48 protein-coding genes and 1 rRNA gene are annotated in these 46,531 nt (G+C 62.0%); 28 read left to right on the forward strand and 21 right to left on the reverse strand.

The window, feature by feature from the left end; all coding sequences use genetic code 11:
- A 5S ribosomal RNA gene (gene rrf, locus AACW87_RS10940) occupies positions 1-110 on the forward strand; the annotation flags it as partial.
- 89 nt (positions 111-199) lie between these two features.
- Here rrf and AACW87_RS10945 read toward each other — a convergent pair.
- Entirely contained in the window at positions 200-2,773 is a 2,574-nt protein-coding gene (locus AACW87_RS10945; protein WP_241326729.1) for a bifunctional acetate--CoA ligase family protein/GNAT family N-acetyltransferase, read from the reverse strand.
- A 72-nt stretch (positions 2,774-2,845) separates the two neighbouring features.
- Positions 2,846-3,037, reverse strand: a complete 192-nt coding sequence (locus AACW87_RS10950; RefSeq protein ID WP_043139650.1) for a hypothetical protein — start codon at positions 3,035-3,037, stop codon at positions 2,846-2,848.
- A gap of 170 nt (positions 3,038-3,207) precedes the next feature.
- Between AACW87_RS10950 and AACW87_RS10955 the strand changes: the two genes are divergently transcribed.
- Complete coding sequence (locus AACW87_RS10955; RefSeq protein ID WP_241326730.1) at positions 3,208-4,080, forward strand: hypothetical protein; 873 nt, start codon at positions 3,208-3,210, stop codon at positions 4,078-4,080.
- Here AACW87_RS10955 and ilvY read toward each other — a convergent pair.
- A complete protein-coding gene (gene ilvY, locus AACW87_RS10960; RefSeq protein WP_241326731.1) occupies positions 4,069-4,962 on the reverse strand; it encodes an HTH-type transcriptional activator IlvY in 894 nt (297 codons plus the stop codon). The two genes, AACW87_RS10955 and ilvY, sit on opposite strands and share 12 nt — an antisense overlap.
- 185 nt (positions 4,963-5,147) lie before the next feature.
- On the opposite strand from ilvY, the gene ilvC reads away from it, so the two are divergent.
- Positions 5,148-6,629: a ketol-acid reductoisomerase gene (gene ilvC, locus AACW87_RS10965; RefSeq protein ID WP_241326732.1), complete on the forward strand. Its 1,482-nt coding sequence runs from the start codon at positions 5,148-5,150 to the stop codon at positions 6,627-6,629.
- A 157-nt stretch (positions 6,630-6,786) separates the two neighbouring features.
- Here ilvC and pgi read toward each other — a convergent pair whose 3' ends face one another.
- Entirely contained in the window at positions 6,787-8,436 is a 1,650-nt protein-coding gene (pgi, locus tag AACW87_RS10970) for a glucose-6-phosphate isomerase (RefSeq protein WP_098981100.1), read from the reverse strand.
- 431 nt (positions 8,437-8,867) lie between these two features.
- Between pgi and AACW87_RS10975 the strand changes: the two genes are divergently transcribed.
- The gene (locus tag AACW87_RS10975; RefSeq protein WP_043139637.1) at positions 8,868-9,056 is read left to right on the forward strand and encodes a hypothetical protein; all 189 of its coding nucleotides are present in this window, start codon (positions 8,868-8,870) and stop codon (positions 9,054-9,056) included.
- Between the two features lie 160 nt (positions 9,057-9,216).
- Here AACW87_RS10975 and AACW87_RS10980 read toward each other — a convergent pair whose 3' ends face one another.
- The 4 genes from AACW87_RS10980 to coaBC all read right to left on the reverse strand — a co-directional run bounded on the left by AACW87_RS10980 (position 9,217) and on the right by coaBC (position 12,689).
- Positions 9,217-10,053: a mechanosensitive ion channel domain-containing protein gene (locus AACW87_RS10980; RefSeq protein WP_042873341.1), complete on the reverse strand. Its 837-nt coding sequence runs from the start codon at positions 10,051-10,053 to the stop codon at positions 9,217-9,219.
- 199 nt (positions 10,054-10,252) lie between these two features.
- Positions 10,253-10,849 (reverse strand): nucleoid occlusion factor SlmA, encoded by a 597-nt coding sequence (gene slmA / locus AACW87_RS10985; protein ID WP_005321293.1) that lies wholly within the window; start codon positions 10,847-10,849, stop codon positions 10,253-10,255.
- A gap of 68 nt (positions 10,850-10,917) precedes the next feature.
- On the reverse strand, positions 10,918-11,376 hold the full coding sequence (dut, locus tag AACW87_RS10990) for a dUTP diphosphatase (protein ID WP_043139630.1): 459 nt from the start codon (positions 11,374-11,376) through the stop codon (positions 10,918-10,920).
- 110 nt (positions 11,377-11,486) lie between these two features.
- Positions 11,487-12,689 (reverse strand): bifunctional phosphopantothenoylcysteine decarboxylase/phosphopantothenate--cysteine ligase CoaBC, encoded by a 1,203-nt coding sequence (coaBC, locus tag AACW87_RS10995; protein WP_241326733.1) that lies wholly within the window; start codon positions 12,687-12,689, stop codon positions 11,487-11,489.
- Between the two features lie 147 nt (positions 12,690-12,836).
- Here coaBC and radC point away from each other — a divergent pair, with 147 nt between their 5' ends.
- The 6 genes from radC to AACW87_RS11025 all read left to right on the forward strand — a co-directional run bounded on the left by radC (position 12,837) and on the right by AACW87_RS11025 (position 16,509).
- A complete protein-coding gene (radC, locus tag AACW87_RS11000) occupies positions 12,837-13,511 on the forward strand; it encodes a RadC family protein (RefSeq protein WP_043139626.1) in 675 nt (224 codons plus the stop codon).
- 135 nt (positions 13,512-13,646) lie between these two features.
- Complete coding sequence (rpmB, locus tag AACW87_RS11005; RefSeq protein ID WP_005321271.1) at positions 13,647-13,883, forward strand: 50S ribosomal protein L28; 237 nt, start codon at positions 13,647-13,649, stop codon at positions 13,881-13,883.
- 11 nt (positions 13,884-13,894) lie between these two features.
- On the forward strand, positions 13,895-14,062 hold the full coding sequence (gene rpmG / locus AACW87_RS11010; protein WP_005307500.1) for a 50S ribosomal protein L33: 168 nt from the start codon (positions 13,895-13,897) through the stop codon (positions 14,060-14,062).
- 94 nt (positions 14,063-14,156) lie between these two features.
- Positions 14,157-14,612: a hypothetical protein gene (locus AACW87_RS11015; protein ID WP_241326734.1), complete on the forward strand. Its 456-nt coding sequence runs from the start codon at positions 14,157-14,159 to the stop codon at positions 14,610-14,612.
- Positions 14,613-14,636: 24 nt separating this feature from the next.
- Entirely contained in the window at positions 14,637-15,449 is an 813-nt protein-coding gene (gene mutM, locus AACW87_RS11020) for a bifunctional DNA-formamidopyrimidine glycosylase/DNA-(apurinic or apyrimidinic site) lyase (RefSeq protein WP_241326735.1), read from the forward strand.
- A 178-nt stretch (positions 15,450-15,627) separates the two neighbouring features.
- Positions 15,628-16,509: a VirK/YbjX family protein gene (locus AACW87_RS11025; protein WP_043139617.1), complete on the forward strand. Its 882-nt coding sequence runs from the start codon at positions 15,628-15,630 to the stop codon at positions 16,507-16,509.
- A gap of 52 nt (positions 16,510-16,561) precedes the next feature.
- Here AACW87_RS11025 and coaD read toward each other — a convergent pair whose 3' ends face one another.
- Complete coding sequence (gene coaD / locus AACW87_RS11030; RefSeq protein ID WP_043555919.1) at positions 16,562-17,044, reverse strand: pantetheine-phosphate adenylyltransferase; 483 nt, start codon at positions 17,042-17,044, stop codon at positions 16,562-16,564.
- A 222-nt stretch (positions 17,045-17,266) separates the two neighbouring features.
- Between coaD and AACW87_RS11035 the strand changes: the two genes are divergently transcribed.
- Complete coding sequence (locus tag AACW87_RS11035) at positions 17,267-18,310, forward strand: glycosyltransferase family 9 protein (RefSeq protein WP_241281018.1); 1,044 nt, start codon at positions 17,267-17,269, stop codon at positions 18,308-18,310.
- A 61-nt stretch (positions 18,311-18,371) separates the two neighbouring features.
- On the opposite strand, the gene AACW87_RS11040 is transcribed toward AACW87_RS11035, so the two are convergent.
- Positions 18,372-19,160 (reverse strand): glycosyltransferase family 2 protein, encoded by a 789-nt coding sequence (locus AACW87_RS11040; RefSeq protein ID WP_241326736.1) that lies wholly within the window; start codon positions 19,158-19,160, stop codon positions 18,372-18,374.
- 241 nt (positions 19,161-19,401) lie between these two features.
- Between AACW87_RS11040 and waaF the strand changes: the two genes are divergently transcribed.
- A complete protein-coding gene (gene waaF / locus AACW87_RS11045) occupies positions 19,402-20,517 on the forward strand; it encodes a lipopolysaccharide heptosyltransferase II (protein ID WP_103473000.1) in 1,116 nt (371 codons plus the stop codon).
- A gap of 1 nt (position 20,518) precedes the next feature.
- On the forward strand, positions 20,519-21,784 hold the full coding sequence (gene waaA, locus AACW87_RS11050; protein WP_241326737.1) for a lipid IV(A) 3-deoxy-D-manno-octulosonic acid transferase: 1,266 nt from the start codon (positions 20,519-20,521) through the stop codon (positions 21,782-21,784).
- 69 nt (positions 21,785-21,853) lie between these two features.
- Here waaA and AACW87_RS11055 read toward each other — a convergent pair whose 3' ends face one another.
- Genes AACW87_RS11055 through AACW87_RS11065 form a run of 3 tightly spaced genes read right to left on the reverse strand, consistent with a single transcriptional unit; the run spans position 21,854 to position 23,928 of the window.
- A complete protein-coding gene (locus tag AACW87_RS11055; RefSeq protein ID WP_241326738.1) occupies positions 21,854-23,113 on the reverse strand; it encodes a PTS ascorbate transporter subunit IIC in 1,260 nt (419 codons plus the stop codon).
- Between the two features lie 51 nt (positions 23,114-23,164).
- Positions 23,165-23,452 (reverse strand): PTS sugar transporter subunit IIB, encoded by a 288-nt coding sequence (locus AACW87_RS11060; protein WP_042657794.1) that lies wholly within the window; start codon positions 23,450-23,452, stop codon positions 23,165-23,167.
- A 32-nt stretch (positions 23,453-23,484) separates the two neighbouring features.
- On the reverse strand, positions 23,485-23,928 hold the full coding sequence (locus AACW87_RS11065; protein WP_241326739.1) for a PTS sugar transporter subunit IIA: 444 nt from the start codon (positions 23,926-23,928) through the stop codon (positions 23,485-23,487).
- Between the two features lie 252 nt (positions 23,929-24,180).
- Here AACW87_RS11065 and AACW87_RS11070 point away from each other — a divergent pair, with 252 nt between their 5' ends.
- From AACW87_RS11070 to AACW87_RS11085, 4 genes are all read left to right on the forward strand, one after another.
- Positions 24,181-25,203: a LacI family DNA-binding transcriptional regulator gene (locus AACW87_RS11070; protein WP_098981092.1), complete on the forward strand. Its 1,023-nt coding sequence runs from the start codon at positions 24,181-24,183 to the stop codon at positions 25,201-25,203.
- A gap of 30 nt (positions 25,204-25,233) precedes the next feature.
- Positions 25,234-26,214 carry an acrylyl-CoA reductase (NADPH) gene (acuI, locus tag AACW87_RS11075; RefSeq protein ID WP_241326740.1) on the forward strand — a complete coding sequence of 327 codons (981 nt, stop codon included), beginning with the start codon at positions 25,234-25,236 and terminating at the stop codon, positions 26,212-26,214.
- Positions 26,215-26,288: 74 nt separating this feature from the next.
- Positions 26,289-26,411: a hypothetical protein gene (locus tag AACW87_RS11080; RefSeq protein ID WP_111589670.1), complete on the forward strand. Its 123-nt coding sequence runs from the start codon at positions 26,289-26,291 to the stop codon at positions 26,409-26,411.
- Between the two features lie 136 nt (positions 26,412-26,547).
- Positions 26,548-26,883, forward strand: coding sequence for a DUF2799 domain-containing protein (locus AACW87_RS11085; protein ID WP_042873408.1), 336 nt, complete (start codon positions 26,548-26,550; stop codon positions 26,881-26,883).
- A gap of 22 nt (positions 26,884-26,905) precedes the next feature.
- On the opposite strand, the gene AACW87_RS11090 is transcribed toward AACW87_RS11085, so the two are convergent.
- Together AACW87_RS11090 and AACW87_RS11095 are read right to left on the reverse strand one after the other, a co-directional pair.
- On the reverse strand, positions 26,906-27,070 hold the full coding sequence (locus tag AACW87_RS11090; protein ID WP_021140706.1) for a hypothetical protein: 165 nt from the start codon (positions 27,068-27,070) through the stop codon (positions 26,906-26,908).
- A 103-nt stretch (positions 27,071-27,173) separates the two neighbouring features.
- A complete protein-coding gene (locus AACW87_RS11095; RefSeq protein ID WP_043139574.1) occupies positions 27,174-27,605 on the reverse strand; it encodes a flagellar basal body-associated FliL family protein in 432 nt (143 codons plus the stop codon).
- Positions 27,606-27,750: 145 nt separating this feature from the next.
- Between AACW87_RS11095 and AACW87_RS11100 the strand changes: the two genes are divergently transcribed.
- Positions 27,751-28,287, forward strand: coding sequence for a chorismate--pyruvate lyase family protein (locus tag AACW87_RS11100; protein WP_043139568.1), 537 nt, complete (start codon positions 27,751-27,753; stop codon positions 28,285-28,287).
- Positions 28,284-29,147 (forward strand): 4-hydroxybenzoate octaprenyltransferase, encoded by an 864-nt coding sequence (gene ubiA / locus AACW87_RS11105; protein WP_103472997.1) that lies wholly within the window; start codon positions 28,284-28,286, stop codon positions 29,145-29,147. The genes AACW87_RS11100 and ubiA overlap by 4 nt, the downstream gene beginning before the upstream one ends.
- A 140-nt stretch (positions 29,148-29,287) precedes the next feature.
- On the opposite strand, the gene plsB is transcribed toward ubiA, so the two are convergent.
- Positions 29,288-31,711 (reverse strand): glycerol-3-phosphate 1-O-acyltransferase PlsB, encoded by a 2,424-nt coding sequence (gene plsB, locus AACW87_RS11110; protein ID WP_043139561.1) that lies wholly within the window; start codon positions 31,709-31,711, stop codon positions 29,288-29,290.
- Positions 31,712-31,915: 204 nt separating this feature from the next.
- On the opposite strand from plsB, the gene lexA reads away from it, so the two are divergent.
- The 4 genes from lexA to AACW87_RS11130 all read left to right on the forward strand — a co-directional run bounded on the left by lexA (position 31,916) and on the right by AACW87_RS11130 (position 35,555).
- Positions 31,916-32,539, forward strand: coding sequence for a transcriptional repressor LexA (lexA, locus tag AACW87_RS11115; protein WP_241326741.1), 624 nt, complete (start codon positions 31,916-31,918; stop codon positions 32,537-32,539).
- Between the two features lie 472 nt (positions 32,540-33,011).
- The gene (locus tag AACW87_RS11120) at positions 33,012-33,299 is read left to right on the forward strand and encodes a hypothetical protein (protein ID WP_241326742.1); all 288 of its coding nucleotides are present in this window, start codon (positions 33,012-33,014) and stop codon (positions 33,297-33,299) included.
- A gap of 221 nt (positions 33,300-33,520) precedes the next feature.
- The gene (locus tag AACW87_RS11125; RefSeq protein ID WP_241326743.1) at positions 33,521-34,147 is read left to right on the forward strand and encodes an SCO family protein; all 627 of its coding nucleotides are present in this window, start codon (positions 33,521-33,523) and stop codon (positions 34,145-34,147) included.
- A 22-nt stretch (positions 34,148-34,169) separates the two neighbouring features.
- Positions 34,170-35,555, forward strand: coding sequence for an MATE family efflux transporter (locus AACW87_RS11130; RefSeq protein WP_241326744.1), 1,386 nt, complete (start codon positions 34,170-34,172; stop codon positions 35,553-35,555).
- Between the two features lie 72 nt (positions 35,556-35,627).
- On the opposite strand, the gene trmL is transcribed toward AACW87_RS11130, so the two are convergent.
- From trmL to AACW87_RS11145, 3 genes are all read right to left on the reverse strand, one after another.
- Complete coding sequence (gene trmL / locus AACW87_RS11135) at positions 35,628-36,092, reverse strand: tRNA (uridine(34)/cytosine(34)/5-carboxymethylaminomethyluridine(34)-2'-O)-methyltransferase TrmL (protein WP_043139552.1); 465 nt, start codon at positions 36,090-36,092, stop codon at positions 35,628-35,630.
- A gap of 81 nt (positions 36,093-36,173) precedes the next feature.
- Positions 36,174-37,529, reverse strand: a complete 1,356-nt coding sequence (locus tag AACW87_RS11140; protein WP_241326745.1) for an ATP-binding protein — start codon at positions 37,527-37,529, stop codon at positions 36,174-36,176.
- On the reverse strand, positions 37,526-38,221 hold the full coding sequence (locus AACW87_RS11145) for a response regulator (protein WP_043139547.1): 696 nt from the start codon (positions 38,219-38,221) through the stop codon (positions 37,526-37,528). The genes AACW87_RS11140 and AACW87_RS11145 overlap by 4 nt, the downstream gene beginning before the upstream one ends.
- An 86-nt stretch (positions 38,222-38,307) precedes the next feature.
- On the opposite strand from AACW87_RS11145, the gene fieF reads away from it, so the two are divergent.
- The 4 genes from fieF to AACW87_RS11165 all read left to right on the forward strand — a co-directional run bounded on the left by fieF (position 38,308) and on the right by AACW87_RS11165 (position 41,855).
- Entirely contained in the window at positions 38,308-39,219 is a 912-nt protein-coding gene (gene fieF / locus AACW87_RS11150) for a cation efflux pump FieF (RefSeq protein WP_043139544.1), read from the forward strand.
- A gap of 8 nt (positions 39,220-39,227) precedes the next feature.
- On the forward strand, positions 39,228-40,007 hold the full coding sequence (gene cysE / locus AACW87_RS11155; protein ID WP_042868480.1) for a serine O-acetyltransferase: 780 nt from the start codon (positions 39,228-39,230) through the stop codon (positions 40,005-40,007).
- A 21-nt stretch (positions 40,008-40,028) separates the two neighbouring features.
- Entirely contained in the window at positions 40,029-41,309 is a 1,281-nt protein-coding gene (locus AACW87_RS11160; protein WP_241326746.1) for a hypothetical protein, read from the forward strand.
- 336 nt (positions 41,310-41,645) lie between these two features.
- On the forward strand, positions 41,646-41,855 hold the full coding sequence (locus tag AACW87_RS11165) for a cell division protein ZapB (RefSeq protein WP_042037447.1): 210 nt from the start codon (positions 41,646-41,648) through the stop codon (positions 41,853-41,855).
- 72 nt (positions 41,856-41,927) lie between these two features.
- Here the strand turns inward: AACW87_RS11165 and elbB are convergent, their stop codons facing one another.
- Positions 41,928-42,578, reverse strand: coding sequence for an isoprenoid biosynthesis glyoxalase ElbB (gene elbB / locus AACW87_RS11170; RefSeq protein WP_241326747.1), 651 nt, complete (start codon positions 42,576-42,578; stop codon positions 41,928-41,930).
- A 400-nt stretch (positions 42,579-42,978) separates the two neighbouring features.
- Between elbB and polA the strand changes: the two genes are divergently transcribed.
- Positions 42,979-45,735 (forward strand): DNA polymerase I, encoded by a 2,757-nt coding sequence (gene polA, locus AACW87_RS11175; protein ID WP_241326748.1) that lies wholly within the window; start codon positions 42,979-42,981, stop codon positions 45,733-45,735.
- Positions 45,736-45,820: 85 nt separating this feature from the next.
- On the opposite strand, the gene AACW87_RS11180 is transcribed toward polA, so the two are convergent.
- Entirely contained in the window at positions 45,821-46,360 is a 540-nt protein-coding gene (locus AACW87_RS11180) for a gamma carbonic anhydrase family protein (RefSeq protein ID WP_241326749.1), read from the reverse strand.
- Between the last annotated feature and the right edge of the window lie 171 nt (positions 46,361-46,531).

The following is a 46,531-nucleotide window of genomic DNA, read 5'->3' on the forward strand; positions in this document are numbered from 1 at the left end:
CGGCCATAGCGCCGTGGAACCACCTGATCCCATGCCGAACTCAGAAGTGAAACGCGGTAGCGCCGATGGTAGTGTGGCATTCGCCATGCGAGAGTAGGACACTGCCAGGCACCCAACATTGAAAGCCTGCTCAGATGAGCGGGCTTTTTTATTGCCAGAAATCAGCCATTTATAAGCGATAAACAGCTGATTCCCTTCTTTATTGGCCCTGATTGGCACAGGGTAGCTCCATGTTGACCACCCCATCTTCCAGCTGGATGTCGATCTTGAAGCCAAGCCGCTTGGCCAGATTGATCATGCCGCGATTGCTGGGCATGGTCATGCCCGATAGCTGGCCAATGCCGCGCTCTCTGGCGTAGCGCACTATCTTCTCCATCATCAGCTTGCCGAGCCCGAGTCCTTTCAGGTCGGAACGTACCAGAATGGCAAACTCCGCATCGGACAGGTCCGGGTTGGAAATGGCCCGCACCACCCCGAGGATCTGCTGACTGAAGGCCCCGTCCTGCCCAATGGCCACGAAGGCCATCTCCCGGTCGTAGTCAATCTGGGTCATGCGGGCCAGCTCTTCATGACCTAGCTCCCCTACGTCGGCGAAGAAGCGCTTGTACCTGTCTTCGTCCGATACCTTGAGTACAAACTGCTTGTGCGCGGGTTCATCCTCCGGCCGGATCGGGCGCAGCAGAACATGACTCTGATCCTTGAGCCAGGCTCCCTCTTCCAGTTCGGTGGGATAGGGGCGTATGGCCAGTGTATTGCGTCCCTGCACCACAGGCATCAGCGTCAGGCTGGCATCCAGAATGACCATCTCGGCCCCACATGCCTGCAGCGGATGCAGGTCCAGCTCCTGGATCTCGGGGAAGGCCAGCAGCAGCTCCGACAGCTGGCACAGCACCTGACCGAGAGCATCGATATCGAGTTTTTCGGGGGTGGCCTGCTCGCGGATCTTGCGACTCTTGAGGGCTCCTATGATCTGGTAGCGTGCCAGCGCCTGGTTCAACGGCGGAAGTGCGGCCACCATCTCCTGCGGCTCGGCCCCCGATTCGCCGAGCAGGATGACGGGACCGAAGACAGGATCCTGTTGCAGGCGGATCCTCAGCTCCAGCCCGCCGCTGCGGCGCGCCATCCGTTGTACTAGCAACCCCTCGATACGCGCCCCCGGGTCGTGTTGCCTCACCCTGTCGAGAATGGCATCCGCTGCCTGGGCGACTTCGGCCGAGGTACGCAGGTTCAGCATGACGCCGTGCACCGCAGACTTGTGGGCAATATCCGGTGAGCGCAGTTTGACCGCGACCGGATAGCCGATCTGCTCTGCGGTCAGAGTGGCCTCGATGGCATCGGAGACGATCCAGGTCGGCAACGTAGAGAGCCCGGCGGCCTGCAGTATGGGGTGCACCAGATGGGTATCGAGCGTGAGCTGTTTGCGCTCCAGCGCTTGGCGGATCAACTGCTGACACAGCTCGGCGTTGAGCTTGTCGCCCTGCAGGGAGGCAGGGGTCTCCATCAGCTGCTTCTGGTTGCGGCGGTATTCCACCATGTGCATGAAGGCAGCGACGGCGCTCTCCGGAGTACGATAGGTCGGAAATCCGGCCTCGCTGAACAGACGACGCCCCTCTTGCGCCGAGTATTCTCCGGCCCAGTTGGTCAGGATATTGAAGCGCCTGGCCCTGGGATGTTGTTTGACGTAGGCGATCAGGCTGCGGGCCAGCTCGGCTCCGCGTGCCGTGAGGGAGGGGGCGTGAATGAGCAGGATGGCGTCGGCTTCATCCCCTTGCAGCAAGGTCTCCAGCGCCTGCCGATAGGCGGCAATATCGGCATCACTGCCGATGTCCCGCGGTGGCATGGCCAGTTTGCCGCCCCGCTCCAGCAGCACGTCGACTGCCATGTTGGCCAGTCCACGGCCATTGGAGATGATGGCCAATCTTTCCCCCTTGAGGGTCAGGGAGTGGCTCAGGGTCTCGACCGCGGCAAACAGCTCGTGGGTATCTCGTACCCGCAGCATGCCTGCGCGCCGAATGGCGGCATCGTAGACGTTGTCGAGGCCATTGGCCGGATCGTGGCGACCGCTCTTGAGCACCAGGATGGGCTTGTTGCGTGAGGCTGCCCGTGCTGCCGAGAGGAAGTGGCGGGCGTCGTGCAGCTTGTCCATGTAGAGCAGAATGGCGCGAGTGGTGCCATCGCGGGAGAGTTGATCCAGCAACTGGCCGAAGTCGATGTCACAGTGATCGCCGAGGGAGATGAAGGCGGAGAAACCCAGCTCATGTTGCTTGGCCCAATCCAGGATGGTGGTGCTGACGGCGGCTGACTGGGAGAGAAACGCCACCTGGCCAGGTTTGGCCGCGATGGGGGAAAAGCTGGCGTTGATGCCCTGACCCGGCAACAGCATGCCCATGCTGTTGGGGCCGAGCAGGCGAATGTCGTATTGGCGGCTCAGCTGTTGGAGCTGCGCTCTCTCCGGCATGGAGAAGTCGGCAGCCAGTATGATGGCAGCTCCGGTGCCTTTCTTGCCCAACTCTTCGATGAGTGGCAATACCCGTTCGCGTTTGGTGCATATGATGGCGAGATCGGGGGAGAGCGGCAGGCTGCTGATATCGGGATAGGCCAGTACGCCGGCGATGGCCTTGTTGTGCTGGCTGACCGGCAGTATGGGGCCCTTGAACTGGCCTGCGAGCAGGTGCCTGATCACCACATGACCCGCTTTCTGCGGGTTGGTCGAGGCACCGATGACGGCAATTGACTGGGGTTTGAAGAGCCGATCCAGGCCGCTTGGTTTCATGGGCACTCCCGTGGGTGGCGGATGGTGCCAGTGTAATACGCTTTGACTGCCTGTTCTGTGACCGGTTGCGGATCACTGTTTGGTGAGGGCGCTGGCTCGCAGATAAAACTTCATCTTGCCCTGGATCTGGCGCACCGCCGCCAGATGGCGTTCCTGCAGATAGATATCCTGCTCCCGATCCAGCGGGGTCTGCGGTACGCCCAGGCTTTGCAGGTACTCTTCAAACAGCTGTGAACTGTTGATTTCGATCAGATGACGCATCATGGCGAGGCTCCTTCCATTCAGGCTGAACGTAGAGTCTAGTCTGTGACCGCCATCTCGTTATGACCATTGTCAGATTTGACACGAGACGGCTCACACATCTGCGGGGCCGGGCTCAGTACCGGGCTCGCGCGCATTATAGTGAGTGCATGAAACGCTGAGGGGCGAGGTACATGATCAGAGTCTGGCTGTGGTGCATCGCACTCTTTGCGGGGGGGGCTCTGGCTGCCGAGTCGCACATTCGAGCCTGGAACCTGCTGCTGGATCATCCCAATCCGGCCGTGGCAGGCTTGCTGCGGCTGTCGCTCGATCTGACCGTGCCCGAATACGGGCCCTACCGCCTGAGTGCCAGCCCGCCGATGGAGCAGGGACGAGCCGTCAAGGAGTTGCAGGGTGGCGAGCTGGTGCAGATCGGGGTATTCGCGCCCGATGAGGAGCGGGAACGTACCCTGCTTCCTATCCATATTCCGCTGGCGAAGGGGTTGCTGGGCTGGCGGGTCTGCCTCATCCGGCAGGGAGATGAGGGGCGGTTTGCCAGGATCCACTCCTTGGCTGACTGGCATCACTCCGGGCTCACCATAGGCCAGCACAGATCCTGGCCCGATACCCGCCTGCTCAAGACGAATGGTCTCAGGGTCGTGGTCGGCAGCCTGTATGAGGCCCTGTTCAACATGCTGCGCAAGCAGCGCTTCGACTGCTTCCTGCGCTCCGTCATCGAAATAGAAGATGAGCTCAAGTCACATCCGGATTTGGCCATAGAGCCTCATCTGGTATTTCGTTATCCGCTGGCGCTGCTGTTTTTTGTCTCGCCCAAATATCCCGAGCTGGCACAACGCATCGAGCTGGGATTGCAGCGGGCGTGCCAATCGAGTGCCTTCGATCGGGTCTTTGAGGAGGGGTTCGGCAGTACCATTCGTCGGTTGAAGCTGGATGAGCGGGTCATGCTGGAGTTGGATAACCCGGATCTGCCCGCCAGCAGCCGCGCCATGATGGCCGACCCGACCCTCATTTATGCACCGGTCGCGGTCAGCCCGTCAGCGCAGTGACCCCTGGCCGCGCGCCGTATCCCAGAAGGCGCGGATCAGCGGCTCTTCCAGCCGCTTCTTGAGCACGGCGATGCCGACATCGAACGGCTTGAGCGCCGGTCTGGGTTCGACGATGCGTACCTTCTCCCCCATGGGGCTGTGATCGATCACGGCGGCAGGCACCAGCCCGACGCCAAAACCGAGCGCCACCATGGCGACTATGCCCTCGTTGCCCGCCACCTCGGCATAGATGTTGGGGGCTATGCCCTTGTTGCGAAACCACTGGTCACAGCGCTTTCGCGCCAGACCCTGCTCGGAGAGGATCAGCGGCAGCCGCTCCCAGTCGGGCTCTCCCTGCAAGAACCACTGGTTGGGTTGAGGTGGGTTGCGTGGGGCGATGAACACCAACGGCACCTGTTGCAGGCTGGCAAACTCCAGCTTGGACGAGAGGGCATCGGGGCGGGCGGCTATGGCGAGATCGGCCTCGTCCGTCAGGATCTTGTCCACCGCCAGCGCCGGGTCGCCGGTCTCCAGCTTGATCTCCAGCTGGGGATAGCGGCGACGAAAGCGCTCCAGCACCTCGGGCAGCAGAAAGTAGCTGGCGGTAACCGAGCAGAACACCCGCAGCCGCCCTTGCAGCGGTTCGTCGCTGCGTTTGAGCTCCTGCTTGAGCTGACGCCACTCCTGCAACAGGCCGCCGCCGAACTCCCGCAGCTTCTCGCCAGCGGGGGTTAATCGCACCGAGCGGTTGTCCCGATCGAACAGCACGCAGCCGGTCTCCTGCTCCAGTCGCTGGATGGCTCGGCTCAGGGTGGAGGGGCTGACCGCCATGGCATCGGCGCTCTTGCCGAAGTGGAGTGAGTCGGCGAGGTGGAGAAACAGCTCGAGATTGCGAAGGTCCATCTTTCAATTCCTGCAGCGGCGCTTGCCGATCTGGGATGACACAGGGTGAGATTGCCAAGAATCATCTTTCAATTCTTGCAACATACTGTTTCGAATATATCAGTTCAGGCAATAAGTGTCCCGCGCTATAGTGGTTCAGACAACGCCGTCATCCGGCATGGAATCAATCTAACGGAGCAATCACCATGGCTAACTATTTCAACACCTTGAACCTGCGTCAGCAGTTGGCCCAGCTGGGCAAGTGTCGTTTCATGCAGCGGGCGGAATTCGCCGACGGTTGCGACGTGCTGAAGGGCAAGAAGGTGGTGATTGTGGGCTGTGGTGCCCAGGGTCTGAACCAGGGTTTGAACATGCGCGACTCCGGGCTGGATATCTCCTATGCCCTGCGCAAGGCCGCCATCACCGAGAAACGTGCCTCCTGGCAGAAGGCCACCGACAACGGCTTCGCGGTCGGTACCTATGAAGAGCTGATCCCGAGCGCCGATCTGGTGCTGAACCTGACCCCGGACAAGCAGCACTCCGACGTGGTGAAAACCGTGATGCCGCTGATGAAACAAGGCGCCGCGCTGGGCTACTCCCACGGCTTCAACGTGGTGGAAGAGGGTCAGCAGATCCGCGCCGACATCACGGTCATCATGGTGGCGCCCAAGTGCCCGGGTACCGAGGTGCGTGAAGAGTACAAGCGCGGCTTCGGCGTGCCGACCCTGCTGGCGGTACACCCGGAGAACGATCCCAAGGGTGAAGGCATGGCCATCGCCAAGGCGTGGGCTTCTGCCACCGGTGGCGACCGTGCCGGCGTACTGGAATCCTCCTTCGTTGCGGAAGTGAAATCTGACCTGATGGGCGAGCAGACCATCCTCTGCGGCATGCTGCAGGCCGGTTCTCTGCTCTGCTACGACAAGCTGGTTGCCGAAGGGACAGACCCGGCCTACGCCGGCAAGCTGATCCAGTTCGGTTGGGAGACCATCACCGAAGCCCTAAAGCAGGGTGGCATCAGCCTGATGATGGACAGGCTCTCCAACCCGGCCAAGCTGCGCGCCTTCGAGCTCTCCGAGCAACTGCGCACCCTGATGCGCCCGCTGTTCGAGAAGCACATGGATGACATCATCGCCGGTGAGTTCTCCCGCGGCATGATGGCCGACTGGGCCGAAGACGATGCCAAGCTGTTCGGCTGGCGCGAAGAGACCGGCAAGTCCGCCTTCGAAAACGCTCCGGCGTTCGCGGGCAAGATTGCCGAGCAGGAGTATTTCGACAATGGCGTTGTGATGGTGGCCATGGTCAAGGCGGGTGTCGAGCTGGCGTTCGAGACCATGGTGGCTTCCGGCATCTACGAGGAGTCCGCCTACTACGAATCCCTGCACGAGCTGCCGCTGATCGCCAACACAGTCGCTCGCAAGCGTCTGTACGAGATGAACGTGGTCATCTCCGACACCGCCGAGTACGGCAACTACCTGTTCGCCAACGCCGCCGTGCCCTTGCTGCGTGAGCACTTCATGCCGACTCTGAAGGCCGGTGATCTGGGTGCCAGCAAGGCGGAAGGGCAGAGCGTTGATAACCTGGCGCTGCTGGCGGCCAATGAGGCGACTCGCAACCACCCCATCGAAGCGATCGGTCAGGTACTGCGCGGCTACATGAAGGACATGAAGCGTATCGCCGTTGGCGGTTAAGCCGGCAGCGAGCTGGATGATGAAGGGGCGGGGATGACGATCCCCGTCGCCGGTCGGACTGGACACCCGACCGGCCAGCCAGAAAAACCAGCCCGACCCGCCATAAAAAAGCCCCGCTCATCGAGCGGGGCTTTTGCATTCAGAAAGGCCGGATAAATCAGGCTTTCCACGCTTTCCAGGTGTTGATCAGGCCATTGGTGGAGCCGTCGTGGCTGGTGACGGCCGCATCGGTGTTGAGCTCCGGCAGTATCTTGTTGGCCAGCTGTTTGCCCAGTTCCACGCCCCACTGATCGAAGCTGAAGATGTTCAGGATGGCGCCCTGCACGAAGATCTTGTGCTCGTACATGGCGATCAGGGAACCCAGCGTCTTCGGGGTCAGGCTCTTGAACAGTATGCTGTTGGTCGGGCGGTTGCCTTCGAACACCTTGAACGGCACCAGATCCTTGACCTGCTCCAGGGTTTTGCCGGCAGCCAGGAACTCGGCTTCGACCTGTTCCTTGCTCTTGCCGAAGGCCAGTGCCTCGGTCTGGGCGAAGAAGTTGGCCAGCAGTTTCGGATGGTGATCGCCGATCGGGTTGTGGCTGATGGCCGGCGCCAGGAAGTCACAGGGGATCAGCTTGGTGCCCTGGTGGATCAGCTGGTAGAAGGCGTGCTGGCCGTTGGTGCCCGGCTCACCCCAGATGATGGGGCCAGTCTGGTAGTCAACCGGCTTGCCGTTGCGATCCACCTGCTTGCCGTTGGATTCCATGTTGCCCTGCTGGAAATAGGCAGGGAAGCGGTGCATGTACTGATCGTACGGCAGAATGGCTTCGGACTCGGCACCGTGGAAGTTGTTGTACCACAGGCCGATCAGCGCCAGCAGCACAGGCAGGTTCTGCTCATAGGAGGCAGTGGCGAAGTGCATGTCCATCTCGAAGGCGCCTTGCAGCAGGGCTTCGAAGTGCTCGAAACCGACGGACAGGGCGATGGGCATGCCGATGGCAGACCAGGAGGAGTAGCGGCCGCCAACCCAGTCCCAGAACTCGAACATGTTGTTGGTGTCGATGCCGAACTCGGCCACGGCCTTGCCATTGGTGGAGAGCGCAGCGAAGTGCTTGGCAACATGGGCCTTGTCACCGGCGATCTTGATGAACCAGTCGCGGGCGGTCAGGGCGTTGGTCATGGTCTCCTGAGTGGTGAAGGTCTTGGAGGCCACCAGGAACAGGGTGGTTTCCGGATCGATCTTCTTCAGGGTTTCGGCGATGTGGGTGCCATCGACGTTGGAGACGAAGTGCATCTGCAGGTGGTTTTTGTAGGGGCGTAGCGCCTCTGTGATCATCACAGGGCCGAGGTCCGAGCCACCGATACCTATGTTGACCACGTGCTGGATCGCCTTGCCGGTGTAGCCTTTCCACTCGCCGGAGATGATCTTCTCGCAGAAGCCCTTCATCTTGGCCAGCACGGCGTTCACTTCCGGCATCACGTCCTTGCCATCGCACTCGATGGGACGGTCGGAGCGGTTGCGCAGGGCCACGTGCAGTACGGAGCGACCCTCGGTCATGTTGATCTTGTCACCGTTGAACATGGCATCGATCGCGCTGCGAAGATCGGTCTCTTTGGCCAGATCAACCAGCAACTTGAGGGTTTCCTCGGTGATCAGGTTCTTGGAGTAGTCGACCAGAATGTCGCCGCCAAAGGTGAGGGAGAACTTGTCGAAGCGCTTCGGGTCCTGCGCGAACAGATCCTTGAGTCGAGTCTCTTTGTTAGCTGCAAAATGGGCTTCCAGCGCCTGCCAGGCCTGGGTCTGGGTTGGATTGATATTTTTCATAGGATTACCGATCTTCCAAGTTGTGTTTGAACCTTGCAGGCAAGGCTCCCGCCAAACCTTATTATTCGAGCACTCTATCGGGCCATTATACCGGGCTCATTGCGCGGCCCGTGTAACAGAGCTTTACCAATTGTCTGCCATCGAAGGAGTTTACAACCAAAACGCTGCGATTATGAGTCACTCGTGGTCAGGGGATCTTGAGTTTGCTCATACTTCACCCGGCTTGCGCGGGTTGAAAGGGCTTTCATCTATGGCTGGCCGCGGCTTGCTGCCTGGCAAGTTAGTGTTACAGCCAAAGGGGTATCTGACAGCCGCCTTTCGGCTCATTTTATGAGCAAACGCAAGTTGTCGGGATGAGGCCTTGGCTAGCATATGAGCCGAATGGACGAGATCTCCCAGGGATGGCCACTGTCTGGAATGAGGAGATCGATATGAAACACGTTTTATCCCTGTTTGCCCTGAGCCTGATCGCCACCGGCCTCATCGGCCTGTTGACCATGGTGCTGACCAGTGCGGCGCCAACCCTGGAGATTCGGGTGCTGGCCGTGATCGGCGCCGTCCTGGGGGGCTATGTGCTGGTGCAGCCGTTGCTCAACCGGGTCGCTCGTCGGCTGGGGTAAGGGGTTCCGCCGCCTGTATGGATGGGCGTGCTGGTCCAGGATGACAGCTGAGCAAATTCCGGCCCCGGTGGCCGGATTTTTTATGCCTGTGGCGCGCACATGAGGCCCAGAAACGACCATGCCAGCACTAAGGCTGGCATGGTGGCACTCAGGTCCGGGTTCAGGCCTGGGGTTTTTGCATGTGCATGACCATCTGCGGGAAGGGGATCTCGACACCTTCGGCGTCGAAAGTCAGCTTCACCTTCTCGTGAAAGTCGAACCAGACACCCCAGTAATCGGCGGTCTTGACCCAGGGGCGTACCACTATATTGACCGAGGAGTCGGCCAGGGCGGCGACGGCTATGGTAGCGGCCGGATCCTTCAGGATGCGCGGCTCTTCATTCACCAGGCGTTCCAGGATCTGTTTGGCCTTGCGCAGGTCCGAGCCATAGCCGATGCCGAAGGTCATGTCGACGCGACGGGTATCCATGCGCGAGTAGTTGACTATGGTGCCGTTGAGGATGGCGGAGTTGGGTACCACCACCATCTTGTTGTCACCCGAGGTGAGGGTGGTGGTAAACAGCTGAACGGACTGCACCACACCCGCAGTGCCCGCCACTTCGATGAACTCGCCCGCCTTGATGGGGCGGAAGATGATCAGCAGGAAGCCGGCGGCGAAGTTGGAGAGCGAGCCTTGCAGCGCCAGACCAATGGCCAGACCGGCGGCACCTATGATGGCGACGAAGGAGGCGGTCTGTACCCCGACCCGACCCAGGGCGGCGATCACCACGAACACCAAAATGGTGTACTTGAGGATGCTGCCGACGAAATGGGTGACTGTGATGTCCAGCTTGCGGGCCTGCATTACCTTGACCACTGCGCTGCTGAGGAGGTTGGCGGCGATGTAACCGATCAGCAGGGTGATCAGGGAGGCCGCGATGTTGACGGCATACTCGATCAGCAGGCCCTGGTTATTGACCAGCCAGGTCTGCGCTTCGGTAATGATTTCGGGTTCCATAGGATGTCCTGTCAGGCAGTAAAGGTTTATGACGCATGAATCTAACACTGGAATGCGACAATCCGGGTCGCATCTGGTGCTCATCCCCTCTTTTTTGCCACAAAAAACAAGGGAGGCCAAGGCCTCCCTGTTTGCACCAACCCGTCTGGACCAGCGTTGTTGCTGATGATTGCGGCTGAATAGCCGCTGGGCTGAGTGGTCAGCTTTGCAGCAACTGGCTGCGGATGAACAGCCATTGATCCTCGAAGCCGGCGGTGGGCTTGAGTTTGAACTCGGAACGGACAAACTGGCTTATCCGTCCCTCGGTATAGGCCAGCAGCAGATTGGCCAGCATGGTCTCGTCGAGCTGGAATCCCTGGCCTTCCCGCAGCCGCTTTTCCCGCAGTACCTGCTTGATCTGGGTCTCCAGCTTGTCGAACAGAATGCTGATGCGATCCCGCAGCCGATCGTGTTCGCCCAGCAGGGCGTCGCCGTTGAGGATGCGGGTGATGCCGGGGTTGCGCTCGGCGAACACCAGCAGCAGCTGAAGGATGTGATGGCAGCGAGCCATGGTGTCCTTCTCTTCCGCCATGATCAGGTTGACCCGTGACAGCAGGGAATCCTCGATAAAGTCGATCAGCCCCTCGAACATCCGCGCCTTGCTGGGAAAATGTCGATAGAGGGCTGCCTCAGAGACACCCACCTCGGCCGCCAGACGTGCCGTGGTGATACGCTGGCCAGGACTGGTCTCCAGCATATGGGCGAGTGCTTGCAGGATCTGATCGCGCCGACTCTGTTTCTGATTACTGCTTGCCATGGATTCCCCTAAAAAAACAATGGCTTGATTCTATTATTAGGCACAGGCCCAAGGGCCCGTGTGGTCTGTTATTGGCGACCAGAAGAACCAAAACCGCCTTCACCCCGTTCACTCTGATTGAACTCATCGACCAGTTGGAAGCTGGCCTGAACCACCGGCATGATCACCAGCTGGGCGATGCGTTCGCCTGGCTGCATGGTGAAGCTGTCGTTGCCACGGTTCCAGACCGAGACCATCAGCTGGCCCTGGTAATCGGAATCGATGAGGCCCACCAGGTTGCCCAGCACTATGCCGTGCTTATGGCCGAGGCCGGAGCGGGGCAGAATGGTGGCACACAGGCCGGGATCCTGGATGTGGATGGCCAGACCGGTCGGTACCAGGGTGGTATCGCCCGGTGCCAGCGTGATGGGCGCATCCAGCAGGGCGCGCAGATCCATGCCGGCAGAGCCCGGTGTGGCATAGGCGGGCAGCGGGTAGTCGGTGCCGATGCGGGCATCCAGAATCTTCAATTCAATTTGTGTTGTCATGGATAGTTCGTTTTTCAATGAGTGCTTGTGTGGACGCCCAGCATGGCCAGTGCAGTCTGTGTCGTCGTGAATCGTTCGCCTGCCGGGCGTGCCGGCAGACGGGCCGGGTGCTAGCCCCGGTAGTGACGCGCAATCAGGGCGATGAGGTGACGGGCCAGCGTCAGCTTATCGGCCAGCGGCAGAGGGGCTTGACCCCCTTGCCAGAACACGGTCAGGGCGTTGTCATCGGCGTTGAAGCCCTGGCCCGCGCGGGACACGTCGTTGGCGGCGATCATGTCCAGCCGCTTACGCTGCAGTTTGTCGAGGGCGTATTGTTCCACATCCACGGTTTCGGCGGCAAATCCGACGGTGAAGGGCTTGTCTGACAGCGCCCCCACGGCGGCTATGATGTCGGGATTCTTGACCAGCTTCACCACCATCTGGTCGTTGTCGCCGGTCTTCTTGATCTTCTGGTTGGCGACCTGCTCGGGGCGGTAGTCGGCCACGGCGGCGCAGCCAATGAAGAGATCGCAGTCGGCCACCCGGCTCATCACCGCCTGATGCATCTGCTCTGCGCTCTCCACATCGACTCGTACTACTCCACCCGGTGTCGGCAGGGCGACCGGCCCGCTCACCAGCGTCACCTCGGCACCCGCCTCACGGGCGGCGCGGGCGATGGCGTAACCCATCTTGCCGGAGCTGTGGTTGCTGATGTAGCGCACCGGATCCAGCGGCTCGCGGGTCGGCCCTGCGGTGAGCAGCAGCCTGACGCCAGCCAGCAGCGGCTCGGCGGCCAGTTGCTGGCAGCAACGCTCTACCAGTTCGAGGGGATCCAGCATCCGGCCCGGGCCCACGTCGCCACAGGCCTGGCTGCCTGAATCCGGCCCCCACAGCAGGATGCCGCGACCGGCCAGGGTCTGAAGGTTGGCCTGGGTGGCGGCGTTGAGATACATCTGCTGGTTCATGGCCGGGGCCAGTGCCACCGGTGCCGGTGTCGCCAGACAGAGGGTGGTGAGCAGTTCGTCGGCCATGCCGGCGGCCATGCGGGCCATCAGATTGGCGCTGGCCGGGGCGATCAGTACCAGATCCGCCCACTTGGCCAGCTCGATGTGGCCCATGCCCGCCTCGGCGGCGGGATCCAGCAGGCTGTCTGCCACCGGATGGCCGGAGACGGCCTGCAGGGTCAGCGGGGTGATGAACTCCTTGGCGGAGCGGGTCATCACCACCCGTACCTCGGCTCCCTGATCTTTCAGGCGGCGTACCAGTTCGGCACTCTTGTAGGCGGCGATCCCGCCACTGACACCCAACAGGATGCGTTTATCGGCCAATCTCATCTGCTGCTTCTCTTCCGGCTCACTCTGACTGGTCGGCTAAGATACCACAGGCAAGGGATGACGACAGAGGCTGACATGGGGGACTTGTGGTCGGGCTCCCGCGATTTTTTGCTATGTTTTCTCTCAATAGGCATGAGGGAGAGACAAATGAGCATCAAGGAATGGCCAGAGGATGAGCGTCCCCGAGAGAAGCTATTGCGCCAGGGGCCCGGCGCCTTGTCCGATGCCGAGTTGCTGGCCATCTTCCTGCGCACCGGCGTCAACGGGCTGAGCGCGGTGGATCTCTCGCGCCAGCTGTTGCAGCAGTTCGGATCCTTGCGGGCACTGCTCGGCGCCGAGCAGTCGGCCTTCTGCGATGCTCATGGGCTGGGTCCGGCCAAATACGCCCAGTTGCAGGCAGTGCTGGAGATGGGCAAGCGTCATCTGGCCGAGCAGTTGCAGCGGGGCGATGCCCTCACCTCGCCCCAGTTGACCCGGGATTATCTGCAGGCCCAGCTGCGGGATCGGCCGCGAGAAGTGTTCGCCTTGTTGCTCCTAGACAACCAGCACAGAGTGATTCAATTCGTTGAACTTTTTTACGGAACCCTCGACTCGGCGAGCGTCTGGCCCAGAGAAATCGTGCAGATCGCGCTCAAACATAATGCAGCCGCCGTGATTCTGGCGCATAATCACCCGTCCGGCGTGGCCGAGCCCAGTCGGGCCGACCGCCAGATCACGGATCGGATCTTGGCCGCCTTGGCCCTGATCGATATCAGAGTGCTGGATCACTTGGTGATCGGTGATGGCATCACGGTTTCTTTTGCAGAGCGTGGTTGGTTGTAACTGGCTCTGGCACTGTATTAGTTGATCTTTGATCACGGATGCTGTATAAAATGCCGCCTTCTGTTTGCCCCGCAATCGAAGGCCAGCGGGGCAGATATTTGCTCGAGCAATGAAGTAAGATTTGGAGAGACTGACATGTCTAGAGTATGCCAAGTAACCGGCAAGCGCCCGGCAGTTGGTAACAACCGTTCGCACGCTAACAACGCTACCAAGCGTCGTTTCCTGCCGAACCTGCACACTCACCGTTTTTGGGTTGAGGGTGAAAAACGCTTCGTAAGTCTGCGCGTATCCGCAAAAGGCATGCGTATCATCGACAAGCGTGGCGTTGAAGTGGTTCTGGCTGAACTGCGCGCCAGCGGTGTTAAGGTATAAGGAATTAGATCATGGCTAAAGGTATTCGCGAGAAAATTCGTCTGAACTCCAGCGCCGGTACTGGTCACTTCTATACCACTACCAAGAACAAGCGCACCATGCCCGAAAAAATGGAGATCAAAAAGTTTGATCCCGTTGTTCGTCAGCATGTGATCTACAAGGAAGGCAAAATCAAGTAATTACTTGATGCTGCATTCCCAAAAAACCCGGCCTCGTGCCGGGTTTTTTTATGGCTGGAATTCAGTACACTGCCGGTTCGAAGGGAGGCTTGCCATGTTCAGATTGAGCCGCAAAGGCTGGAATAACGTGATCATAGTGGCCGTGCTGGCGGTGATCACCCTGCTGCACCGGCTGGAGATAGCCCAGCAGGAGAACAGCGCCCAGCGCGCCCGTCCCCTGTTGCCGGACAGCGCCGTCGTGCTTACCTGGCAGGGGCCGAGCTGGCAGATCGAGCGCATCGGTCAGGGCTGGCGCAGCGGGCCGGATCTGGGGCTCAGCAGTGCCCAGCTGGCCGCTCGCATCGAAGGCTGGCAGGGGTGGTTGTTGCCACCGGGTAGCGCCGTGCGCGGCACGCCGGTCACCCTCAAGATCTGGGTCGCCGGTCAGAGCGATCCGATTGAAGTGGGGCTCTATCAGGACCGCGGCAAGTTTGCCGCCCTGCTGCCCCCTTCGACCTGGCTCAGCCTGAGTCAGGAGCAGTACCGCAGCCTGCTGCGTCCCACCCCCTAATCCATTTTCGAGCGAGAGGACCCCATGCCTGAATTACCGGAAGTTGAAGTCAGCCGCCAGGGCATCTCTCCCTGGCTCACCGGCATCAAGGTCACTCGCGTCGTGGTGCGGGATGGCCGGCTGCGCTGGCCGGTGTCGGGCGAAATCCAGGAGCTGGTGGATCTCGTCATCCACAGGGTCAGCCGTCGCGCCAAGTACCTGCTGCTGGAGACCGACTTCGGCACCGCCATCCTGCATCTGGGCATGTCCGGCAGCCTGCGGGTGCTGAATATCGGCACCCCGGCCGAGAAACACGACCACGTGGATATAGAGCTCGCCAACGGCAAGCTGCTGCGGCTCAACGATCCGCGCCGCTTCGGTGCCCTGCTGTGGACCCGTGAACCGGCCGAGGCGCACGCCCTGCTGGCCAAACTGGGGCCGGAGCCGCTCACCGACGCCTTTAGCGCCGACTACCTGCAGGGGCGCGCCAAGGGGCGCAGCACCCCCATCAAGACCTTCCTGATGGACAATCATGTGGTGGTCGGGGTGGGCAACATCTACGCCAACGAGGCGCTCTATGCCGCCGGCATTCATCCCAAGCGGGCGGCGGGCAACATCAGCGCCGAGCGACTGGCCACCCTGGTAGCCGAGATCAAGCGGGTACTGGCCGAGGCCATCAAACAGGGTGGCACCACCCTCAAGGATTTCACCAGCGCCGATGGCAAACCTGGCTATTTCGTGCAGCAGTTGCAGGTCTATGGGCGAGGTGGCCAGCCCTGTTTTCATTGTCACACCCTGCTCAGTGAAATCCGGCTGGGGCAGAGAACCACGGTGTTTTGCTCCCACTGCCAGCGCTGATTGGCCGTTATTTTGGCCAAAAACGGCCAAGTTGTAAGAGAGTATTTCCAGTCTGTTGAATATTTGCGCGCCCGTCACTAGTATCTCGACCGTTCAGGCAGTTTGAGAAAATAAAATGACAGCTAAATCAATAGACTGGGATCATTTATCCCGGCAGGGGCACTATTGTGCCCAAAAAATGGCCCGTTTCCTCTATCCCGATGACAGCGCCCGCAAGACCTTCAATCGCGCCAAGTTCGTGCTGCGCAGCCTGCTCTATCGGCAGCAGCTGAGCCGGGTATTCGAGCTGTTTCAGGCCGAACCCCTCAAGGCCCTGCCTGCCCACTATCCCGAGCTGCTCGACAAGCCGATGCGGCCCTACCGCTTTGCCGGCTCCACCGCGACCGAGCGGGCCGAGATGCTGGAGAACCACTACCGGCTGATGCTGGCCCGCTACCCGGATCTGATCGACCCGCTCTATCTGGGCGATGGCATCGAGCTTGGCCGCTATCCCGAGAGCGGCTGCCGCATCATATTGCGTCACGACGGTACCTTCCGCCGCGAGGCCGAGCTGGCCCTCTCCATCGTCGATCCGCAGGGCAAGCGGCTTTACAGCTGTGCCTTCTCGTTGGCGGGTACACCCAAGCGGCTGGCCGTGGTGATCGGCTCGGTACAGGGCCCGGAGCCCTGCATCGAGCAGGCGCAGGACAAGGTGCGTGCGCTGACCAAGGAGGGCCACGGTCTGAGGCCCAAGTCGCTGGTGGTGATGCTGGTGATGCAACTGGCCGAAGCGATGGAGGCCGAGCATATCTCGGCGGTACGGATGAAGGCCCACATCTATCAGGCCAGGCGCTATAGCAAGAAGAAGAAAGCCTGTCTGCAGGCGGACTATGACGAGCTGTGGCAGGAGTTTGGCGCCATCGATCTGGATGACAACTTCGTGCGGTTGCAGCCTGCCCAGCGCAAACCGCTGGAGGAGATAGCTTCCAAGAAGCGGGCCATGTACCGGCGCCGCTACGAGTGGCTTGACCAGCTGACCCTGGCGAGTCAGCAACAGCTGGGCCCGCGTCTGGCAGGTTGAGATGCGCAGGCTGCAGTGGCAAACAGGCTACCCTCGGGTAGCCTGTTTTTGATCACTTGCCTTGCTTGGCGGCAATCGCCTTGGCGACGATCGGGTCGACAAACTGGCGGATATCGCCACCGTGCAGGGCGACCTCTTTCACCAGGGTCGAGGAGATGAAGGAGTTCTCCTCCGCCGGGGTGAGGAAGACGCTCTCCAGCTCCGGCATCAGGCGGCGGTTCATGTTGGCCAGCTGGAACTCGTACTCGAAGTCGGAGACGGCGCGCAGGCCGCGGATCAGCACGTTGGCCTGCTGCTCTTTGGCGAAATCCACCAGCAGGCCGGAGAAGCCCACCACCTTGACGTTGGGCAGGTGGGCGGTCACTTGCTGGGCAAGCAGGACGCGTTCTGCCAGATCGAACAGCGGGCGCTTGCTCGGGCTGTTGGCGACGCCGACCACTACTTCATCAAACAGTCTGGCGGCCCGGCCAATGAGGTCGGTGTGGCCATTGGTGATGGGGTCGAAGGTGCCGGGATAAATTACCTTGTTGGTCATGTTGTTGATTCCTGCAACCTGGGAATTTGGTCGCATTATAGGGTCTGTTGGCGTTTTGTCGCGACCGGGATGGGGTGAGTGCCGGGGCGAGGCGCTAAGTTTGGTCGTTCAAATCGCTGTCGCCTGGCGTCTTCGCTTGAGAATAGCCCTGCATCAGGCAAGAATACCCGCACCGCGCATCAAGCCTCCTTGCATTGGTGACAGGGAGCAAAGGGATTTTTTATGAAACGTATTCTGGTAGTACGCAATGACAAGATTGGTGACTTCATGCTGGCCTGGCCGAGCTTTGCCATGCTCAAGCGCTCCATGGAGTGTCATGTGACTGCCCTGGTTCCTGCCTATACGGCGCCGTTGGCCCGCCTCTGTCCCTGGATCGACGAGATCATCCTGGATCCGGGTTCACGGGCCGACAAGGAACAGCAACGTGCCTTGCAGGCGCGCATCAAGGCGGCCGCCTTCGATGCCTCCATCTGCCTCTTCTCCAACTCTCGCAATGCCATGCTGGTGTGGAAGGCGCACATCCCTTACCGGCTGGCCCCTGCCACCAAGCTGGCCCAGGTGCTCTACAACCAGCGGCTGATCCAGCGTCGCTCCCGTTCCCAGAAGCCGGAGTACGAATACAACCTGGATCTGGTGCGCCGCTTCCTCGCCGACCAGCAGGTGAGCGTGGTCACACCACAGGCGCCTTACCTCAGCTTCGATCCCCAGAGCCTGCAGCAGGTGCGCGAGCAGGTCGCCACCCGCTTGAAGCTGGATGCCAGCCGCCCCTGGCTGATGGTGCATGCCGGCAGCGGCGGCTCGGCCAACAACCTCTCCATCGAGCAGTATGCCCGCCTCATCATCAAGCTCAATCAGGCCTGCCCCGAGTTGCAGTGCATACTGACGGCGGGGCCGGGGGAGGAGAAGATCGCCGAACAGCTGGCGGCCGAGCTGCTGGCCCACGGCGGCAACGGCTGGATCTACCGCTCCGACGAGGGGCTGCCCAAGTTCTGTCAGGTGATGGCCAACGCCGCCCTGTTCGTGGCGGGCAGCACGGGGCCGCTGCACATTGCGGCGGCGCTGGATGTGCCCACCATAGGCTTCTTCCCGGCGCACCGCTCTGCCACCCCGCTGCGCTGGCGTCCGCTCAACAGCGAGGGGCGCCACCTGGCGTTCAGCCCGCCGGAAGACAGCGATCACCCGGAAGACATGAGCCAGCTCGATCCCAAGACAATGGCGGCGGCGATCGCCCGCTGGGCACCGCCTTTCTGGCGGGTCGAGAGCTGATAGATACAAACAGGGCCCTTTCGGGCCCTGTCTCGTCATGCTGGTTTGAGCGGCTACGCAATTAGTGGCCGGTCTGATCCGGCGCCTGCGGCTGCTGGCGGATCCAGAGGTCGGCGTACTTCACGAAGGTGGAGTGGGCCGACAGTATGGCCAGCAGGAGTCCCTGCTTGCCATCGAGGAAGCCCGCCTTGAGCAGGTACATCTTGAGGAAGCAGCCCAGCGCATGCACCAGCCCCTGGCTGAGGGAACCCTTCTTGCCACGGGCGGTGCGCTGATCGGCCCAGGCCCTGGCATAGCCAGCGGACTTCACCAGATAGTGCTCCAGATCCCGATAGGTGAAGTGGAGCAGGTCGCCATGGATATTGACGATCTTCATGTTGGCACGCACCTCTACCTTCTCGTGCACCAGCACCTCGTTGTAGCTGGTGAGCGCTTTGGGGTAGAGGCGCAGCACCCGATCCGGATACCAGCCGCTGTGACGGATGAAGCGGCCAAACACCCAGGAGAGGCGCGGGACCGAGTAGATGGTATCGCTGGCCGGGTTGGCCATGACGGTGGCGATGGCCGCTTTCAGCTCGGGAGTGAGCCGCTCGTCGGCATCCAGCCACAGCACCCACTCTGACTGGACATGGGACTGGGCGAGGCGGCGCTGGCGACCGAAGCCCGGCCATACCGGGTTGACGAAGAAGCGGGCGCCGAATTCGGCGGCGATGGCAGGGGTTTCGTCCTGGCTGCCTGAGTCCATGATGACGATCTCGTCCACCAGGCCATCGAGGGAGGCGAGGCAGGCTCTCAGGTTTTCGGCTTCATTCTTGACGATCAGGACGGCCGCCAGGGTCGGTTTTTTCACGGATTAAGGGCTCTTGTTGGCGCCCGGCTGGCGGGCCATGCTCGAATTGGCGCCCATTCTAGCCTAAAACGGCAGGCGGGGCATGGTTCCGGCGCCTATGGTGCGTCAGTTTCAAATGGCTTCTTTTTTGGCATGAGAGCGGGTGGTGCGGGGATCTTCTGTTATTTCTCGGGCCATTCTTGGGGCATAATCTCGGCCAGCAACGATTAACCGCAGGGCTTGGCCCCAAGAGATGCGTGAGATGAAGATATTGGTGATCGGCCCCTCCTGGGTCGGCGACATGGTGATGTCCCAGAGCCTCTACAAGGCGATCAAGGCCAATCACCCCGACAGCGAGTTGCATGTGATGGCGCCCGCCTGGTGTGGCGCCCTGCTGGAGCGGATGCCCGAGGTGGACAAAGCCATCCCCATGCCGCTTGGCCACGGCGACTTCAAGCTGAGCGCCCGTCGTCGGCTCGGCAAGCAGCTGGCGGCGGAGAAGTACGATCAGGCCATCATACAGCCCAACTCCATGAAGTCGGCGTTGATCCCCTGGTTTGCCAGGATCCCGGTACGCACCGGCTGGAAGGGGGAGCACCGCTTCGGCCTGCTCAACGACATGCGCAGCAACAAGTCCGCCTTCCCGCTGATGGTGGAAGCCTACCTGGCGCTGGCCTATCCCAAGGCGCAGATGAAGAGCCGGGCCGACATTCCCGTCATTCCCCATCCGTCGCTCAATGTCGATCTCATCAATCAGGGCAAGGCGCTGGACCGGCTCGGTCTGGATCGTGCCCGCCCCGTGCTGGTGCTCTGCCCGGGGGCCGAGTTCGGCCCGGCCAAGCGCTGGCCGGAAGGACACTACGCCGTGGTGGCGCAGAAGCACCTGGATGAGGGCTGGCAGGTGTGGATCTTCGGCTCCGGCAAGGATGTGCCCGTGGCCAACACCATTCGCGACCGGATCAATCCCCTGTCGCGCCCCAATTGCCACGTACTGGCGGGCAAGACCAGCCTGTATGAGGCGATCGACCTGATGGCGCTGGCCGGGCGGGTCATCTCCAACGATTCCGGCCTGATGCACATAGCCGCCGCCCTCAACCGGCCGCTGATCGGGGTCTATGGCTCCACCTCGCCGCTCTACACGCCGCCGCTGGCGGACAGGGTCGAGATCGTCCACACCGACATAGAGTGCCGCCCCTGCTTCAAGCGCACCTGCAAGTTCGGTCACCTCAAGTGCCTGATCGAGCTGATGCCGGAGCAGGTGATAGAGGCGGGCAGGCGACTGGAGTGCGGCGAGTCGCCGGCTCAGCCGATCGTGCTGCAAGTGGGCGAGCCACCGCGCTTCGTCTCCGACCCGGGCAAGCGATCGGAGCCAAAATAGCATGGGCTATCGGCTGCTCTACAACCTGCTGATCCACCTGGGCTTGCCGCTGGCGCTGCTGGCGCTCTACAAGCCGAAGAAGGGCAAGCCCGGCTTCGGTGCGCGCTGGGCCGAGCATCTGGGACGGACGCCCGCCAGCGGGCAGGAGGCGCCGCTCTGGATCCATGCGGTGAGTGTCGGCGAGACGCTGGCCATCAGCCCCTTCATTCGCGCCCTCAAGGCCGAGCGGCCGGACCTGCCGATCCTGCTCACCACCACCACTCGCACCGGCGCCGAGCAAGCGGCCAGACTCGGCGATCTGGTGGTGCATCGCTACGCGCCGCTCGACTACCCCTGGGCGGTGGCCGCCTTCCTCAAGCGCATCAAGCCGCGCGCACTCTGGGTGATGGAGACAGAGCTGTGGCCGAACTGGCTGGCGGCCTGCGAGGCGCGCCACCTGCCGGTGACCATCATCAATGCCCGCCTCTCGGAGCGATCCTGCCAGCGCTATGCCCGCTTCCAGGGGGCGTTCGACGCCTTGAGCCGGCCGCTGACCCATCTGCTCTGCCAGCATCAGGACGATGCCGACCGTTTCCATCGACTTGGCATAGGCCGCGAGCGGCTGGCGGTGACCGGTTCCATCAAGTTCGACATCCAGCTGGGGGACGAGGTGCAGGCCAAGGGGCGTGCCCTGCGCCAGCGTCTGGGACAGGACAGGCCGGTCTGGATCGCCGCCAGCACCCATCAGGGGGAGGATGAGCAGGTGCTGGCGGCGTTTGACCGGGTGCTGCACAGCCACCCGCAGGCCCTGCTGATCCTGGTGCCGCGCCACCCCGAACGGTTCGATCGGGTGGCCGAGCTGTGCGCGCCCTACGGCTGCGTGCGGCGCACCGGCGATACCCCGATCCGCGAGACGGACAAGGTCTATCTCGGCGATACCATGGGTGAGCTGCCGCTGATGCTGGCGGCGGCGGATCTGGCCTTCGTCGGCGGCAGTCTGGTGAAGGTGGGCGGGCACAACCTGCTGGAACCGGCGGCGCTGGGCAAGCCTTGTCTGACTGGCCCCGCCTACTTCAACTTCAGCGACATCACCCGCCAGCTGGTGGCTCAGGGTGGTGCGGCCCTGGTGGCCGATGCCGCCGCGCTGGGGGAGAAGGTGAGCGAGCTGCTGGCCGACGGGGGCGAGCGCCGTCAAATGGGCGAACAGGCCCGCGCCGTGGTGCTGCGCAATCAGGGGGCGCTGGCACGCACCCTGTCCCACTGCCTCGCCAGTCTGGAGAACGACTGAATCCGGGCAGACGGACATAAAAAAACGGAGCGCATGGCGCTCCGTTTTTGTTTGTCGTGGGGCTCTTGGTCAGCGCACGATCAGGCCAAGCAGTATGCCCACCACGCCGAAGTCGGAGTCGCTGAAGGTGGTGTTGGCGAAACCGAGATCCCCCAGCACTGGCAGCAGGAACACCGGCAATATGGTGAGCAGCAGCAGGCCGTTGGCGAAGGAGCCCAGAATGGCGCCGCGACGGCCACCGGTGGCGTTGCCGAAGACCCCGGCCGCTGCACCGACGAAGAAGTGCGGCACCACGCCCGGGATGATGACGGTCAGCCCCAGCAGGTAGAGCAGCACCATGCCAGCCAGACCGGCGGTGAAGCTCGACAGGAAGCCGATCAGCACCGCATTGGGGGCGTAGGGGAAGACGATGGGGCAGTCGAGCGCCGGTTTGGCGTTCGGCACCAGCTTGTCGGAGATCCCCTTGAAGGCCGGCACTATCTCGGCGATGACCATGCGCACCCCCTGCAGGATCACGTAGACGCCCGCCGCGAAGGTGATGGATTGCATCAGGGAGAACATGAACCAGTGCTTGCCCTTGGCGACGCTGGTGACAAACTCGGGGCCGGCGAAGGCGGCAGTCACCAGGAAGATGATGCCCATGGTGAAGGAGATGGCCACCGGGGTGTCGCGCAGGAACAGCAGGCTCTTGGGCACCTGCACATCTTCACAGCTGTGGGCCTTGTTGCCGAACTTGGCACCGATCAGGGCGGAGAGCACGTAGGAGCAGGTGGAGAAGTGACCCAGCGCCACGTCATCGGAGCCGGTGATCTGCTTCATGAAGGGGTGGGCGATGGCCGGGAAGAAGACCATGGCGACACCGACCACCAGACTGCCCACCGCGATCAGCGGCACGCCGCTCATGCCACCGGCAGAGAGGATTACGGCCACCATCATGGACATGAAGAGGGTGTGGTGACCGGTCAGGAAGATGAATTTCCAGGGGGTGAGGCGGGCGATCAGTATATTCACCAGCATGGCGAAGAACATGATCATCGCCATCTCCTTGCCAAACGAGGTCTGGGCGATGGAGACGATGGCTTCGTTGTTGGGCACAACGCCCTTGATGCCGAAGGCGTGCTGGAAGATGACGGCGAAGTCACCCAGCGAGTTGATCACCAAGGTGGCACCGGCCCCCAGAATGACGAAACCCATGATGGTCTTGACCGTGCCCTTGATGCACTCGGTCACGGGTTTCTTCTGGGCAATCAGGCCGATAAGCGCGATCAGGCCGACCAGCACGGCCGGCTCGGACAGCACATCAAACATCAGAAAGTTGAAAAATTCCATGGTCAGCTCCTGGCAATGGAAGATGCGGCCCGCAGGCCGCATGGAGGATTCTTAGAGGGCACCCAGTTCGCGCAAGGCGGTGGAGAGCTGCTCTTTCATGGCGACCTTGTCGACCATGTTGGCGAGGCTTACCAGTCGGCCATTGACGCCCATGGATTGCAGCTGCTCGGCGATGTCGCGGGTGGCGATAAAGATTTCGGCGGTTTCGCTACCGGCCGAGGCGAGATCGCGGTGATCCACTTCGGCGGTGACCGCCAGCTCTTTCAGGATGCTCTTGATGCTCATTTCCATCATCAGGCTGGTGCCCAGACCGTGACCGCATACAACCAGAATTTTCATCGTCTCTTCCTCTGTCGGGCGCAGGGCGCCGCTCAGTAACGCGCCAGGATGCGCAAAATGTCGTTTTTGGTGTCGGCCGTCATGATGGCCGCCACGTCCTCTTCGTTCATGAACAGCTCGGCCAGCTGGGCTATGGTCTCCACGTGGGAGTTGCTGTCGCTGGCGGCCAGGGTTACCAGCAGCCGGACCGGGTCATTGCCCTCGGAGCCGAAGTTGACCCCGGTTTTCAGCACTGTCAGCCCCAGGCCGAGGCGGTTGACTCCGTCTTCCGGGCGAGCGTGGGGCATGGCCAGGCCCGGGCCCAGCACGTAGTAGGGGCCGAGCTCCTCGTGTGAGCGAAACAGCGCCGCCACATAGGAGGGCTCTATGGTGCCGTTGGCCAGCAGGGGAGCGGTGGCGAGCTCGATGGCATGACGCCAGTCGCGGGCACCCGCTTCGATGGAAATGACCTCTTCGGTCAGCAATTGAGTCAGCATGGCAATGTCCGGGCTGGATAAGATGGCGCCAATCTAGCGATCTTGCCCTGTGATAACTGTGAGCGCGATCTCGAAAGTTAGCGCTACCAGATAGCGCTAACATCGAACTGTGATAGCGCTATCATTTCTATCATGGGAGGGATTCATCTTGCCCCGTCACTCGCTCGAAGGGGGTAAAATCCGGTTTGAGCAAATAGTCAGTGCCGCACTTTTGCCTTAAAGTGAGCACCCGTATGTCGAGGAAGGGAAGGGATGTCAGAAGCGAAGAAGCGCCGTAGCACGGGTCGGGTGACCCTCAACGATGTGGCCCAGCTGGCCGGAGTGGGGGCCATGACGGTGTCCCGTGCCCTGCGCACCCCCGAGCTGGTGTCAGACAAGATGCGCGAACGCATCGACGCCGCCGTGGATGAACTCGGCTACATTCCCAACCGGGCCGCGGGTGCGCTCGCCTCCGCCACCTCCCAGACCATAGTGGTGATAGTGCCCAGCCTGACCGAGCGCGGTTGCGGCGACATGATCGCCGGGCTGCAGCAGACCCTGCTCGATGAGGGCTACCAGATCATGCTGGGGGATGCCCAGCATCTGAAGCTGCAGGAGGAGAGCCTGCTGACCAGCTTCTTGCAGCACAACCCGGCTGCCGTGGTGCTGTTTGGCGGCGATCCCGGCGAGACCATTCGCACCCGGCTGCAGGCGGCCCGCCTGCCGGTGGTGGAGGTGGGGGCCATGGCGCGCCAGCCCATCGACATGAATGTCGGCGTCTCCAACTTCGATGCCGGCTATCAGCTGACCCGTCACCTCATAGAGCGCGGTTATCGCAACATAGGCTTTCTCTGCGCCCGCCAGGAGCAGTGGATGCTGCAACAGCGCATGCAGGGCTGGCAGAAGGCGCTGCTGGACAACTACCTTTCCCCCGATGCCATCATCAACACCTCTGAGCTGCCGAGTTTCAGCACGGGCGCGGCCATGCTGGGGGAGTTTTTGCTGCGCTGGCCCGAGCTGGATGCGCTGGTGTGCGTCAACGACGAGCTGGCGGCCGGGGTGCTGTTCGAATGTCAGCGTCGCCACCTGAGCGTGCCTGGCAAGCTCGCCATCGCCGGCTTCGACGATCTGGACGTGGCGCGCGCCTGCTATCCGGCGCTCACCTCGGTCCGGATCCCCTATCGCCAAATGGGGCAGGAGGCGGCCGAGCTTATCTTGCGCCAGCTGGCTGGCGACCCCGTCATGGGCACGGCCCTGACCCTGGATTTTCAACTGCAGAAGCGTCAAAGCAGCTGATCCCGTTTCACACTCATCAAAGAGGCAACCATGTTCAAGGCTCTGTTACTGGAAAACCAAGACGGCAAGACCACTGCGACCCTGACCCAGCTGGCCGAGAGCCAGTTGCCGGCAGGGGAGGTGCGAGTGGCGGTGAGTCACAGCTCCATCAATTACAAGGACGGGCTGGCCATCACCGGCAAGGGCAAGATAGTGCGTCAGTGGCCGCTGGTGCCCGGCATCGACTTCGCCGGCACAGTGCTGGAATCGACCGATAGCCGCTATCAGATCGGCGACAAGGTGGTGCTGACCGGCTGGGGCGTGGGGGAGGGACACTGGGGTGGCATGGCCGAGCAGGCGCGGGTCAAGGCCGACTGGCTGGTGCCGCTGCCGGCCGGGCTGGATGAACGCCAGGCCATGTGCATCGGCACCGCCGGCCTCACCGCCATGCTCTGCGTGCTGGCACTGGAAGAAGCGGGCGTGACCCCGCAGAGCGGCGAGATCCTGGTGACGGGCGCCGCAGGCGGGGTGGGCTCCACCGCCGTGGCCCTGCTGGCTGCGCTGGGTTATCAGGTCGCGGCCCTGACCGGCCGTCCCGAGGAGCAGGGAGCCATGCTGACCGCCCTCGGGGCCAGTCGCATAGTACCGCGCAGCGAGCTGCTGGAGCCCGCCAAGCCGCTGGAGAAGCAGCTGTGGGCCGGGGCGGTCGACACAGTCGGCAGCCAGGTGCTGGCCAAGTTGCTGGCCCAGATGAACTACGGTGGCGCCGTGGCTGCCTGCGGGCTGGCGGGCGGCTTCGATCTGCCGACCAGCGTCATGCCCTTCATACTGCGCAACGTGCGGTTGCAGGGGGTCGATTCGGTGATGTGCCCGCTGGCGCGCCGCCAATTGGCGTGGCAGCGGCTGGCGCGGGATCTGCCCGCCCGTTTCTTCGCGCAGGCGGTCACCGAGATAGAGCTGGAGCAGGTGGTGGAAGCCGCCGAAGCCATCACGCAAGGCCGGATCGCGGGGCGCACCCTGGTCAAACTTTGATCCTGCCTTGACTGGCGAGCCCCATTTTTCTGGATAGACTTTGAGTGCGGGTGCACTATCCAAGGAGAATGAGCATGGGTGGACACAAGCCGGATTACGATCTCGATGATGAATGGGAACCGGAATCCTGGGAAGAAGAGCTGGATGAATGGGAAGACGAGAGCTGGCAGGACGATGACCCTCTCGACGACCAGTAGTCCACACATTGAGCACACAGGCGGGCCTTGGGGCCCGCCTGTTTTTTTGTGCGGCTCACAGGAATGGGGACGAGCGCTTGGTCGGCGGCATCAGGCTGGCTAGAATGAACTGCCCAAACGACACTCAAGGATGATTATGCGACTCTCTGTCATAGTGTTTGCCGCCCTGCTGGGGGGCTGTGCCTCCCACTCGGATGATCCGTGCGAGAAGGTGTGGAGCGAGGTGGGGGAGGCGGATGGCAAGCTGGGCTTCACCACTGAGCGGGTCGAGTTTCACCAGACCCAGTGCGGCAAGAAGGTGGATGCCGAGTTGTGGAAGCAGGGGCACCAGAAAGGGCTGGCCTGGTATTGCCGGCCGGAGCACCTCTATCTGGCGGGCCGATCCGGCGGCGAGTATCGCGGCGTCTGTCCCAATGACACACAGGCGCGCAGACTGTTCGAACAGGGGCGCCAGGGCTGGACCGATCAATAGCCGGCCGCGCGGATAACCAGCCTTACTCTTCTTTCAACCGCAGCGGCTGACACAGATAGCTCTTGTCATTGGCGCTGCGGGCGCACTTGCCACAGACAAACTTGGGTTTGCGCACTATCTTGCGCAGGGTCTTGAGATCGGCCGGGATCTCGCTGCGACGCCATTCACACAGGGTCTTGTTGCCCATACCGACTACCTCGACAGCTCAGTGGGGCCTAGTGTAATCAATTTTCATTTCGAACACAGCAATACGGCCACCCCTGGGTGGCCGTATTGCTTGCCTGTGTCGGTTACTGGTAGAGGAACTTGGTGAAGATAAGCTCGCGCACCGCCTTCTTGCCGGTTTCCTTCACCAGCAGCTCGTTGGCCCGGGTCTGGCACTCCTTGCGCAGCTCCTCACGGTTCACCAGCGACTTGATCTGCTCGCCGGTCTTGCTGCCCATCAGGCGTATGATGGCGTCGCGGATCAGCGGATCGTGCTGCTCCAGCAGTTTGAGATCGGCCTCGTTCTCGGCCATCAGCTCCACAGTGACCCGGATATAGCCGAGAGTTTTGCCATCGCTCAGGTAGTTGGTGATGATGTCGGGATCCAGCAGGTGATAGAGGAAACCCGGCTTGGCGGCTTCGGCCCCTTCGGCGGGCGGCTCCTCCCCGGACGAGGCCTGCGCATGCAGGGCGCCACAGCTCAGTAACAACACCAGCAGAATTTTGAAGATCTTCATATGGATGGCTCATCAGCGGCAGATACCCCATTTTTGATGTTGCCATCGGGGCCGTCAAGCACGGATGTTCTTACAATTCTCGATTGATTTACGGATAATAAACCGGATTTTAACCTGATAACGGAAATCTCCGGATGGTGAAGCTGTGAAGTCCGAGTTGACTGTTCCCCTCGTCCAGCTCGTCCCGTGGCGGGCTCCCGCAGAGTGCGAGCCGCCAGAGGCACTGCGGCCCTGGTTGCTGGAGGCCGACTCCATGACCCGGCGCCTGCGTCGCCACAATCGTCACTTCTCGCTGCAACTGCTCGGCAACCGCAGCGTTGCCCTTGGCGCCGACGAGCAGCGGCTGGTGGCCGCCGAGCAGCCCCAGGGCCTGTGCCGCGAGGTGATACTGCACGGTGATGGGGGGCCGGCTGTGCTGGGCTGGACCCTGTTTGCCGAAGCCGCCCTGCAAGAGAGCGGGTTGCGCGAGCTGGGTGAACAGCCTTTGGGCGAGCGTATCTTCGGTGACGAGCCCGCCCGGCGCGATCACCTGCAACTGGCCTGTTTCGAGATTGCGAGCAATCCCTGGTGCCCGGCCGCCACCGTCTGGGGACGCCGTTCCCGTCTGTTTCTGGGGCAATGGCCACTGCTGGTCCATGAACTCTTCTTGCCCTCGCTGTCATCGAATAAGGAGCCGGAGTGAAGCTGTTAACCAAGGAGCGGGGACTGGCCTATGTGCAGTTGGCCCGCATCGACAAGCCCATCGGCACCCTGCTGCTGCTGTGGCCGACCCTGTGGGCACTCTGGCTGGCGGCCGATGGCCTGCCGGATCTCTGGACCCTGCTGGTGTTCGTGGTGGGGGTATTTCTGATGCGCTCCGCCGGCTGTGTCATCAACGACTACGCGGATCGCAACTTCGATGGCCATGTGAAGCGCACCGCCGGTCGACCCCTGCCCATGGGCAAGGTCAGGCCGCGTGAGGTGCTGACGCTGTTCGCCGTGCTGGCGCTCATCTCGTTCGGTCTGGTGCTGACCATGAACCCGCTCACCATAGGCCTGTCGTTTGCGGCCCTGCTGCTGGCGGTCTGCTACCCCTTCATGAAGCGCTACATTCCGATCCCGCAGCTGGTGCTCGGCATGGCCTTCTCCTGGTCCATTCCCATGGCCTATGCGGCCCAGGCCAACGCCTTGCCACTGGTGGCCTGGCTGGTATTTCTCGCCAACCTGCTGTGGACCATCGCCTATGACACCCAGTACGCCATGGTAGACAGGGACGATGACCTCAGGCTCGGCCTCAAGTCCAGCGCCATCCTGTTCGGTCGCCACGACAAGCGGATCATCGGCGTGCTGCAACTGGCCACCCTGCTTATCCTGCTGGCTGTGGGTCAACTGAGCGGGCTGGGTTCCAGCTACTACTGGTCGCTGCTGGCGGCGGCGGCGCTGTTTGTCTACCAGCAGCGGTTGATCCGGGAGCGGCAGCGGGAGGCCTGCTTCCAGGCCTTCCTCAACAACAACTATGTGGGGGCCCTGGTGTTTGCCGGGGTCGCGCTCAACTACCTGTGAGCCAGCCACGCTGACGCGGGCCGTCCGGGACGCTCACTATTCGAGAGGCGGGGGTCGAGAGGCGGGGGTTACCCTGCTTCCAATGAAAAAGGCCGCATGCTGCGGCCTTTTTATTGCTCTGTGTCTGGCTCTTCTTGAGGTCAGATCCGGTTGCCTGCCTGTATGGTGCGGCGGATCTTGTTGCTCAGCAGCGGCACTATGTTGTCGGCCAGTGCCTGGAAGCGGCCCAGATCCGGTTTGCACTCGGGGGAGAGGTAGCCCTCCTTGCGCAGGGTGTGGATCAGGGTGCTGAACAGCTTCTGGTCGAAGAACTCGGGGGCATTGATGCCGTGCAGGGTGCCGAGGCGCTCCGCCATCATCAGGCCGTCCGCCTCCAGCTGCTCCGCCTCGACATGGGGCTGGGCCAGCACCCGGGTCAGCACTATGGCGTAGCGTTGCAGCGTCTCCTGAATGCTCTCGGCCAGCAGCAGCAAGCGCATCTGGTTGCCCGGATTGACCCAATGGCCGCCATCGCGCGCCTCGACCAGTTGCTGGCGTTGCAGCTCGGCCAGCAGGGCATCGACCAGCTCCGGCAGCTCATCCTCTTCGTAGCGCAGGAACAGTTCCGTCTTGAGCAGCGGGTAGATGTCGACGCAACGGGCGACTATCTCGCCGCGGGAGATCCCCTCGCAACGTTCGATCAGCGCCGCCACCAGGGAGGGCAGGGCGAACAGATGGAGTATGTTGTTGCGGTAGTAGGTCAGTAGGATCGCCTGATAGCGGTCCAGGCTGATGATCTGGCCCAGCTTGTCCTCGCTCACCTCGAACTTGTTGAGCTCCATCGCCTGATCCAGCAGTGTCTTGGCATCCTCATCCGGGATTGTGCTCTGCGGGCTGTAGGGCACCTGCTTGAGCAGATCCAGATAGGTGTTGAGCTGGGCCTGCAGTTCGTCCCGGGTCAGGGCGTGGCGCTCGGCGGCCAGCAGCGCCAGCGCGCTCAGGGTCAGGCCGTTGACGGCGGCGGCCCCGTTGATGCGGGTCATCAGCAGCTCGGCCAGCTGGTTGACGGTGGGCGCCATCCACTCGGGGCGCTCCTCCTGGCCTATGTCGGCCTTCCAGGCCGGCACATGTTCATTGAGGTAGCTGTTGAGGGTCAGCGGCTCGCCGAAGTTGACGAAGCCCCGGCCATAGTTGCGCAGCTTGCGCAGTATGCCGAGCACCTGCAGGAAGCTCTCCTTCTCCTTGCGGCTGCCTTTGAGCTCGTTGTGGTAGGTGTTTACCTCCATCACGTGCTCGTAGCCCAGATAGACGGGCACCAGGGTGACAGGTCTGTCCAGCCCGCGCATCATGGCCTGCAGTGTCATGGCCAGCATGCCGGTCTTGGGTGGCAGCAGGCGGCCGGTACGGGAGCGCCCGCCCTCGGTGAAGAACTCCACCGAATAGCCCTTGGCAAACAGCAGGTTCAGGTATTCACGAAAGACGGTGCTGTAGAGCGGATTGCCCTTGAAGGTGCGGCGGATGAAGAAGGCGCCGCCGTGACGAAAGAGCGGGCCCGCCGGCCAGAAGTTGAGGTTGATGCCCGCCGCTATGTGGGGCGGCACCATGCCCTGGTGATAGATGACGTAGGAGAGCAGCAGGTAGTCCATGTGGCTGCGATGGCAGGGCACATAGACGATCTCGTGCCCTTCCTGCGCCAGCTGGCGTACCTTCTCGGCGCCGTTGACCGACAGGCCGCGGTAGAGCTTGTTCCACAGCCAGCCGAGGAAGCTCTCGCCGAGCCGGATCAACCGGTAGGAGAAGTCGGAGGCGATCTCGTCCATGTAGCCGTGGGCGCGTTTCTGCGCCTTCTCCAGGCTGATGCCGTCGCGCTGCGCCTCTTCCTCGATCGCCTGCTGGATCACGCTCGAATCCAGCAGCTGCCTGAACAGCAGGTTGCGGTTCGGCAGTTTGGGGCCGGTGGCCGCCAGCTGCTGGCGGCTGAAGTGGGTGCGCGCCACCCGCGCCAGCTTGTGGGCTATGGCCTCGTCGGTGCCGTGCTTGTCGGCCATGTGACGCAGGGAGAGTGGCGGGGAGAAGCGCACCAGATTCTCGCGACCCTTGAGGATCACGATCAGCGCCTTCTTGAGGCGGTTCGGTGCCAGGCTGCTGATGATGTTCCAGCCGGAGGCCTCCTCGCCTTCCCGGCCGGGGGCGCGGCCCCAGAACAGGGTGACGGGCACCACCTGGATATCCAGCGCCGGATCCTGCTTGTGCAGATCCAGCAGCTGGTGGAACTCCTGCAGGAAGGGCAGCGGCTTGCTGCGCTTGCCAAACAGGGGAGGCGGACGGTCCAGACAGACGTAGCGCGGCAGCAACTGGCCGTTCAGCTCCAGCGGCGTGAAAGGACCGGGCAGGCCGAGATCCTCGCAGCACTGTTGCAGCGTCATCAGGTCGGTGATCGAGCTGGTTTTCAGGGCATAGACTATGGGTCTGGCCGGATCCAGCTTGAGCTCGGTGATGGGATTTTCCGGCAGGCTCTTGTGATTGACCAAGCCACTGACCGGCCATTGCAAGATGGCTCTGGAAATCTTCTGTCCAAGGGACATGTGCGTCTGCTCTCCGAAAAAATGCGGCGTGAGCATAGCAAATCACCGGCGCCTTGTCGCCGAGAGGTACGATGAGTCGGCTGCGCAGGATCAAAACAACGGTAAATGAGCGCCAGGCCATGACAAATGTCAGCTGTGCCTTGCCTTGGCCACAGCACTGTATATACTGCCAGTGTGCTGTATAAAAAGACAGGTGCCAATGTTATGAAACCTCTTACCCCCCGCCAGGCCGAAGTGCTGGAGCTGATCAAGGTAAACATGAGCGAGACCGGCATGCCGCCGACTCGCGCCGAGATTGCCCAGAAGCTTGGTTTCAAGTCGGCCAATGCGGCCGAGGAACATCTGAAGGCCCTGGCCAAGAAAGGGGCCATCGAGATCATGCCGGGGACTTCCCGCGGCATCCGTCTGCTGATCGAAGAGGAAGAGGTGCTGGAAGAGACAGGCCTGCCCCTGATCGGCAAGGTCGCGGCCGGTGAACCTATCCTGGCGCAGGAGCACATCGAGAGCCACTACCAGGTGGATCCTGCCCTGTTCCACCCCCGGGCGGATTTTCTGCTGCGGGTGCAGGGCATGAGCATGAAGAACATCGGCATTCTGGATGGCGACCTGCTGGCGGTCCACAAGACCCAGGAGGTGCGCAACGGCCAGGTAGTGGTGGCGCGCCTCGATGAGGATGTCACCGTCAAGCGCTTCCAGCGCAAGGGCAGCCAGGTGTGGCTGCTGCCGGAAAACGAGGATCTGGAGCCCATAGCGGTGGATCTCTCCAGCCAGCAGCTCACCATAGAAGGGCTGGCCGTCGGCGTGATCCGCAACGCCGACTGGATGTAATCACCCTCGCCATCACACGGCCTCCTGCGGGAGGCCGTGTCGTTTCTGTGTTCCTTTCCCCATGATTTCAATCAGATCCTGATACCCGCCATTTTGTCTGCGGCGAATGGCCGCAGGTGACTCATTTCAGATATATCATTTGGTAAGGCAGTGGACTCGTTGCACTGCCCCCCGGATGCTCGACAAGACGCTCTTTACCCACGTCGCAGGTGGCAGGAACCCAGGGGCAGCAGGGATGCATGACAACAGCCTCATGTGAGCTGGACAGCAATGGCATTTGGCCTGCTCACCACAGAGAGAGGCGATATCACGGGATAAGAAGGGAGGGTGGCCAGCATGGCACCGACGGCAACGACCGTCCGGGTAATGAGGGCACACTCGCGCAGTCGACACGCGGCAGTCACAGGATCTGGCCACCTAGCGGTGGCAGACGATGCCGGTCGGCGTGACCTCTTGGTCAAGGAGGACAGGTATGGCTTCAAGCTCGCCATGGGATCCGGGTCTGGCATCGCCCGTTTCTTCCATCACACGGTTCATCAAGGGTAACCGGATGACCCGTTTCTATGCGCTCTGGGTGCATCACAAGGGTGCCTGCTGGACCATCTGGCTGGGCTGTCCCAAGGACAAGATAGTCCGTCTGGTTCGTCTGTTTCACAGCCATCACGACAGGGGACAGGCGGAGGCTCCCTGGACGGCCCCCGTCATACCACTCCGCGCCCTGACCCGTCGCCCCCATGAGCGGCGCAGGCTGCAACCCTGATAGCCCCGCGTGCTGCTGACAGCCCCACCCTGACGGTGGGGCTGCTGTTTTCTGGCCTTGTTCGCCCGGCGGCCTGCCCATAGCGTCATCCCCTGACCGAAGTTGGATGCCGAATCGGCATCCGGTACATGGGATGGTCCGGTCCGGGATTGGCTGGGTTACAATGGGTCATCCATTCGGGCCCGGTCTGCGGGCATGTCGAAGTGAAAGGGTCTGTTGTTATGGTTAAACCGCGTTACCCCTTGCTGTTTCTGCTGCTGGTCGGGGGCATGATGGCCGCATTCTACTGGAACCAGCCCTCCCTGCCCGAGCAGGCCGACTACTACCCGGCGGGGCGGGACATCAACCCGTTTGCCTTCACCGACGAGGACGGTCAGCCCTTCGTCCCAGCCAGTCTGGTGGGGCACTGGACCTTCCTGTTTGTCGGTTATACCTTCTGCCCGGATATATGCCCGACCACGCTGGCGGATCTGCGCTCCGTCTACCCGGCGCTGAAGAAGATCGCACCCGAGAGCCAGGTAGTGTTCATCTCGGCGGATCCGCAGCGGGATGACGTGGCCCGCCTCAAGACCTATACCGCCTTCTTTCACTCCGAGTTCAAGGCGGCAACCGGCACCCATGACAAGCTGTTCCCGTTTGTGCGCAATCTGGGCCTCATCTACTCCATCGCCGATCAGGGGGAGAAGGAGTACCTGATAGACCACTCCGCCTCCATAGTGCTGATCAACCCGGAAGGCAAGCTGGAGGCCGTGTTCCGTCCCCAGATGAGCGAGGGGCAGGTGCCCCACGTGGTCATGGCGACCCTGGTCTCCGATTTCGCCAGAATCGTGCAACTGGAAGGCGAGTGATGCAGGACGAGCGTCGGTTGCCATGATGATCCCGCCCTGGTTGAAAGACGGCCGGCGCCATGGCGCCGTATTTGCCCTGGCCTTGCCCATGGTGCTCTCCAATATCACCACCCCCTTGCTGGGGCTGGTGGATACCTGGGTGATCGGTCATCTCGGCCAAGCCTGGTTCCTCGGCGGCGTCTCGGTCGGGGCTACCCTCATCAATCTCATCTTCTGGCTGCTGGGTTTCCTGCGCATGTCCACCACAGGGTTGACCGCCCAGGCCCATGGCGCCGGCAGCCCGCACAGCCAGCTCGACACCCTGGCGCGGGCGCTCGGCCTCGCCGTCGGACTGGGGCTGGCCCTGCTACTGCTGTTGCTGCCCTTCCTGCCTTCGCTCATTGCACTCGGTGGCGGTTCTGCCGAGGTGCAGAGCTATGCCGGCGAATATGTGTCGGTACGGATCTGGAGCGCGCCGGCGGCACTCTGCAATCTGGTGATCATGGGCTGGCTGCTGGGCATGCAGGATGCCCGCAGCCCTATGCTGCTGCTGATCTTCACCAACCTGGTCAACATGGCGCTGGATACTTGGTTCGTGCTGGGGCTGGGCTGGCAGGTGAAAGGAGTGGCCGCCGCCTCGCTGCTGGCAGATTACAGCGCCCTGGGGGTCGGGCTCTGGCTGGTGAGCCGTCATCTGCGCCGCCTGTCGCCCGAGGTGTGGCAGGGGGCCTGGCAGCGCTGGCGTCAGTGGCCGGCCTTGCTGAGACTGCTCAGTCTGAACCGGGATATCTTCGTCCGCTCCCTCTGTCTGCAACTCTGTTTCGCCTTCATGACCTTGCAGGGGGCGCGGCTGGGCGACGTGGCGGTCGCCGCCAATGCGGTGCTACTCAACTTCCTGATGCTCATCTCCTACGGGCTGGATGGCTTTGCCTACGCGGTGGAGGCCATGGTGGGCCGCGCCATAGGCCGGCGGGATCGGCAGGGGCTGCGCGAGGCCATAGTGCTGAACCTGGGGTGGGCGTTATTCATAGCAATGGGTTTCAGTCTGCTGTTTGCGGCGGGTGGCAGTCGGCTCATCGCCCATATCACCGACATTCCGGCGGTGATCGCCGAGGCGAATCGCCAGTTGCCCTGGCTGATCGTCATGCCCTTGCTGGCGGTCTGGTGTTTCCTGCTGGATGGGGTCTTCATAGGCGCGACCCGGGCCCGCGAGATGCGCAACAGCATGCTGGTGGCGGTACTGTGCGGCTTCTTCCCCATCTGGTGGCTCTGTCAGGGCTGGGGCGTGGCCGCCTTGTGGGCCGCCATGGGGGCGCTGATGGCGGGGCGGGGTCTGACGCTGGGGTGGCTGTGCTGGCAACTGGAACGCGATGGCCGTCTGTTGCACTCACCCCACGGCATGGAGCAGGCCGAGGGCGAGCCGTCATAGCCTGGCTGGCATGATCCTGTTGCAAGGGCTGGCCCATCACAGGGACGGCATCACCCGGTGGCGGCCAAGAGCCTAGAGGGATCCCTCATAGCCCAGCTGGCGCCAGCTCTCATACACGAATACCGCCACCGCATTGGCGAGGTTCATGCTGCGGCTCTGGGGCAGCATGGGGATGCGCAGCCGCTGCTCGAACGGCAGGCTCTCGATGAGATCCGCAGGCAGGCCACGGCTCTCCGGGCCGAACAGCATGGCGTCGCCGGGGGCAAACTGCACGGCCGAATGGGCAGTTCTTCCCTTGGTGGTGCAGGCGAATACCCGCCTGGGCGCCACCTCGGCCAGAAAGGCGTCATAGTCAGGCCAGCGCTTCACCTCGGCAAACTCGTGATAATCGAGCCCGGCCCGCTTCACCCGCTTGTCATCCCACTCGAAACCCAGCGGCTCTATCAGGTGCAGCCGGTAGCCTGTGTTGGCGCAGAGACGGATGATATTGCCGGTATTGGGCGGAATTTCCGGTTGGTAGAGCACTATGTCGAGCATGGCGGGATCCTGATGGGGGCCTAGATTGGGGCGAAAGGGGCGCCAGCATACCCAGCGCCCGGATGGATGAAAAGAGGCGACTCAGCCGATGGGCAGGCGGATGGTGATGGTCAGCCCGGCTGGCTGGTTGCTGCTGGCGCGTATGGTGCCACCGTGACGCTGGATCGCCTCCGAGGCGATGGCCAGCCCGAGCCCGGTGCCGCCTGTCTTGGCGTTGCGGGCATCATCCACCCGGAAGAAGGGCAGGAACAGCTGGGCCTGCTGCTCCACAGGCACGCCGGGGCCATCGTCGCGTATGGTCATCACCCACTCCCGTCCCTCTCGATACCAGTCCACCTTGATGAACTCGCGGGCGTACTTGAGCGCGTTGCGCAGCGGATTCTCCAGTGCCCGCGCCAGCAGCTCGGGCCACATCCGGATCGACTCGGTCGGCAGGGGCGGCAGCCGCAACTGCTTGCCGCTCTGGTTTGCCTCGAACATGGCATCGTCCAGCATGGGCTCCAGCAGCTCCGCCAGCGGCATCACCACGGGCGCCTCCACGTGTTGCTGCACCCGCGACAGGTCGAGCAGGTCGCCGATCAGCTTGTCGAGCCTGCCTATCTCTGACTCTATCCGTGCCAGCTCGCTGCTGTCCCCCTGCTTGCGCCGGATCAGTGCCTGCGCCAGCTGGATGCGGGTAAGCGGGCTGCGCAGCTCGTGGGAGATGTCGGACAACAGCTGCTTCTGCTTCTGGATCATGTTTTTGAGGGTATCGACCATGTGGCTGACGTGATCCGCCAGCTGGCCGATCTCGTCGCGCCGCCCCAGGTTGGGGATCTGCGCCTCCAGGTTGCCCTCCGCCAGCTGGGAGACAGACCGCTGCAACTGCAGTATGGGGCGGGTCAGGCGCCAGGCCAGCAGCAGGCAGAGCGGGGTGCTGACCAGCATGGCGATGCCCAGGATCTGGATCGGGTGATCCAGGATCTGGATGAACAGAAACAGATAGGAGTTTTCGACATTGAGGCCGAAGTAGACGTGATAGATCTGGCCGCGATGCTCCATCTGGAAGGGGCCGGCGATGGCCCGCTTGTGCTCGCTGCCCAGCATGGGCTTGGCCGGGTTGTCCGAATCGAGCATGAAGCGGACCACGAACTTGCTCAGGCGAGTGGTGGACTGCATCTGGCCTTTCTCATCGCGCAGATAGATGTTGTCCACCGGCAGCAGGCCCGCCGCGTCTATGGCCTGCACCAGATCGAAGTCATGATCGGGATCCGCCCCCTTCTGCAACGCCTTCAGGTTGTTGTTCATCCTGGTCATCTCGTGCGCCGGCAAGGGGATGATGTTGCGGGGATCCAGGGTCGGCAGTATCACCACGGCCGCCAGCACCACCAGCAGCATGAGCCAGAACCAGAGGAAGATCTGGGTGGAGAGGCCATTGAAGGTGCGGGCCGTGCTCATGCCTGTTCCAGCCACAGATAGCCGCGGCCGCGCACCGTCTTGAAGCGGGGCTGGCCATCGGTGCGCTCCGGCAGCTTCTTGCGCAGGTTGCTCAGGTGCATGTCGATGGCGCGATCGAAGGGCTCCAGCTTCTTGCCGAGCACCTGCTCGGAGAGATGGCTCTTGCTGATGATCTGGCCCGGGTTGCGCAGCAGGCACTCCAGCAGCCCGAATTCGGTGGCGGTGAGCTCCAGCAGCTGATCGCCGCTGCTGGCCTGTTGCAGGCCGGGTTGCAGCACCAGATCCATGAAGCGAAGCTCTTCGGAGGTGCCGCCGCGCTGGGGCTGGGCACTCTGGGTCCGGCGCAGTATGGCGCGCACCCGGGCCAGCAGCTCCCTGTCATCAAATGGTTTGGCGAGATAGTCGTCGGCCCCGGCTTCCAGCCCGTTGACCCTGTCCTGGCTGTCGCCACGGGCCGTCAGCATCAGCACAGGGGTGTCGTGGGTCTTGCGCAGCCTGGTCAGCATGGCGAAGCCGTTGAGCCTGGGCATCATCACGTCCAGCAGCACCAGGTTGAAGTCCTGCTCGGCCAGTCGCAGCAACCCCTCTTCGCCATCCTCGGCGACTGTGACCTGGAAGCCTTCCAGAGTCAGAATTTCGGTGAGCAGCTGGGTCAGCTCGAGATCGTCGTCGACCAGGAGTATTTTGTGCATCTGAAGTCATTCCGCTGATTTTTCGCGCCAAGCCGGCGCAGGGGTCAGGGTATAATAGATTTTTAACCGCAAGAGGAAAGCCGGTTTTGAGCCATCAACAATATTCCCGCTGGGTAACGCTGGCCAGCATGGCCGCCGTCACCACGGCTACCCTGCTGATCACCGGCAAGCTGATCGCTTGGCTCATGACGGATTCATCGAGTCTGCTGGCATCGCTCACCGACTCCTTCATGGATGTCAGCGCCTCCATCATCAACCTGCTGGCCATTCGCTATGCGCTGGCGCCGGCCGATGACGAGCACCGCTTCGGCCACGGCAAGGCGGAGTCGCTGGCGGGCCTCATCCAGTCCGCGTTTATTTCGGGCTCGGCCCTGCTGCTGGTGATGCACGGCATCTCCTCCCTGCTCAACCAGGCGCCCATACTGCGGCTCGAAGCGGGTCTCTGGGTCAGCGGCGGCTCCATAGTGCTGACCCTGCTGCTGGTCAGTTTCCAGGGCTTTGTCATCCGCAAGACCAACAGCGTGGCCATCAAGGCCGACATGCTGCACTACCGTTCCGACCTGCTGCTCAACGGCGGCGTCCTGCTGGCGCTGGTGCTGGCGGGGCGGGGCTGGTTCTGGGCCGACGGCCTGTTTGCCATCCTGATCGGCCTGTTCCTGCTGTGGGGCGCCATCCATATCGGCTATGAGTCGGTGCAGGCGCTGCTCGATCGTCAGTTGCCAGCCGAAGAACAAGCGAGAATAATGGCTCTCTGCTGTGACGTCGAAGGTGTCCACGGGGTGCATGATCTGCGTACCCGTCAATCCGGTCCGACCCGCTTCGTGCAGTTGCATCTGGAGCTGGATGACCAGCTCCCTCTGGTCAAGGCCCATCAGATCGCCGATGAAGCCGAACTGGCGGTGCGTCAGGAATTCGAGCGCATGGATGTCATCATTCATATGGACCCCATCTCTGTGGTGCACAAGGAACAGCAAGGCACTCCATCAGAACAACAGTAGGCTGCAACATGGATGATCTGGTTGCCAAAACCTGGCAAAAAATTGAGCGAGAAGCGGCATGCATGGTGACCGAAGAGCCTATGCTGGCCAGCTTCTTTCATTCCACCATTCTCAATCACAAGAACCTGCGCTCGGCCCTCAGCTTCCAGCTGGCCAACAAGCTCGACAGCGCTACCATGCCTGCCATCGCCCTGCGCGAGGTGATCGAGCTGGCCCTGCGCAGCGAGCCCGAGTTGCTGGCGGCAGTGGCGGCCGACATCTGCGCCGTGCAGGAGCGTGACCCTGCGGTCGATCTCTTCTCCACCCCGCTGCTCTACCTCAAGGGCTTTCATGCCCTGCAAGGCTATCGGGTCGCCAACTGGCTGTGGCGCCAGGGGCGTCGCTCGCTGGCGCTCTACCTGCAAAACCAGATTTCGGTGGTGTTCGGGGTCGACGTGCACCCGGCGGCGCGGATCGGCAAGGGCATCATGTTTGACCATGCCACCGGCATAGTGGTCGGCGAGACGGCGGTGATCGAGGACGATGTCTCCATCTTGCAGAGCGTGACCCTGGGCGGTACCGGCAAGGAGAGCGGCGATCGCCACCCCAAGATCCGCGAAGGGGTCATGATAGGGGCGGGCGCCAAGGTGCTCGGCAATATCGAAGTGGGGATGGGCGCCAAGATAGGTGCCGGCAGCGTGGTGATCAACCCGGTGCCGCCGCACACCACAGTGGCGGGCGTACCGGCCAAGATAGTGGGCCGCCCGGAGTGCGACAAGCCTTCGCTGGATATGGATCAGTGCCTCTGATCCCCTGACCGAGACGATTCGATGGCCAAGCGCTGGTCAGGTTATTTGATCCTGGGGATGTGGCTGCTCAACCTGCTGCACCTCTATCTGGGATTCTCCCCCTGGCCTGCGGCCATTGCCGCCTGGGCCGCTTCCCTGCTCACCTGGCCCTGGCTGGTGGGGGCGGCCAAACGGCAGGCCCTGGCCCTGTACGGGGCCGCGCTTGCGCTGCTGATTTTCTCCTGGTGGCGGGGCGCCAGCCTCAACCCGGGCGACTGGCTGCTGCCCAACATCAACATGCTCACCATGTTTGCCGCCGTGAGCACCCTCAACTTGGCGACGTCGGGCCTGCTGACCGGGACTGCCTCCTGGTCCGGCCGCAAGGGGCTGTGGAGCACCATGGCCAGCCTCAACCTGCTGGGTGCCGTCATCAACCTCTCCGTGCTGTTCATCATCGGCGATCGGCTGGAGCGGGGCGGCACCCTGGAGCGGCGTCAGGTGATGGTGCTGAGCCGGATCTTCTGTGCCGCGGCCTTCTGGTCCCCCTTCTTCGTCGCCATGGCGGTGGCGCTCACCTATGCCCCAGGTCTGCAACTGTCGAGCATCTTGCCGTTTGGCGTGGTCGCCGCGCTGCTGGCGATGGGACTGACCGCCTGGCAGGTGGAGCGACTCGGGGTAGAGGACTTTGCTGGCTACCCGCTGCGGTTGCAGACCCTGGGGCTGCCGGTGGCCTTGGCGCTGCTGGTGCTGCTGATCAAGCAGATCTGGCCAGCGCTCGGCATTCTGGCGGTGATCGCCCTGGTGGCACCGCTGCTGGCGCTGCTGTTCATGCCCAGAGCCGGGCGAGGCGCCGCCCTCAAGCGGCAGGTGGTGGAGCGCTTCCCCGCCATCGGCGGTCAGCTGGTGCTGTTTCTGGGGGCCGGTTTGCTGGCCGCCGGCATCAACAGTGCGCTGTCGGTGCTCGAACTCGGGGGCGAACACGGGCTGCCGCTGTTCAACCATTTCGGCTGGCTGGAGTCATCCCTGACTCTGCTGCTGATCCTGCTGGTGGCCATCGTCGGCGTGCATCCGCTCATCAGCATCTCCGGGTTGGCGCCGCTGCTCTGGCCGCTTGCGCCGGATCCCAGCCTGCTCGGCATGTGTTTTCTGCTGGGGTGGGGGCTGGCGACCGGCACCAGTCCGCTCTCCGGCTCCAACCTGGCGCTGGCGTCCCGCTACAACCTGAGTGCCGGCTTGATCCTGCGCTGGAACCTGCTCTACGGCCTGTTGATGTACGGGGTCGCCTGCCTGTTGCTGGGTACTTATATCACGCTGCACAGCTGACGGGGTAACCTGGCGGCGCGGTATGGATTCGAGATTGGATGCCTGTTGCCGGGGCTTGAATCATGCTGTGCGGCTGACGGGATAATCTGGAAACCGGGTTCGATGACATGCCCGTGGTCACTGCCTCGACGAAGGGTTGTCTGTCGGTTGCCAGGGTCTTGTCGCGGTCCGGGCGCAGGATGCGAGAAAAACAGACGCATATTTAGGCAATACATCTATGGAAGGCGCATTTTACAGCGCACTGGCTTGTTTGTGCCGATGCCCTCAGGGTATGCTGGCTTCACGCGCTTGAATCGCCCTCTGTGGGGCATCGCAATTGAACATACAGGTATGCATATGTCACTAGAAGTCCTTGAGCAACTCGAATCCAAAGTACAATCCGCCGTCGACAACATCTCTCTGCTGAAGATGGAGCTGGACGAGCTGAAAGAGCAAAACGGCAAGCTGCAAGACGAAAACCATCAGCTGCGCAACGAACACGTTGCCTGGCAGGAACGTCTGCGCGCCCTGCTGGGCAAGATGGATCAGATGGGCGAAACCATCTAGTCTGCTGCCGGTTGGCAACATTGAAAACGGGCCGCTCCATGAGCGGCCCGTTTGTTTATGGCGGGTCGGGGATCAGAGGGTCAGCAGCTGTTTGACCGTCTTCTCGATGCCGTCCGCCGCTTCGACTATGTTGTTGGCCAGCATGTAGGCGGGGGTGGAGATCACCTTGCGCTCCTGATCCACTACGAACTCGTTGACCGGGCAGTTGAGATGGCTGCCGCCCATCGCCTCTATGGCGTTGGCTGTGCCCTCGTCATGGCCGATAGTCGCCAGCGTTCCGGCACCATAGATGAGCGGTATCATGGCGGGCGCGATGCAGATATAGGCGGCCGGTTTATTGGCAGTGGCAAAGCTCTGGCACGCTTTCAGCACATCCGGCTGGATCTGGCACTCGGCGCCCCGGATGGCGAAGTCGCACAGGTTCTTGGCCGCCCCAAAGCCGCCGGGCACCAGCAGGGCGTCGTAATCGGCCGCATCCAGCTCGGCCACATCCTTGATCTGGCCACGGCAGATGCGCGCCGCCTCGACCAGCACGTTGCGGCTCTCCCCCTCGCTGACGTCACCCGTTAGGTGGTTGACCACATGCAACTGCGCCACGTTCGGGGCGAAGCATTGGGTGGTGGCGCCATGGCGGGCCAGCGCCAGCAGGCTGATGACGGCTTCATGGATCTCGGCCCCGTCAAACACGCCACAGCCACTCAAAATCACGGCCACTTTTTTCATGGCAAACTCCTCGTTGTTGAAAATGTGAGCCAGGATAGATTGTTGTACTTTTGTATGGTTATCGCTCGCCATCCGCTGGTCAAGTCATCTCGCTGTGCTAGGATTGTTTCGTTTTGGATCCTGCTGTACCTACTCCCTTAAATCTTTTTCCACATTGATCGAGATCATTCCAACAGTCTCACGATCGGTTTTTACGATCTCAATATGCTGTTTTATATGGATTTTATATTTTTTGTGCACAGTTTTATCACTGTGGCTCATACTGCGCCCCATTTTTGAACACAGACTTATCCACAGCTTGAGTCCCCTTGGCTGCCCGCTTAGGGTGCTGCTGCACCCCTTGGTGTGAGGGGGGCCCTGTGGCATCCTAGCGGCTGTTTATCTCTGGCAGGACGATTTCATGGCCCCTAGCAACCCCCTTATTCTGGTCGACGGCTCTTCTTATCTTTACCGCGCCTTCTTCGCCTCCCAGCAGGCCGATCTGCGCACTTCGACCGGTTTGCCGAGCGGCGCCGTCCGTGTCATGGCCAACATGATGCGCAGCCTGCGCAAGCAATACCCTGACTGCCATGTGGCCGTGGTGTTTGACGCCAAGGGCAAGACCTTCCGCGACGACATCTATCCCGAGTACAAGGCGACCCGTGCCAGCATGCCGGACGATCTGCGCAGCCAGGTCGCCCCCATCCACCAGATGATCAAGGCGATGGGCTTCCCCTTCTTGATGGTCGAAGGCGTCGAGGCCGACGACGTGATCGGCACGCTCGCCCGCCAAGCGACCGAGAAGCAGCTGCCCGTACTGATCAGCACGGGTGACAAGGACATGGCGCAGCTGGTCTCAGACCACGTCACCCTGATCGACACCATGAAAGATGTTAAGACCGACAGGGAAGGGGTGATCGAGAAGTTTGGCGTGCCGCCGGAGCTCATCATCGACTATCTGGCCCTGATGGGCGACAAGGTAGACAACATTCCCGGCATGACAGGCGTCGGCGAGAAGACGGCGCTGGCCCTGTTGCAGGGGATCGGCAGCATAGACGAGATCGCCGCCAATCTGGACAAGGTGGCGGCCCTCGGCTTCCGCGGTTCCAAGGCGTTCGCCGACAAGTTCCGCGAGCAGGAGGAGCAGGTGCGCCTCTCTTATCTCCTGGCGACCATCAAAACCGATGTCGAGCTGGAACAGAGTCTGGAACAGCTGTTGCTCAAACCGGTCGACAAGGAGTCCCTGCTGGCCGTCTATCGCGAATATGAGCTGCGCAACCTGATCAAGGAACTGGAGTCCGGTGGCGAAGAGGGTGCCGGTTCGGAAGAGGGGAGCGATGATACGGCTGCCCCCGTTGCCGCCATCGAAACCGACTACCGCTGCATTCTGGACGAGGCCGAGTTTGACGACTGGCTGGCGCAGTTGCAGGCGGCGCCGCTGTTCGCCTTCGATACCGAAACTACCAGCCTCGACTACATGGAGGCGCGCATCGTCGGGGTCTCCTTCGCCGTCGAAGCGGGCAAGGCCGCCTATGTGCCCTTTGGTCACGACTATCTGGGGGCACCGGTGCAGTTGACCGAAGCCGTGGTGCTGGGCAAGCTCAAACCGCTGCTGGAAGATCCGACCCGTCTCAAGGTGGGTCAGAACCTCAAGTACGATCGCAACGTGCTGCTCAACCACGACATTGACCTGCAGGGCATCGCCTACGACACCATGCTCGAGTCCTATGTGCTCAACTCCACCGCCAGCCGTCACGACATGGATTCGCTGGCCAAGCGTTATCTCGGGGCCGAGACCACCTCGTTTGAAGATATCGCGGGCAAAGGGGTCAAGCAGCTCACCTTCAACCAGATCGAGCTGGAGCAGGCCGCCCCCTATGCGGCGGAAGATGCCGATATCACTCTGCGTCTGCACCAGACTCTGTGGGGACAGCTGGAAGCCGTGCCTGGCCTGCGCCAGGTATTCAGCGACATCGAGCTGCCGTTGCTGCCGGTGCTGGCGCGGATGGAGCTGCTCGGGACCACCATAGATCCCAAGCTGCTGCATCAGCAGAGCCAGGAGATAGAGCTGCGTCTGGCCGAACTGGAGCGTCAGGCCCACGAGCTGGCCGGGCAGGAGTTCAACCTCTCCTCACCCAAGCAGCTGGGGGAGATCCTCTTCACCAAGCTGGGGCTGCCGATCATCAAGAAGACCCCCAAGGGAGCGCCGTCCACCGCGGAAGAGGTGCTGGCCGAGCTGGCCGAGACCTACGAGCTGCCGCGCCTGCTGATGGAACACCGCACGCTGGCCAAGCTCAAGTCCACCTATACCGACAAGCTGCCGCTGATGATCAAGCCCCAGACCGGGCGGGTACACACCTCCTATCATCAGGCTGTGGCGGCCACCGGCCGTTTGTCCTCCTCTGACCCCAACTTGCAGAACATCCCGGTGCGCAACGAGCAGGGGCGCCGGATCCGCCAGGCCTTCATTCCGAGTGCCGGTTACAAGCTGGTGGCGGCTGACTACTCCCAGATCGAGCTGCGCATCATGGCGCACCTCTCCGGTGACAAGGGGCTGCTGACCGCGTTTGCCGAGGGCAAGGACATCCACAAGGCAACCGCTGCCGAGGTGTTCGGGGTGGCGCTCGATGCGGTTACCACCGACATGCGCCGCAGCGCCAAGGCGATCAACTTCGGCCTCATCTATGGCATGAGCGCCTTCGGTCTGGCCAAACAGCTGGGGATAGGTCGTGCCGAGGCGCAGAAGTACATGGATCTTTACTTCGAACGCTACCCGGGCGTGCTGGAATACATGGAGCGCACCCGTCAGCAGGCGGAAGCGCAGGGCTATGTCGAGACCCTGTTCGGCCGTCGCCTCTATCTGCCGGATATCAAGTCCCGCAACGCCGGTCTGCGCAAGGCCGCCGAGCGGGCCGCGATCAACGCCCCCATGCAGGGGACGGCCGCCGACATCATCAAGCGCGCCATGATCAACGTGGATGGCTGGATCCGCGGCATCGAGGATGAGTCGATCCGCATGCTGATGCAGGTACACGATGAACTGGTGTTCGAGATCCGCGAAGAGAAGCTGGAGGAGTACGTCGCCATCATCAAGGAGAAGATGTCGGCGGCGGCCGAGCTGCATGTGCCCCTGCTGGTCGAGGCGGGAACCGGCGATAACTGGGATCAGGCCCACTAACGCTCCGCACTCTGTTGCTGTGTGGATAGCTATATAAGAAGAGAAGCCCGGCATCACGCCGGGCTTCCTGTTTACAGCGTGCATATCAGGCCTCTTGCAGGTACTCGTCCTTGAGCAGGACATAGTTGTCGGCCGAGGTCTTGAGAAACGCAATTTCGGCAGGCTTGAGCGCCCGGGCCTGTTTGACCGGGTTGCCCATATAGAGGAAGCCGGCTTCGAGCCGTTTGCCCGGCGGCACCAGACTGCCGGCGCCTATCATCACGTCATCTTCTACCACCACTCCATCCAGAATGATGGCCCCCATGCCGACCAGCACCCGATTGCCTAGGGTGCAGCCGTGCAGCATGGCCTTGTGGCCGACGGTGACATCTTCCCCGATCAACAGCGGATAGCCGTCAGGATTGCTGGCACTCTTGCGGGTGAGATGCAGCACTGTGCCATCCTGAATATTGCTGCGAGCCCCGATGCGTATGTGGTTCACATCACCCCGGGCCGCCACCATGGGCCAGATGCTGGCATCGTCGGCCAACTCTATATCTCCCACCAGGGTGGCGCAGGGGTCTACATATACCCGTTTGCCCAATTGCGGGCGTTTTCCCTTGTAAGGTCTCAGTCGCAAGTCCATCTTGGCCTCCTTGTTTTCGGCCATTCTAGCAATCCAGGGCCAGTTTCTGTGGATAAGTTTGTACAAAAGCTGTGGTTGGTTATGAATAACTAAATAAGTGCCGATTTTTGCAGTTTTATTGCATTGCGACCCTTGCCAACGCGATCAATCTCTCTATAATGCGCCACATCG

The sequence above is a fragment of the Aeromonas sp. MR7 genome (assembly GCF_963899385.1).
Lineage (GTDB): Bacteria > Pseudomonadota > Gammaproteobacteria > Enterobacterales > Aeromonadaceae > Aeromonas > Aeromonas bestiarum.

Bases quoted from the DNA above. Each gene is read 5' to 3' on its own strand.
- AACW87_RS10945 (WP_241326729.1), bottom strand. From the start codon at position 2,773: ATGAAACCAAGCGGCCTGGATCGGCTCTTCAAACCCCAGTCAATTGCC.
- AACW87_RS10950 (WP_043139650.1), bottom strand. From the start codon at position 3,037: ATGATGCGTCATCTGATCGAAATCAACAGTTCACAGCTGTTTGAAGAG.
- AACW87_RS10955 (WP_241326730.1), top strand. From the start codon at position 3,208: ATGATCAGAGTCTGGCTGTGGTGCATCGCACTCTTTGCGGGGGGGGCT.
- ilvY (WP_241326731.1), bottom strand. From the start codon at position 4,962: ATGGACCTTCGCAATCTCGAGCTGTTTCTCCACCTCGCCGACTCACTC.
- ilvC (WP_241326732.1), top strand. From the start codon at position 5,148: ATGGCTAACTATTTCAACACCTTGAACCTGCGTCAGCAGTTGGCCCAG.
- pgi (WP_098981100.1), bottom strand. From the start codon at position 8,436: ATGAAAAATATCAATCCAACCCAGACCCAGGCCTGGCAGGCGCTGGAA.
- AACW87_RS10975 (WP_043139637.1), top strand. From the start codon at position 8,868: ATGAAACACGTTTTATCCCTGTTTGCCCTGAGCCTGATCGCCACCGGC.
- AACW87_RS10980 (WP_042873341.1), bottom strand. From the start codon at position 10,053: ATGGAACCCGAAATCATTACCGAAGCGCAGACCTGGCTGGTCAATAAC.
- slmA (WP_005321293.1), bottom strand. From the start codon at position 10,849: ATGGCAAGCAGTAATCAGAAACAGAGTCGGCGCGATCAGATCCTGCAA.
- dut (WP_043139630.1), bottom strand. From the start codon at position 11,376: ATGACAACACAAATTGAATTGAAGATTCTGGATGCCCGCATCGGCACC.
- coaBC (WP_241326733.1), bottom strand. From the start codon at position 12,689: ATGAGATTGGCCGATAAACGCATCCTGTTGGGTGTCAGTGGCGGGATC.
- radC (WP_043139626.1), top strand. From the start codon at position 12,837: ATGAGCATCAAGGAATGGCCAGAGGATGAGCGTCCCCGAGAGAAGCTA.
- rpmB (WP_005321271.1), top strand. From the start codon at position 13,647: ATGTCTAGAGTATGCCAAGTAACCGGCAAGCGCCCGGCAGTTGGTAAC.
- rpmG (WP_005307500.1), top strand. From the start codon at position 13,895: ATGGCTAAAGGTATTCGCGAGAAAATTCGTCTGAACTCCAGCGCCGGT.
- AACW87_RS11015 (WP_241326734.1), top strand. From the start codon at position 14,157: ATGTTCAGATTGAGCCGCAAAGGCTGGAATAACGTGATCATAGTGGCC.
- mutM (WP_241326735.1), top strand. From the start codon at position 14,637: ATGCCTGAATTACCGGAAGTTGAAGTCAGCCGCCAGGGCATCTCTCCC.
- AACW87_RS11025 (WP_043139617.1), top strand. From the start codon at position 15,628: ATGGCCCGTTTCCTCTATCCCGATGACAGCGCCCGCAAGACCTTCAAT.
- coaD (WP_043555919.1), bottom strand. From the start codon at position 17,044: ATGACCAACAAGGTAATTTATCCCGGCACCTTCGACCCCATCACCAAT.
- AACW87_RS11035 (WP_241281018.1), top strand. From the start codon at position 17,267: ATGAAACGTATTCTGGTAGTACGCAATGACAAGATTGGTGACTTCATG.
- waaF (WP_103473000.1), top strand. From the start codon at position 19,402: ATGAAGATATTGGTGATCGGCCCCTCCTGGGTCGGCGACATGGTGATG.
- waaA (WP_241326737.1), top strand. From the start codon at position 20,519: ATGGGCTATCGGCTGCTCTACAACCTGCTGATCCACCTGGGCTTGCCG.
- AACW87_RS11055 (WP_241326738.1), bottom strand. From the start codon at position 23,113: ATGGAATTTTTCAACTTTCTGATGTTTGATGTGCTGTCCGAGCCGGCC.
- AACW87_RS11060 (WP_042657794.1), bottom strand. From the start codon at position 23,452: ATGAAAATTCTGGTTGTATGCGGTCACGGTCTGGGCACCAGCCTGATG.
- AACW87_RS11065 (WP_241326739.1), bottom strand. From the start codon at position 23,928: ATGCTGACTCAATTGCTGACCGAAGAGGTCATTTCCATCGAAGCGGGT.
- AACW87_RS11070 (WP_098981092.1), top strand. From the start codon at position 24,181: ATGTCAGAAGCGAAGAAGCGCCGTAGCACGGGTCGGGTGACCCTCAAC.
- acuI (WP_241326740.1), top strand. From the start codon at position 25,234: ATGTTCAAGGCTCTGTTACTGGAAAACCAAGACGGCAAGACCACTGCG.
- AACW87_RS11080 (WP_111589670.1), top strand. From the start codon at position 26,289: ATGGGTGGACACAAGCCGGATTACGATCTCGATGATGAATGGGAACCG.
- AACW87_RS11085 (WP_042873408.1), top strand. From the start codon at position 26,548: ATGCGACTCTCTGTCATAGTGTTTGCCGCCCTGCTGGGGGGCTGTGCC.
- AACW87_RS11090 (WP_021140706.1), bottom strand. From the start codon at position 27,070: ATGGGCAACAAGACCCTGTGTGAATGGCGTCGCAGCGAGATCCCGGCC.
- AACW87_RS11095 (WP_043139574.1), bottom strand. From the start codon at position 27,605: ATGAAGATCTTCAAAATTCTGCTGGTGTTGTTACTGAGCTGTGGCGCC.
- plsB (WP_043139561.1), bottom strand. From the start codon at position 31,711: ATGTCCCTTGGACAGAAGATTTCCAGAGCCATCTTGCAATGGCCGGTC.
- lexA (WP_241326741.1), top strand. From the start codon at position 31,916: ATGAAACCTCTTACCCCCCGCCAGGCCGAAGTGCTGGAGCTGATCAAG.
- AACW87_RS11120 (WP_241326742.1), top strand. From the start codon at position 33,012: ATGGCTTCAAGCTCGCCATGGGATCCGGGTCTGGCATCGCCCGTTTCT.
- AACW87_RS11125 (WP_241326743.1), top strand. From the start codon at position 33,521: ATGGTTAAACCGCGTTACCCCTTGCTGTTTCTGCTGCTGGTCGGGGGC.
- AACW87_RS11130 (WP_241326744.1), top strand. From the start codon at position 34,170: ATGATGATCCCGCCCTGGTTGAAAGACGGCCGGCGCCATGGCGCCGTA.
- trmL (WP_043139552.1), bottom strand. From the start codon at position 36,092: ATGCTCGACATAGTGCTCTACCAACCGGAAATTCCGCCCAATACCGGC.
- AACW87_RS11140 (WP_241326745.1), bottom strand. From the start codon at position 37,529: ATGAGCACGGCCCGCACCTTCAATGGCCTCTCCACCCAGATCTTCCTC.
- AACW87_RS11145 (WP_043139547.1), bottom strand. From the start codon at position 38,221: ATGCACAAAATACTCCTGGTCGACGACGATCTCGAGCTGACCCAGCTG.
- cysE (WP_042868480.1), top strand. From the start codon at position 39,228: ATGGATGATCTGGTTGCCAAAACCTGGCAAAAAATTGAGCGAGAAGCG.
- AACW87_RS11160 (WP_241326746.1), top strand. From the start codon at position 40,029: ATGGCCAAGCGCTGGTCAGGTTATTTGATCCTGGGGATGTGGCTGCTC.
- AACW87_RS11165 (WP_042037447.1), top strand. From the start codon at position 41,646: ATGTCACTAGAAGTCCTTGAGCAACTCGAATCCAAAGTACAATCCGCC.
- elbB (WP_241326747.1), bottom strand. From the start codon at position 42,578: ATGAAAAAAGTGGCCGTGATTTTGAGTGGCTGTGGCGTGTTTGACGGG.
- polA (WP_241326748.1), top strand. From the start codon at position 42,979: ATGGCCCCTAGCAACCCCCTTATTCTGGTCGACGGCTCTTCTTATCTT.
- AACW87_RS11180 (WP_241326749.1), bottom strand. From the start codon at position 46,360: ATGGACTTGCGACTGAGACCTTACAAGGGAAAACGCCCGCAATTGGGC.